Below are 50,172 nucleotides of genomic sequence, written 5' to 3'. Positions count from 1 at the left end.
GGCGTTTGGATAATGTGATAACGTTGTAACCGCTAAATTAACGTGACACAGAATTCTGAACGCCCTCAAGAAAATTAGTATAATAACTGGAATTAAATATTCTGATATTTCAGATTAATAGCAAATAAGATGAATTATAACTCGGTCTATTATCTGTATTGATTGGATATTCAACCGGGGATTGCTCCCCGGCTGTGCTATTAATGATCTTTATTGATTATTGCTATCCGCTTTTCTCTTCCAGGGGGGATTATCTGGGTTATCTTGGGAGACTGGCTTTTTCGAGTTAGCACTTTCCGCACTAGTCGGCCTCATGACTGCCGGGTCTTTAAACTTATCATTTGGATTATCGTCTGGTGGCGTCCAGAAAGCGACATTATGAATCCAATGGCAGTTGTCTTGCATCTCAATTGACGGCACCCCGTTTGCCCACTCACTTTCCCACTCAAATTTCTCGTCGGGTTTACGTTCCCATGAAAATCCAGCCCCACGGCAGGCAGCTGTGTAAACCAGATCTGTTATGCTGGATTCCATAACATTTTGGTCCCCTTGGAACCAGTGGATCTTATGATTTACAACGGCAGCATCCGTATAAAGGTCTACTGTGGCTTTGCCGGGCGCGCCATCTTTACGCTTGGCAGTCATCTTACAGTAATACTTACCTGTGATCACATGCGGAACCTTGAAGATTCTGTTTTGCGCTCTAACCCAAAACATACCGTCTTTTAACATCAAATCTCCGGTCGGCGTTGGAAACTCATGATCGATTACTGGCGGAAAGACATTCGGTAAGTTAGTGGACCCCCTTGCTGGGTAATGAACCGGTTTACCTTGGTTGTCTTTCCCATTGATGATTGGTTGCCCGAGAGATTTGAATATGTATTCTGGTATCCAGGCAGGAGTGGCAGGGTATATTGGGTCTGGTGTTGGTTGTTTGCTGGGGCATTCAGGCGCGGCTAATACCGAGGTAGAAAAAAGCGCCCCGATAGACACGCACATTACCCATACCGGCCATCGTTTATTTCGGCCAACATTCTGCTTGACGCTGTTGATGAACGTATTTTCAGTATTCATCGGATATTCTGACGGGGATTGTTCCCCGATTGGCATATTAAAAATTTTCATTCTCTGTGATAACCCTGTCCCGGCCAGATTGCATTGGCCTTTTAAGGGCACTCCTTCTTTAAATGATTATTTTCTGCATCGGGTTACCCGTGCAGGCCGTTATTACAGATTGCATTCATATAGGGGTATTGCTGGAACTTATGTTTGAAGAGAAATCGTCTGGATTCATATTACCCTCCTAAATTTAAGGTTGTATTGGATTGGCTTTTTTACCCACAGGGGAGCCTGTACCGTAAAACTAAACCCCTTGCGGATTACGCTGATTTTCTATTGCGACTAACAAGACATAAATAAGTTTAGCAACTCTTTAAAAAAAAGATAATAGAAAAAGCAAAAGATTAGAAAAATGTGATAACGAAAAGTTATCAACCGATAACTATAGTTTATCGCTAAAGTGGATTGTTAATGATGGTTGCTAAGATTGTTTTTCACAAATAAATGATAAGAGTGATAATAATGAGATTTAAATAGAAGAATTTAATCGGGATATACATCTTTATGACTATTATTACGTGAACGAGTAACTTAATTAACTAATAACCTATTGCCGGGCTGGAAATAAGGTGTTGCTAAGTTGTTTTCGTAATTTATGTTCTATATGATTTGTAAAATATCAGTTGTTTTGGGGTTTTTAATATTTATTTTTAAAACGGTTGCGTAAAGTTATTGTTTTTTTAATCTTTATTTGGCAGTTGATTTTGCTAATAACAGTGGGCGGGTGGGATGATATTTTAAATGGAATAAGCGATGGGCAGAGCCGAGTGTTATGGCTCAGCCTTGGTTTTAGTAACAAACTATTGCGTGCTCAACCGGGGATTGCTCCCCGGCTGTTTTGTTGACGATTTTTATTTATTGCTGCTATCCGTACTAGTAGGTCTCATGACGGCCGGGTCTTTAAACCGATCATTCGGATTGTCGTCTGGTGGCGTCCAGAAAGCAACATCATGAATCCAATTGCACAGGTCTTGCATTCTAATTAACAGTGCTGGGTTGTCCCAATCACTTTCCCATTCAAATTTCTCTTCGGGTTTACGCTCCCATGAAAATCCAGTCCCTTTGCAGGCCGCTGTGTAAAACAGGTCTGTCACGCTAGATTCCAGAACGTTTTTGTCTCCCTGGAACCTGTGGATGATCTGATTTGTAACGACAGCATCCGCCTCAAGGGTTGCTGTGGCTTTCCCGGTCGATCCATCTTTACGTTTGGCAGTCATCTTACAGGTATATTTACCTGTGACCACATGTGGAACCTTGAAGATTCCGTTTGGTGCTCTAACCCAAAACAGGCCCTCTTTTAACTTTAAATCTCCGGTCGGTGTTGGAAACTCATGATTGACTACTGGCGGAAAGACATTCGGTAAGTTAGTGTACCCCCTTGCTCTTGTTGGGTAATGAACCGGCTTACCTTTGTTGTCTTTCCCATTGATGATTGGCTGCCCGAGGGCTCTGAATATGGATTCTGCGTCCCAGGGCGGGCCAGCAGGGTATACTGGGTCTGGTATTGGTTGTTTACTGGGGCATTTAGTCGCGGCCAATACTGAGGTGGAAAAAAGCGCTCCTATAGACACGCCCATCACCCATGCCGACCACCGGCGATTTCGACCAATATTCTGCTTTACTCTGTTGATGAACGTTTTTTCAGTATTCATCGGATATTCTGATGGGGATTGTTCCCCGATTGCCATGTTAAAAATTTTCATTCTCTGTGATAACCCTGTCCCGGCCAGATTGCCTTGGCCTTTTAAGGGTGCTCCTTAATTTAAATGATTATTTTCTGCATCGGGTTACCCGCGCAGGCCGTTATTACAGATTGCATTTATATAAGAGTATTGCTGGAACTTATGTTTGAGGAGAAATCGTCTTGATTCATATTGTGCTCCTAAATTTAAGGTTGTATTGGATTGACCTTTTTTACCCACAGGGGAGCTATACCGCAAAACTGAATCCCTTGCAGATTACGCTGATTTTCTATTGCGACTAACAAGACATAAATAAGTTTAGCAACTCTTTAAGAAAAAGATAATAGAAATATAAAAAGATTAAAAGAATATGATAACTGTAGGTTAACGCTAAATCCGATTGTGAGTGATGGTTTTTAAGATTATTTTCTACAGGTAAATGACGATAATGAGATTTAGGCGGGAGAATTTGTCGGGGATATGCGTCTTATGACTATTATTTATTACGTATACGAGTAACTTAATTTACTAATGATTTATTGTAAGTCGTAAAATAAGGCGTTGTTAAGTTTTTGTCGTAATTATATTTTTGTGTGGTTTATAAAAAATCAGTTATTTGGGGTTCTTTGATGTTTATTTTTCAAACTATTTCGTAAAGTTATTGTCTTTTGAACTTTATTTGTCAGTTGATATTGGTAATAACAGCGGGCGAATGAGTTGATATTTCAAATGGAATAAACGATAGGCTGAACCGAGGTATTGTGGTTCAGCCTTGGTTTTCGTGTTTTTTAGTCATTCATAATAACAAGGGGTTAATCATCATATTCGCTATGCACTATATTGTCCCCCATATCCAAAAGATCCCAGGCTAATCTTTGGCCATTCGCCCGTAAGACGGCGAATGCGCTGCTTGATGTACTTAGGCTGATGATATCTTGTAGTTGGGCTATTCCAGGTGGTATCTGGATATTAAGTTCTTTGAACCCCCAAGCGACCACGCTGCCGTTTGCCCGTAGAGCCACGAAAGCGTAATTACCTCGATTCACGGAATCATCAATATCAGTAGTTTTCAAGCTGACGATATCCTTTAATTTGGCAATCTCGGGTGGGACACTAATAAGACCCCAGGAGACCACACTGCGGTCTGCCCGTAGAGCTATAAATGTGTTCCTTGATGAGTATAGGCTGACGATATCTTTTAATACGGCAATTTCGGGTGGAACCTGACCACCAGAGCCCGGGTCCCCCCAGGCGACGACACTGCGATCGGTACGCAAAGCGGCGAAAGCACCATTTGTTGCACTTAAGCTGACAATATCCCGTAATGCGGCAATTTCTGGTGGGACTTGGCCGCCATAGTTTTGATGCCCCCAAGCGACCACGCTACGGTTTGCCCGCAGGGCGGCTACAGCATAGGTTGTTACATCTAGGTGGATAATATCCTGCCATTTTGCAATTTCAGGAGGTATGGGATACCCGGGCCAGGTGACTACGCTGAGGTCTGCTCGTCGGGCGATGAAAATGTTATTTATTGAACTGAGACTGATAATATCCTCTAATTTTTTAATGTCTGACGGAACAGGGACTCTTCCCCAAGCGACCACCTTGCCGTTTGCCCTAAGGGCGGTAAAGGTATCATTTGTAAAGCTATATTGTGCAACTACTTTGTACTTGCCACGGTTGTCATCTCCGCAATAGGCTTGATTACGGTCTGGCCGCCAGGCTGCACAGACACTATCCGAAATGTTATGTATTGAACTTATGCTTATAATGTCCTTTAATTCAGCAATTTCTGCTGGTAATTTGCCGCCATAGTTCTGATCTCCCCAAGCGACTACACTACCGTCTGCCCGTAGGGCAGCGAAAGCATAATTTGTTGAACTTAGGCTGACAATATCCTGTAATTTGGCAATTTCTGGCGGTATAGAGCCGCCATACTTCTCATCTCCCCAAGCGACCACGCTACGGTCTGCCCGCAGGGCTGCGAAAGCATAATTTGTTGAACTCAGGCTGACAATATCCTGTAATTTGGCAATTTCTGGCGGTATAGAGCCACCGCCGCTCTCATCTCCCCAAGCGACTATTCTGCCATTGGTTAATAACATGGCGGTTGCGGTGTAAGTGGAGGTGATGGAGACCTTGTTGTCTTTCCCATTGATTATTGGCTGCCCGAGAGATTTGAATGTGTATTCTGCGTCCCAGGGGGGAGTCGCGGGGTACCTTAGGTCTGGTGTTGGTTTACTGGGGTATTCAGTAGCAGCCAATACCGAGGTGAAAAAAAGCGCCCCTATAGATACGCACATTACCCATGCCGACCACCGGCGATTTCGGCTAACATTCTGCTTCACTCTATTGATGAACGTTTTTTCAGTATTCATCGGATACTCTGGCGGGGATTGTTCCCCGGTTGGCATATTAAAAATTTTCATTCTCTGTGATAACCCTGTCCCGGCCAGATTACATTGGCCTTTTAAGGGGCCTCCTTCTTTAAAGGATTATTTTCTGCATCGGATTACCCGTGCAGGCCATTATTACAGATTGCATTCATATAAGGGTATTGCTGGAACTTATGTTTGAGGAGAAATCATCTTGATGCATATTACCCTCCTAAATTTAAGGTGGTATTGGATTGACCTTACCCACAGGGAGTTTGTTAATAAATTCTAGATTCTGTTTGGGTTAAGCTGATTTTCTATTGCGACTAATAAAACATAAATAAGTTTAGCAACTCTTTAAAAAAAAGATAATAGAAAAAGCAAAAAATTAACAGAATGTGATAGTGAAAATTTATTATTTGATAACTATAGGTTAACGCTAAATCCGATTGTGAGTGATGGTTTTTAAGATTATTTTTACAGGTAAATGACAATAATGAGATTTAGGCGTGAGAATTTGTCGGGGATATGTGTCTTATGACTATTAATTTATTACCTGTACGAGTAACTTAATTTATTAATAATTTATTGTAAGTCGGTAAATAAGGCGTTGCTAAGTTTTCGTCGTAATTATATTTTTGTGTGGTTCATAAAAAATCAGTTATTTTGGGTTTTTGATATTTATTTTTCGAACTGTTTCGTAAAGTTATTTTTTTTAATCTTTACTTGCAAGCTGATTTTGCTAATAACAGCGGGTGGGTGAGATGATCTTTAAAATGGAATAAGCGATAGGCTGAACCGAGGTATTGTGGCTCAGCCTTGGTTTTATTGTTTTTTAGTCATTCATAATACCAATCGGCTAATCATCATATTCGCTATGCACTATATTATTCCCCCTATCCAAAAGATCCCAGGCTAATCTTTGGCCATTCGCCCGTAAGACGGCGAATGCGCTGCTTGATGAACTTAGGCTGATGATATCTTGTAGTTGGGCTATTCCAGGTGGTATCTGGATATTAAGCTCTGTGAATCCCCAAGAGACCACGCTGCCGTTTGCCCGTAGAGCCGCGAAAGCATAATTACCTCGATTCGCGGAATCATCAAGATCAGTAGTTTTCAAGCTGACGATATCCTTTAATTTAGCAATCTCGGGTGGGACACTGATAGTACCCCAGGAGACCACACTGCGGTCTGCCCGTAGAGCTATAAATGTGTTCCTTGATGAATATAGGCTGACGATATCTTTTAATTATGGCAATTGCAGGTGGAACCTGACCACCAGAGCCCGGGTCCCCCCAGGCGACGACACTGCGATCGGTACGCAAAGCGGCGAAAGCGCCATTTGTTGCACTTAAGCTGACAATATCCCGTAATGCGGCAATTTCTGGTGGGACTTGGCCGCCATAGTTTTGATGCCCCCAAGCGACCACGCTACCGTTTGCCCGCAGGGCGGCTACAGCATAGATTGTTACATCCAGGTGGATAATATCCTGCCAATTTGCAATTTCAGGAGGTATGGGATACCCGGGCCAGGTGACTACGCTGAGGTCTGCTCGCCGGGCGATAAAAATATTATTTATTGAACTGAGACTGATAATATCCTCTAGCTTGCCAATATCTGACGGAACAGGGACTTTTCCCCAAGCGACCACCCTACCGTTTGCCCTAAGGGCGGTAAAGGTATCATTTGTGAAGTTATATGTTGAAATGGTCTTGTACCCGCCACTGCTGCCATGGCTGTCGTAATCTCCGCAATTGAATTGATCACGGTCTGGCCACCAGGCTGCACAGACACTATCCGAAATGCTATGTATTGAACTTATGCTTATAATGTCCTTTAATTCAGCGATTTCTGCTGGTAATTTGCCGCCATATGCGTGACCTGTATGATCTCCCCAAGCGACTACACTACCGTTTGCCCGTAAGGCTGCGAATGCGCAATTTGTTGAACTCAGGCTGACAATATCATGTAATTTAGCAATTTCTGGTGGTAAATTGCCGCCATACTGATCATCTCCCCAAGCAACCACGCTACGGTCTGCCCGCAGGGCTGCAAATGCGTAACCTGTTGATCTCAGGCTGACGATATCCTGTAATTGGGCAATTTCTGGCGGTATAGCGCCTCCACAGCTCTCCTCTCCCCAAGCGACTATTCTGCCGTTTGTTAATAGCATGGCGCTCGCAGTGTAAGTTGAGGCGATGGAGGATTTGTTGTCAAAGTGACTACATATCCCATCTCCAGATTGCTGGTATAGTTTGTTTGGTGAGAACTCGTTATCTGGGTTCATATTATTCTCCTAATAAGGTTATATCGGATTGACCTTACCCGCAGGGAATCTGTACCGTAAAACCTCTGCTTAATGGATTAATTAATAGTCGTATTCGTAATGTAATTTATTATCATTAGCCGAACCCCAGCCAACTCTCTGACCATCGGCCCGCAGTACGGTAAATGAGTTTCTTGATGCATTTAGGCTAACGATATCTTGTAACCGAGCTATCCCGAGTGGGACTTGATTGCCTTGATAATTGCCATGTCCCCAGGCAACGACGCTGCCGTTTACCCGTAGGGCGGCAAATGCGGTTTCTGTTGTGCTGATACTGACAATATCTTGCAATGCGGCAATTTCGGGTGGGGTTTTGATGTCACTACCTCCCCAGACGACGACACTGCGATCTGCCCGTAGGGCCGCGAAAGCCTTCGATGTTGTGTACAGACTGACGATATCTTGTAATTGGGCAATTTCTGGCGGGAGTTGACCACCGTTACCTTCGTTGTTGTTTCCCCAAGCGACCACGCTCCAGTTTTTCCGTAGAGCCGCGAAAGCATCATCTGTTGCACTTAGGCTAACGATATCCCGTAATTGGGCAATGTCGGGTGGGATCTGACTACTGGGGTCATTTCCCCAAGCTATCACTCTGCCATTTGGCAATAACATGGCGGTTGCCCCTCTGGTAGAAGCGATAGGCATATTATCATCAGCGTGACTACTCCTGTTTGGTTGCCAATATTGTTTTGTAGGATTACCGCCAGTATCCATGTTTGGTGAGGGATCGTTATTTTGATTCATATTATTCTCCTAATGATGGTGATATCGGATTGACCTTTTTACCTGCATTACCCACAAGGGAATCTATGCCATAAAACCTATCCTTTGTGGGTTAAGCTGATTTAATACTAGCCATTCTTTGATGAGTAAGATAATAGAGAGAGGTTATCGGCTGATAACTATAGGTTAATACTAAATTGATTTTTTGGTAGTTGGTTTTGGATTATTTTTTATCGATAAGTGATGAAGGTTAAAATTATGAGGCTTGAACGACAGAATTTAGAGGAAAGGTACATCTTTATGGCTATTGATTAATACATGAATATGTAACTTACTTTACTAAGTATTAATTGTAAAAAAAAGAGTAAAAATTACCAGAGTGGTTGCCGTAATATTCGTTCTACTTTGTTTATGAAATTGCCGGTTATTTTGAGGTTTTTACTATTTGTTTTCTAAACTGTTTGGGGGAGTTATTTCATGTTGATATTTATTTGGAAGTTGATATTGGTGATAACAGAGGAAGAGCGCACTAAGATTTCAAATGAATACTCGATAGGCTGAGTCACTATATTTGTCTCAGGCATTTGGTTAATGGTTCACTTAATGGATTAACTAATTATATTCGCCGTGAGCCTTAATATCTAATTCTAAGGGCTTAACGATCGGTTGCTCGGATTCCAGTTAATGCATCAGATTTTCATCATAATATCTGCTCTGTACAGTATATGAAAAAGTTTATTACCTTAGGATTTCAAGAGCTTATTTTTTCGAACCGCTTCGCAAAGTTATTATTTCTGCCTTGGACAGCCTCTCTTTATCCTCTATTTTGCTGTTATGCATGGATAGCCAGGGAGCAACGGATGCTTAATTTGTTGATATTAATCCTGTTCATTATTTTCAGTACACCGATAGTTGCGGCTGAGACATTGGATGCAGGGAAAAGTTACCCTGATTGAACAAGTATTTTTTACATAATGATATATTCAGGCACCATGATTGTTCGATCACTAATTCGTAGCTAGATGAATGTATTAGAAATAACGTAAGAAAAATTCTATCGTCGTAAATAACTAAGGCCATTGCTGGGCAGTATGTAACACTCTGAGTATCTGTAAAAGGTTTCCCTGCACTTGGTAGATAATAACGTAATGGGGATGAACGACAGCCTCCCGTGTCCCTTTTACCCTACCGGGTTTATACATATTGGGATGTTGGCAGGCAGTTTCTGCCGTCAATTCAAATCCATTATCTAGTTCAATTGCAGCTAGCGGATTATCCAGCGCGATATACTCCATAATAGCCTCACGATCAGCCAGAGCCATTGGCTTCCATTTCAACTCCATTATATCTCCTTACGTAGGGCCGCTTTTTTGGCTGCAAACCGCGCTTTAACTTCCTCATGGGGAACGCTGGGGTGGGGATCATCGATAGCGGCCTGAACTTGCTTACGGAACCATGCATCATAAGCAGCAGCCTTATGTGTCCGTTTTAGAGCTTCTGCACGGTCTGGGCGGGCAGTTTTCGTTGGTGTGTCCAGATGATAATTGGCTGCATCTACATTGAACTGTGCGATGCCTACGTCTTTAAGATAGGTGACAAGGGTTTCCAGCCGTTTGAACAGGCGTACTTGACGGCTGCGCTGGGCAACCAGAGGACGCTCCACTGTGCCATATTTCACCATCAGAGCCCATCCGTCGTTATGACCTACCACATGTACCGAGTTAACAGCGCCAGCTTCAACCAGACGATTTAGTGTGGGATGATCGATTGTTTCTGTGACCATAAATGTTCTCCTGAGTTATGTATATGCAAGTACTTAGAGTAGCATATGTATTTAATTATTAATTGCAATGCAATAAATAGTTAAATGAGACAAGTTTTCACCATACATTATCTGTTTTGTGCAGTATATAAAAAAGTCCGTTGCCTTGGGGTTTCAGGAAGTTATTCTTCGAACCGCTTCGCAAAATTATTATCTTTGCCTTGGACAGTCTTTCTTTATCCTCTATTTTGCCGTTATTACATGGATAGCTTGGGAGCGACGGATGCTTAATTTATCAAATAGTTATTGCTTTAATATCATTAAGTTAGTTTTATTCTGTCATAAGTTTGTGGTGCAAATTACAGGGGGGTACAGTGATGAGACTTGAACTGCAAAATTTAGCAAAAGGTCTGGCTATTGCGACGTCTCCTGATTGAATGGATATCTGCCGGTAAAACAGGCTAAAATGAATGCACTTTAATCAATGAGCGCTGAATATGTTAAGAGCGACCAAAGTCCGTATTTACCCCACACCCGAACAGGCCGAGTATCTTAACGGCCAGTCCGGTGCGGTCCGTTTTGCGTACAACAAGGCGCTGCACATCAAAAAGCATACTTACAAACTCTCTCGAACAATGGTTGACGAAAACCAAGCGGTCATTGTTGAGACGCTGAGATCGGCTAACATGATGAAGAATCACCATCTTGCCCGCGCTATCGGGGATGCGGGCTGGCATGGCTTCATCAAGAAACTGGAATACAAAGCCGCAGCGGCGGGGCTCGTCGTTTCTGCCCACGGAGGCCAGCGTAAATCCGTCATAAAGACGGTGGCGGGCTGAGAAGTGGGAAGCCTCGCCGTTTTTTACGGCGGGGAGCAGTCACTTTTATGAGTGGTGCCAGTTGAGGTTTTGGAAGAGTGACGCATCGGCCTCAGCTATGGGTTATTGCAGGACCTAATGGAGCTGGCAAATCGACACTGGTTCGACATTATTTAACCGGTAAACTTTCTGTAGTAAATCCCGATGATATAGAAAGAGGATTCACTCTGCATAATCTATCGTTGAAAGATGCGGATGTATTTGGTTGTTACAAAAGAAAACAAATATGAAAAACACCCGAAGATGCTTTTCTATATCGTTTGGATTAAGTTGTTTTGAAGCCAAAATGTAGTTCACAATTGCAAGCTTTGGCGTAGTTCAATAATGTCTTAAGTGTTGGGTTTCCATTTCCTTTTTCAAGCCTGGAAATATTCGCTTCTTTCGTTCCCATACGCTGGGCAACTTGGTTTTGCGTTAAACCAGCAGCATGCCGCATGCGTAATAGAGTATTAATTAGCTCGAATTCTGGTTTTAGCGCATCATACTCAGCTTTTACATCTGGGTTAGATAATGCTTTGGATTTTAGCGACTTTAAACTACTCATTTTGTAACCTCTTTCATTCGTTTATAAGCGAGATCAAGATCCTTTTTAGATATCTTCTGGTTTTTCTTAATAAATGCATGAAGGACAATGATATTTGGGCCTTGTAGGTAACAAAACAATCTGCGTCCAATACCTTCTTGCGCTTTGGCTCGAATCTCGAATAGACCTTTTCCCATTGACTTAGTGTGTGGCTCTCCAAGATTAGCGCCATATTCTTCAATGAGTTCAAGTAGTTTCAGCATACGAGCTTGAATTCTGGGTGGCATATTGAGGATCGCATCCTCGACACCATCATAGAGTTCAACGTTCCAGTTCATATTCAATATTGTCCTAAAGCTTATCTTATATGATAAGCTTGTGAGTTGCCAAACCTCTGTTTTCGATGAAAACCACAGGGGTGGGAGTTGTTATGGCAACCCTGAACTAAATATTAAATGCATCAGCTTTTCACCATAATATCCGCTCTATGCAGTATATAAAAAAGTCCATTACCTTGGGATTTCAGGCAGTTATTCCTTCGAACCGCTTCGCAAAGTTATTATTTCTGCCTTGGACAGTATCTCTTTATCCTCTATTGTGCCGTTATGCATGGATAGCCAAGGAGCAGCGGATGCTTAATTTATTGATGTAGTCACATGGATGTATCAGAAAAGAGTTGTCCTGGGTGGGAATGGAATTTACACTGCATACTATGGTGTGTAATTTATCTACAGTTGTTACCTTTATATTCATTAGTTAATTTTATTTGTCATAAGTTTGTGGCGCAAATTACAGGGGTTACAGCGATGAGGCTTGAACTGCAAAATTTGGATGAAATGTCACCGGCGCAAGAGCGCGCTTTTATGGCTATCTTTGATGCTCAATTGGCAAATGACGATGGTTCAGAGGCGCGTGCTCACCTTAATTCTGGTGAACCAATTTATTATGCGGAGTTTAACACTCCAGCAGGGATGGTGATTAAGGAATATCCAGGCGGCCGTAGGGAGCTGGTTAGTTTTATGAGTGGTACCGAGGAGGTAGTTGAGGTTTTGGAAGAGTGACGCATCGGCCTCAGCTATGGGTTATTGCAGGACCTAATGGAGCTGGCAAATCGACACTGGTTCGACGTCATCTAACTGGCAAGGTTCCTGTAGTAAATCCCGATGATATAGCACGAGAACTCAGCCCGCATAATCCATCACTGAAAAATGCGGAAGCGGGTCGGTTAGCTATCAAACAACGAGCGGTTTTTCTCCAAGAATGCCGCTCATTTGCTGTCGAGACGACTCTCACGGGTAAAGGAGAAATTAAGCTGATGGAGCTGGCTGTTAGTGCCGGTTACAAGGTTAACTTTATTTTCGTCGGTGTTCATGATGTGGGTTTGTCTGCCGCACGAGTGGCGCTTCGTGTAAGAGCGGGAGGGCATAATGTGCCAGTTGTCGATATATTCAGGCGCTATGATCGTTCTATAATTAACCTACCGCTGGCTATGAATATATCAGATAGGGTCTGGATTTTTGATAATAGCAATAAGCGCAGGCAGCTATTGTTGGCTCGGGACCGTGACAGAGTGAAGCAATTGGCCAGTTATTTACCTGAATGGTTTAGGCGTGCAGCCAGTAACGAAATCATTTCTGCTCAGAAATTAAAAAAATCGTAATAGCCTCACGATCAGCTAGAGCCATTGGCTTCCATTCCAACTCTATTATATCCCCTTAAGTAGGGCTGCTTTTTTGGCTGCAAACCGTGCTTTAACTTCCTCATGAGGAACGCAGGGGTGGGGATCATCGAGTCGAGTAGCCCGAGGGGATCTCACCCGCAGGCCCTCACGCAACCGGACATGAATCTCTCGATTCATCCGGCTCCTATCGTCCAGTCATACCAGCATGAGTAATCGGCCAATGAGCGAATAGACTAGGCCACCGAGCGACTACACGCTTTAGCCATGCCGTTGCCCGTGAAGCGCTACCCAGCCGTTTATATTTCCGTTTTGCCCATCGCACAAGAGCATAGTTCAGTTGATCCAAAACCGGAGCAAGCTTCGATCTATAAAATTTGCCATAGTAGTTGATCCAACCCCGTAAAACAGGGTTGAGACTATTAGCCAGTTCCTTGATCGATAACTGTGTCCATCGGTGCGTTTTCCATCTTCGAATTTTCTCCCGCATCGCCTTAGCTGCTTTCACACTGACAGCAGGTAGAAAGCTGAGGGCCAGCGTAGATCCGTCATAAAGACGGTGGCGGCCTGAGAAGTGGGAAGCCTCGCCGTTTTTACGGCGGGGAGCAGTCACAGTAGCATATGCATTTAACTATTAATTGCAATGCGATAAATAGTTAAATGAGTCAGCTTTTCACCATAATATCCGCTCTATGCAGTATATAAAAAAGTCCGTTACCTTGGGATTTCAGGCAGTTATTCCTTCGAACCGCTTCGCAAAATTATTATCTTTGCCTTGGACAGCATCTCTTTATCCTCTATTTTGCCGTTATGCATGGATAGCCAAGGAGCAGCGGATGCTTAATTTATTGATATTGATTCTATTTATTGTTTTAAGTACATCGATAGTTGCGGCTGAGACATTGAATACAGAGAAAAATTGCCCGGATTGAGCGGGTATTTTTTACATTCTCCGCACGGAGGGGTCTGACGGTTCTAGTTATCTTTCTTCTCTTTGCGGGTTCAGGTGTTCGTTATGATGGCATCGAGGGCTGAGATAATTTCATTTCTGGATGAGGCTACGTTGCATACAAAATCTGATTTGTTGATTTTTTTTGCATCCAGAAACGTTATTGCCGGTGTAAATATATAATAACTATTATTATTAATGACCACCTGAGGGGTGATTCTTTTCTGGTTGAGGCTAATGTCATTTTTAGATGCCAGAGGGACAATAATCCTTGTTGTTAAATCATCAAAATAATCATTCTGGATAATAAGGTAAAACGGCTAAAGCCTGTTTGTTTTGGCCGATGGATTACGATACACATCAAATTGCTGTGGCATTACAGGCTCCCGAAAAATTCATCGTCTGTGAGCATTCCAGCTTTCGCCATGAATATGTTCATAGCCTGCATATCTTCTTTCTCTCTCTCATCCTGTTTAGCTTTTATAGCCTGAGCCAGAAGGATATCTAGTGTTGCTGAGAGATTCATGTCCATACTATGAGCTTTATCGACCAGTGAAGCCGTCAGGTACACGTTGGTGCTTCTTTTGGTGCTTCTTTTGGTGTTGTTACGGGGAGAGGTAACGGTATTCATGGTGTTTACTCCTATGCGCAAAGGTATGCGCATAAGTATGATGGGTGACGGAAAAACAATCAAGTATCCTGCTTCTTGAAAGACTTAGAATTTAATTATTAATTGCAATGCAATAAATAGTTAAATGAATCAGGTTTTCACCATGATATCCACGCTATGCAATATATAAAAAAGTTCGTTATCTTGGGATTTCAGAAAGTTATTCCTTCGAACCGCTTCGCAAAGTTATTATTTCTGTCTTGGACAGCCTCTCTTTATCCTCTATTTTGCCGTTATGCATGGATAGCCAGGGAGCAACGGATGCTTAATTTATTGATATTGGTTCTATTTATTGTTTTCAGTACATCGATAGTTGCGGCTGAGACATTGAATACAGAGAAAGATTGTCCTGCATGGTCGCAGGATAAATTGCAACGTGAAACAAAAAGCTTGATGCAACAGCTGGCTCGATGGGATCAACTTTATCGTCAGAAAGGGATTAGCGAGATCGATGATGAAGTTTATGATCAATTAATGGCGGAGCTAATTCATTGGCAACTCTGTCTGAAACAAGCACCTCATTCAGATTTTCCTGTAGTAGTTTTCCCCGAGAATAAGCGGGTTCATCCGGTTGCTCATACTGGATTAAATAAACTGAAAGACGAACAGGAAATTAACCGATGGTTACACGGCAGATTACCTGTCTGGTTACAGCCAAAGATTGATGGCGTGGCGGTAACATTGGTTTACCAGCAAGGGAAATTAGTTTCATTAATCAGCCGGGGTAATGGCTCTGAAGGTGTAGATTGGACAGCGAAAAGCCCATATATCGCCGAGATTCCCCAAGAGATAGAAAATGCACCGCCTTATATGGTACTGCAAGGGGAGCTTTTTCTGCATAAGGATGGGCATATACAGCAATCTTCTGGCAGTGATGGCGCACGTAATCGTGTTGCGGGTTTAATGATGCGCAAGGAATATTCGCCAGAATTAAAGCAAGTTGGTTTGTTTATCTGGAGCTGGCCTGATGGCCCTATGGATATGGAAAGTAAATTGCGGAAATTAGCAGATATGGGCTTTCCATTAGCGCTTCGCTACAGCCATAAAATAGAGAAGTCAGAACAGGTACAGAAACTGCGGATGCACTATTTTGCACAACCCATGCCTTTTGCCACAGACGGTATCGTGCTGAAACAGGAAATTGAACCTAAAGGGAATCAGTGGCGGTCTGGATCTAACAGTTGGGCTGTGGCATGGAAACACCCTTTACGCCATCAGGTAACACAAGTCAGGGAAGTGAGTTTTACTATTGGCAGAACGGGCAAAATCTCAGTTGTGCTTGGGCTGGATAAGGTGAAATTGGATGACCGACAAATCAGCCGAGTCAATATTGGCTCAGTCCGTCGTTGGCAACAGTTGGATGTGTTGCCGGGGGATCAGGTGACTCTCACGCTGGCCGGTCATGGTATCCCGAAATTAGCTCAAGTGGTGTGGCGGATTAAAGAGCGTCAGAATATTCAGCCGCCAGATAAGCAGCGTTATCATGCGCTGAGTTGCCTGACGTTAACGGCGGGCTGTGAACAACAGTTTAATGCGCGACTGAAATGGCTTGGTGAAAGTTTGCAAATGACAGGTGTCAGTAGCGGTAGTTGGGCAATGTTGACCGAACAGAAGCTGGTCACTGATTTGACCGGTTGGTTGGCGCTGTCAGTTCAACAAATTGCGGCCTTACCGGGCATTGGAGATAAACGAGCACAGGCTATTTATTCACAATTCAGCAAGGCAAAAAATCAGCCTTTTTCCTATTGGATGAAAGGGATTGGAGTGCCTTATATGGATAAGTTGTCTGACGATGTTGATCACTGGCGGCAACTGGAGCAGAAATTAGCCGGATCACAGTTAAAACAGCAATTCACTAGCGGGCAATTGAAAAAGTTGTCTGATTTTGTCAATGACACGCAGGTTAAAGCAATTGCAGAGAAACTGTCAGTGGCTGGTATCAAGGGGTTTGATCGGGAAAACGGGGCTGTGGTTAACCCCGTAGGTATAACTATAGCTCAGTGATCAGAATGTTCATAATTAAAAACAGGTAATCCAAGGCGATAGCGAATAGCAACCAATCTTGCTGTCAAACCTGCGATTAGGGTAATCAGAACAATGCCATCCTGCGGTAATGGCGTATGTTGTAATCCGATGTATAGCCAGGCGGCGGCAAAAGAGACACCGGCATAAATCTCTTTCTGGAAAACTAACGGGATGGTGTTACACAGCATATCGCGTAACACGCCACCGAAAACACCGGTGATAACCGCCGCGATGGAGGCGATGATTGGGCTATAGTTCATATCCAGTGCAATCTGTGCGCCGAGAATGGAGAAAACAATCAAGCCAATGGCATCAAGAATCAGAAACAAGCGGCGCAAATGCTTCATCATGGGGGCAACCCAAGTGGTTATTACAGCGGCACAGGCGACGGTGACGATATATTCAGGGTGTTTAACCCAACCTAGAGGGTAGTGCCCCAGAAGTATATCCCGAACGGAGCCGCCGCCAATGGCGGTGACCGAAGCAATAATAATCACGCCGAACATGTCCATTTTACGGCGGCCCGCAGCTAAAGCGCCGGTCATCGCTTCGGCAGTAATACCAATGATATAAAGAACACTTAGTAACATAGGTTATTCGATGCGTATAACGTAAAAAGGTAAGAGTAATGTCGAAGTGGTAAAGTCTCGACTGAAATTTTTTAGTTCCATCCATTTCGGATTAATATTATTTATCCGAAAAAACCTGATGTAAGGATAATAAAATGGCCTTTCAGGAACGGCAAATCACGTTTGATAATCGCAGCCACCAGCTTACCAATATTAATGTCTGGACGCCAGACAGCCAGTGGTTAGTTTATGATGTTCGCCCTCATGGCGCTTCTTTTACCGGTTTAGCGATAGAAAAAATTCATGTACATAGCGGCAAAACAGAAATTATCTATCAGGCTAAAGAGGGGGCTCATGTTGGCGTGGTGACAGTCAGCCCGACAGAACCTGTCCGCTATGCGTTTATTCACGGGCCTGAATTCCCAGATGAGCAATGGCATTACGATTTTCATCACCGGCGAGGGGTAATTGTCAGTGAAGATTTACCGGGAAAAGCGGTTACGCTGGATGCAATGGATATTACTGCCCCTTATACACCGGGCGCATTGCGCGGAGGCAGTCACGTTCATGTATTCAGCCCGGATGGCAGTCGTTTGAGTTTTACTTATAACGACCATGTTATGCATGAACTTGATCCAGCGCGGGATTTACGCAATATCGCTGTTGCTGTGCCCCTCAAATCAGTTAAACCACCTAAACACCATCCCCGTGAATATGATGGCAGCCATTTCTCTGTTGTCGTCAGTAGTACCGCTTTTCAGCCGCAGCCGGGTAGTGATGAGATTAACCGTGCTTATGAAGAGTGTTGGGTCGGCCAAGCTGGATATCGTAAAGCGGATGGAAATTGGCAGCGTTGGGCGTTGGCATTTATTGGCGATACTATTTCTGCAACAGGGGAAAAAGTACCAGAAGTCTATATCGTTGATCTACCTGAACAGGATGCTGATTATGCAATAGCAGGGGAAAAACCATTGCAAGGTACGGAAACGACATTACCTGCACCGCCTGCTAATATCATGCAGCGTCGTCTGACATTGACCAATCATAAGCGTTGGCCGGGGGTGGTGAATAATCCACGCCACTGGTTGCGGGCTTCACCGGATGGTGAGCAGATTGGTTTTCTGATGAAAGATGACAATGGCATTGTGCAACTGTGGATAATATCGCCAAATGGTGGTGAACCTCGTCAAGTCACTCAGAGCCATTGTGATATTCAATCCGCTTTTAGTTGGGAAAACAGAGGGCGGTTTGTTGCTTTCATTTGCGATAACAGTGTGATGCTGTGTGATGTAAACAATGGTCAAATGCAGCGTTTAACAAAGCGTACAGAAAAAGCGCCTGCCGCGGATGCCGTTGTGATTTCACCGGATAACCATCATGTTGCCTTTATGCGTGAAGTTGATGGCTATATGCAAATTTTCCTGGTGGAAACAGGACTGAAATAAATATATTTGCCGCCAGTTCACTTGCTGCTGGTGGCAATAAATAAACCGGAACGGATTATCAATTAATTGTTTTTGGTTTGATGTTGTGCTTTTTCTATTTTTTCAATTCGCTCTTTTGGTGAACTGGCTGATTGATCTTCGTCAGATTTTATATAGTCATAAGGTAATAACAGAGTATCTAATAGCGCGGAAAAGGGCAGATCGATCGCGAGTAGTGGTTTCATTACCCAGCCTGTATCTTGATCTTTTAACATTTCAATGTCAGTTTTAGCGCCGGGATAATAACCGCGGCTAGGCCCGGAATGTGTCATGATGCTGGTACACCCGCTGATTAACAGCCATCCTAATGTGACGCAAAATAGAATTAGTTTATTACTCTTCATCGGTTCTATCGATCTCGTATAGCTAAGCCGCTGAAATAGTTCGCCCTTGAGTAAGTTTGTTGGGTGATCTTTATTTCCCCAAATTTATCCAAATCCCTTAATGAAGGGTTTTGACATCAATCACTATAATCACGTCACGCAACGTTGACCATAGTGTTGAGATCAAAAAGTCGTGAATTTTTTATGTAACAGGATTTTTTTCTGCATTTTAATTAATAAAAAGTAATGTAAGTCATCATAATGATCTGAATAGTCTATAACTTAAATATTTTTTAAGTATATGCCCAATGGATTTCAAGATGCATCGCGATGGCGAGTGAGTATCGCCAACAAAGAGGCAACTTGAAAGATAACGGGTATAAAAGTACGTTTTTACTTTGACTGCCAGTAAACGCACAAAAACCCGCCTATTCAGGGCATTGGATTTAGAAATTTCTGATTGAATAGAGGCTGCTTAAGGAGAGCAGGCAAGCAAGGAGTGTTTCTTTCTCTTCTTATGCACAAAGCATTCTACAAATTCTGAGAATAATTATGTAAAGTCCTCGTTGTCATTTAGCTCCTGCATTTCCGAGCAGGAGCTTTTTTACTATATTTATTACGATTGATGATTACATTATTGATTTGATTATGTTGATTTCAGGCGGCTTGCTGATGCGCTAATTTAATTTCTTCCGCCAGAATCGCAATCCCTTTGGCAATACTTTCCGGATCAGGAACATAATTCATACGCATGCATTCATGAGTATGCGGCCAATCTTGTTCCAGTCCGGGGAAGAAATAGTGACCTGGAACCATTAACACACCACGTTTTTTCAGTCTGTGATAAAGCATTTCTGTGGTTATCGGCAAATTTTTAAACCACAGCCACAGAAAAATAGCGCCTTCTGGTTTATGGATAAGGCAAAGTTCTGCCGGCAGATAACGACGGATGATCTGAATCACGTCCTGAACCCGTTGTTGATAGAACGGGCGGATAACTTCCTGTGACAAACGAAGCAAGTCATTGCGACGGATCATTTCCAATGCCATTGCGGGGCCAACACCGCCCGGCGCAAGGCTGATGATGCCATTCATATTACTGACGGCATTGATGATTTTATCGTTAGCGATAATGATTCCGCAGCGTGAACCCGGCAACCCTAATTTGGATAAACTCATGCACAGAATAATATTGGGATTCCACAATGGCGTAGCTTCGCTAAAAATAATACCTGGGAATGGCACGCCGTAAGCATTATCAATGAGTAATGGAATCTGGTGTTGTTGAGCCAGATAATCTAGCCGTTGTAACTCTTCATCAGTGATAACGTTACCCGTTGGGTTGGTTGGGCGAGAAACACAGATCAGGCCAATATCTTCGGTAATATTTAGATGGTCAAAATCAACATGATATTTGAATTGGCCTTCTGGCAATAATTCAATATTGGGTTTGTTGGCAATAAATAAGCCTTCATCCAGCCCTGAGTCAGAATAACCAATATATTCCGGCGCCAGTGGAAACAGCACTTTGCGGACAGAACCATCTTCTCCGCGTCCAGCCAGCAGGTTAAATAGATAGAAGAATGCACTTTGGCTGCCATTGGTCAGGGCAATATTTTGTGTACCAATCTCCCAACCCAATTTTTCACGCAACATCTCGGCTAATGCTTGAATCAATGTATCCTTTCCTTGAGGCCCATCATAGTTGCATAGCGTGTCAGTGAGTTGGCCGTTGGCGACCATCTCTGTCAGTAGTTGCTGAAAATAGTCATCCATTTCTGGAATGTGCGCCGGGTTGCCGCCGCCTAGCATAATTGCTCCGGGCGTCCTCAACCCTTGATTAAGGTCATTCATCAGGCGGGTGATGCCTGCATCTTGTGTGAATTTGTTACCAAATTGAGAAAAAATCATAGCCACGTTCGTTGTCGGTGTGTTGTTGGGAATAAGAATAAGAGACATAACACCATACTCCGCGCACTATTGGGGTGCAATCTGGAAAATTATGACTATTAGTTATTTAATATTGCGTTTAATTTGGCATTTAAAATAAAGAACTGAATGTTTGGTTAACATCCAGCTTTATTATTCATTTTAATCTTAAGTGCGATAGTAATTCACTGAATTTATTTTCTACATAAACAGTTTATTGTATGGTCATTGACCAAACCAGTAGCTTGCATAAATGCATAGCAAGTGGTGCTGCCGATGAATTTGAATCCCCTTTTTTTAAGCGCTTGCGATAACGCTTCTGAAATCTCTGTTTTTACCGGTACCTCGGTGATCGTTTCCCATTGATTAATAATGGGTTTATTATCGACGAAACGCCAGATAAAAGTACTGAATTCTTCTCCTTGTTGCTGCATCTTAAGATAGGCTCGCGCATTGTTGATAATAGCGTTAATTTTGGCGCGGTTACGGATAATAGCGGGATCAAGCATCAGTCGTTCTACATCATTTTCATCCATGACGGCAATTTTTGCCGGATCAAACTGATGAAAACATTTACGATAACCTTCGCGTTTTTTCAGAATAGTCAGCCATGATAGCCCAGATTGTTGTCCTTCCAGACAAATCATTTCAAACAACTTTTGGCTATCTTTTAGCGGCTTTCCCCATTCATTGTCATGATAAGCCAGATATTCCGGGTCAGAAGTAACCCAATGGCAGCGTGTTAATTCCATACGTGTTAATTCCATAATCGTTATTTTCGGTATGAGAGGTTGGTCATTGACGGTACCTTAACTGTATAGATATACAAGTAAAATAACCAAATTGAGATTTTTTTATTTCAAGGCGAAATTAAGAGCGAATTCAGGGCTGTATATCTTAAGGTCAAAGGGTATACTGATCAGCTTCCTTTCAAATTCATATGTATCGCGTGCGGATCTAACATGCAAAAGTTTGATACCAAGACCTTTCAGGGGCTGATCCTGACATTACAGGATTATTGGGCGCGCCAAGGCTGTACCATTGTCCAACCACTGGACATGGAAGTCGGTGCGGGTACTTCTCATCCAATAACTTGCCTGCGTGCACTTGGCCCAGAGCCAATTGCTGCGGCTTATGTGCAACCTTCCCGTCGTCCGACAGATGGCCGTTATGGTGAAAACCCTAACCGCTTACAACATTTCTACCAGTTTCAAGTCATTATTAAACCGTCCCCAGACAATATTCAGGAGTTATATCTGGGCTCTCTGAAGGAGTTAGGATTAGATCCAACAGTTCATGACATCCGTTTTGTTGAAGATAACTGGGAAAACCCAACATTAGGCGCTTGGGGATTAGGCTGGGAAGTGTGGCTTAACGGGATGGAAGTGACTCAGTTTACTTACTTCCAACAGGTAGGTGGTCTTGAGTGTAAACCTATCACTGGTGAGATCACTTACGGTCTTGAGCGTCTGGCAATGTATATCCAAGGCGTAGACAGTGTTTATGATCTGGTTTGGTGTGATGGCCCTTTGGGTAGAACCACCTATGGCGATATTTATCACCAAAATGAAGTAGAGCAATCCACCTATAACTTTGAACATGCGGATGTCGATTTCCTGTTTACCTGCTTCGAACAATATGAAAAAGAGGCGCAGGATCTGATGGCGTTAGAAACGCCGCTACCGTTGCCAGCTTATGAACGTATTCTCAAAGCGGGCCATACATTCAACTTGCTGGATGCCCGTAAAGCTATCTCGGTGACTGAACGTCAGCGTTATATCCTGCGTATCCGTACCCTGACTAAAGCTGTTGCCGAAGCTTATTATGCTTCACGCGAGGCGCTAGGCTTCCCTATGTGTAACAAGAATCAGAACTAAGAGGCTGTCATGACTCAACAGACTTTCCTGGTGGAAATCGGCACAGAAGAGTTGCCGCCGAAGGCTCTTCGTTCATTAGCTGAAGCATTTGCTGCTAATTTCGCGGCGGAGTTGGATAACGCGAATTTGGCGTATGGTGAAGTAAGTTGGTTTGCCGCTCCGCGCCGTCTGGCGCTGAAAGTTGCTAATCTGGATAAGGCGCAAGCTGATCGTGAAGTAGAAAAGCGCGGTCCAGCGATTGCTCAAGCATTTGATGCTGAGGGTAAACCGACAAAAGCGGCTGAAGGTTGGGCGCGCGGTTGTGGTATCACGGCTGCTCAGGCTGAACGTTTAGTGACAGATAAAGGCGAATGGCTATTGTATCGCGCGCTGGTAAAAGGCTGCCGTGCAACAGAGCTATTGTCGGGTATGGTCAATCAAGCGCTGAGTAAGTTGCCCATCCCTAAACTGATGCGTTGGAGCGATAAGGAGACTCAGTTTGTTCGCCCGGTTCATACCGTTACCATGTTGTTTGGCGATGAATTGATTGAAGGCGAAATTCTGGGTATTAAATCCGCACGTATCATTCGTGGTCACCGCTTTATGGGTGAATCTGAGTTTACGATTGATAATGCAGAACAGTATCCCGCGATTTTGCAGCAACGCGGTAAAGTGATTGCAGATTATACAATCCGTAAGGCACTCATTAAACAAGATGTAGAACAGGCTGCGATTAAACTGGGCGGTGTTGCTGATATCAGTGACAGCCTGCTGGAAGAAGTCACTTCATTGGTTGAATGGCCGGTTGTGCTGACGGCGAAATTTGAAGAGAAATTCCTTGCTGTGCCGTCAGAAGCGTTGGTTTACACCATGAAAGGTGACCAAAAATACTTCCCGGTTTACGATAGTGCCGGCAAGCTGATGGCGAACTTTATTTTTGTTGCCAACATTGAATCTTCTGATCCACAGCAAATCATTGACGGTAACGAAAAGGTAGTGCGCCCACGCTTGGCTGACGCGGAATTCTTCTTTAAGACGGATCGTAAACAGCGTCTGGAAGATAATCTACCTCGTCTGGAGACAGTTTTGTTCCAGAAACAACTTGGTACTTTGCGTGATAAAACAGATCGTATTCAGGCGTTGGCCGGTTGGATTGCAGAAAAAATCGGCGCTGATGTAAATCATGCTACCCGTGCTGGTTTGCTGTCCAAATGTGACCTGATGACCAACATGGTATTTGAGTTCACCGATACCCAAGGTGTGATGGGAATGCATTACGCCCGTCATGACGGTGAAGCAGAGGATGTCGCTCTGGCATTGAATGAGCAGTATCAACCGCGTTTTGCTGGTGATGAACTGCCTTCTACTGGCGTTTCTTGTGCGTTAGCGATTGCTGACAAAATGGATACTCTGGCGGGTATTTTTGGTATTGGTCAGCATCCGAAAGGCGATAAAGATCCGTTTGCGTTGCGTCGTGCTGCGTTGGGTGCTCTGCGTATTATCGTTGAGAAAAAACTGCCGCTGGATTTGCAGACACTGACAGAAGAAGCGGTGCGCCTGTATGGCGACAAGCTGACAAATGCCAAGGTTACGGATGATGTAGTGGAATTTATGCTCGGCCGTTTCCGTGCTTGGTATCAGGAACAAGGTTACGGCGTTGATACCATTCAGGCAGTATTAGCACGTCGTCCGACGCAGCCTGCTGATTTCGATGCTCGTGTTAAAGCGGTGACTCACTTCCGTACACTGGATGAAGCCGCAGCGTTAGCCGCAGCGAATAAGCGTGTTTCTAACATTCTGGCGAAATCAGAAGAGACATTGAACGAGAAGGTAGATGTTTCTGCGCTGAAAGCGCCAGAAGAGGTGAAACTGGCAACACATCTGGTGGCTTTGCAGGATAAGCTGGCGCCTTTATTTGCTCAAGGATGCTATCAGGAAGCGTTGGTTGAGTTGGCATCTTTGCGTGAAGTTGTTGATGCTTTCTTTGACAATGTGATGGTGATGGATGAAGACTTACAGGTGCGAGTAAATCGCTTAACCCTGTTAAGTGAATTGCGTGACCTGTTCCTGAGAGTTGCTGATATTTCGTTACTGCAATAGTCATCTGAAATAGTCAATTCCGGCTGTTGTGAAATGCGATAGCCGGAACTTAATACCTCTAACCTTGATTTTGTAGCTCATTCGAGCTACGTTTTATTTATAAATTAAAAGGGGGATTTATGGCTGCAAGTGCATTTGTTCGGGCAAGAATCGATGAGACATTAAAAGCAGAAGCTACCGAGGTTTTGGCTGGTATGGGGTTAACCATATCTGATCTAGTGCGTATCACCTTGACTAAAGTTGCGAAGGAAAAAGCATTACCGTTTGAAATGAGAGTACCTAATAAATTGACTGCCGAAACTTTGGCTAAGAGTGATCGTGGTGAAGACATTCATCAAGCAAAGGATGCTGACGATTTATTCGATCAGCTTGGTATCTGATGCGCCAGCCAAGATATTCAAGTCAATTTAAGCGTGATGTGAAATCCGCACAAAAACGTGGCAAGGATATGAACAAACTTAAGGTCCTAATGAGTTTGTTGATTGATAATAGACCATTGCCTGCTAACTATCAGGATCATCTTCTCCGTGGTGAATGGAAGGAGTTTCGTGATGCTCACATTGAGCCTGACTGGTTGTTGATTTACAAAGTAGTTGGTGATGTTGTTAGGTTTGAACGAACAGGAAGACATTCTGACCTATTTGATGAATAAACCTTTCTAGGTGCGCTGGGTAGCAGGTTAAAATAACTTAGTTAGGAAAAAGAAAGTCCAGATTTAGCTACAACATTATTTTTTTACCTAATGACGTATTTCTGTGAAATCCGTGAGAAAGTGCGACATAACTGAGTTTCAGTTGTTTTTATCAGCAACTAACCTATGATTATCAAAAAGGTATTGACGGCCTGTAGCGAGCGCAGTAAGATTCGGCTCGTTTTCGGCGAGTAGCGCAGCTTGGTAGCGCAACTGGTTTGGGACCAGTGGGTCGGAGGTTCGAATCCTCTCTCGCCGACCAATTTAGAGTTTGGGGCTGTCAGTAAGCCACGAACTTAAAGAAAATAGAAAAGCCTTACAGTGATTGCTGTAAGGCTTTTTGTCGTTTTTATGTTTACTCTAAAAGTTACAACCGTTTAGTGCATTGGCTTGCATAATCTGACAAGCACCGAAACTAGAGTGGATAACCTGCCAGATAAAGGTCTGAGTTCATACACCCTATTTTAAAAGGGATGCCTATCTCCGGCATCCCTTGAAATAGTATTGCAGATGGACATTCTGAACTATTTCACACAAGTCTGATGTTTTTCTAGAATTGCCACATACTCACCATTATGTCGCTATATCGTATAGGCGGCAGTGTTCCTCGTTACACCACAGTATGAGCTTTATGTTCCTATTCCATCGCTCCCATAGTCATTTTCAGATCAGGGTTATCATTCCCAGAAGTAGAAGATATTTTTGGATCAAAACTCAGAAGGAGTTTAGAAGGTCCTCGTGTATACACTCCTGTTTCTTGATAATGATGGTTATCAGCAAAACGTAAATTGTGCAGGCGATCCAGAATAATATTGGATGAAACTTCCAACTGACTGAGTGAAAACGCAGCCGCAGCACAGGCATGAGTACCTGTCCCAAAAGCTAAATGTCTTTTTCGATTTGCTTTCTGTTGCGAAGTTGTATTTTTTCTTCGATATAGATCAAATTCATTTGGTTTGTGAAAAACCGATGGATCGCGATTAGCTGCGCCAATCATACAAAATACTAAAGCGCCTTTAGGTATATCGATACCGGAAATAGTGACGTCTTCACTCGCTTCTCTTGGAATGAGTTGTACAGGTGATGTCAGACGTAAAGTTTCTTCAAATGCATCTCGAACCAGACTGCGATCTTTGAGCACTGCCTCAAGCATACTCGGATTAGATATTAAGTGATTAAGCATCATTGCTAATATCTTGTCAGCAGGTTCTATAGCCGCTAATAGAATGTTTAAACACAGTGCTGTAATTTCGCTCATGGACATCGCTGTATCTTGACAGAATATAGATATAATGTCCCCGCGGGGATTACGCCGTCTCTGATCTATTATAGGCTTTAATAAGCGAATTAATTTCTGACTACATTCAAGACTGTGCATCTTTTCTGGTTCTGTTTGGTCAAACTGGGTAATAAAACTGGCGATACCCTTGTGCCATTCAGCTATATCACGATAGTTATCACTTGGCAGTCCGAGAATACCTAATGTCACTAATACGGCATAATCGCGGCCAAAGTCATTAACAATATCTATATTTCCTTTTTCCATATAAGGTTGTAAGAGATCTTCGGTAATCTTTCGAATCATGGGTTCGTAGTAGCGATTAAAATAATCTTTTGAAAGCCCTTGCATTATAAGTTTTCGTTTACATGCATGCTCTTCACCTTCCATTTGAGCAAGAACGCGATCCCCCATAACCGGTTCGGCAAGTGCAGTTAATGGCTTAGTATTGAAAATTGAGGATTTTAAAATAGCGTCAACATCCTCATATTTGCCAATAAAATAGCCGTTTCGGGGTTGATCAAAATAAACTAAATCTTGTTTATGCAAGATGTCGTAAAAATCATAAGGATTTTTTATGAATTTTGGGTCGAGAATACTAAAAGAACTTAATTTAGCCATTATTGTGCTTCCTTTCTAAAGATATTTGGTACTAAGAGATTATTAACTTTAAATACAATTACTATTTCATCACGCTGTTTGTATTTTATAATTGAGTAACGATTCCGTAACTTTGTCTATCGCCTATTTGTATAGGATAACTGCCGTTAAACAACCCTTTTCCGATTGGCCAAGGACGATGATAAAGTAACGTAGAATACTTTACCCCAAGTAATAGAGGGGTATCGAGGTAAAAGGGAATTTCAGCGAAAATATATGGTAACGCTTTATATACTAATTGTAGATCAATTAGACCAAAGTATTGCCCGGTACCTTTTAGTCGCCCTTTTATGGCTTGAAAGGACATATCAATACAGATTTTTTTAAAAGATTCTGATTCATTAAACGCGTTTTCAACTTGTGTTTTAAGAGATTGGTAGTCATGGTTTAGTGCAAAGTCACTAAATTGAATAACTCTGATTTGCTTATTTTTTAACATTGCTATGGAAATAACATAATCAAGGTTACATAAATGACGTCTAATTTCGCGTTGTGTTTTCTTGATAGCCTTAGCGTTCTCAGTTCCACTAGCGATTAAAAGGCGTGAAGCTTCACGTTCACAAGGTAATAATATGTCGATTTGTCGGAAATAATGACTTGACCACTGAATAAGGTCCATCACATAGTCCTTTGAAAAACGAGAGTTAAAGGGGCTTATCCCTACTAGCGCGTGATCACCTTTCTGAATAATTTGGTCACAACGAGAGGTTTCACCTTGAACAGTAAATGATGTTGAATTCTCGTACAGCAATGCTGAATGAACCGATAATATTTGATTGTTCGTTTCTTCTAAACATTTTCTTCCAGTAGATAACATTTCCATTGACTTTCCATTTCTTTCATGTAATCCCATATAATCCTGATATAAAATCCTTAATTTTTGTGCAGATTCATGACATCTCCATTAGAATATCTATACATAAATTTGATCTAACTTAATCTCGTAAAAATGTCAAAAATTATCGAAAGTCGGAGTGAGATAAACCTTATTTCGAGCCGATAAACGAATTGATATGAAATCAGTCTTTATCAAATTCTGGCTATTGTTGAAAAAGTGATAAGAAAATCGGGTACAAAAATGCATCGTCGCTCTTGGGAACAGGTAGCATTCTCTAATAAGAGGAGTGTTCAGATAACAACGCCTAAGGCTGTATTATTAATTTTACATCAACATGCTTCGCCATATTATTCACGTGGCGACTTTATTTGATTATATTGACAGATATTTCATCGGTTTTTATTGATTAATTAAATAATTAAAAATAATTGCTCAATAAAATACATATATAAATTACGCTATTTAACTTAAATTTTATTTAATCGCTTTTACTCGTAATCCCGGTAGAAAAATTACATATATACTAATAATATCATAGTAAAAAATAACATTTAATTACTATTCGCGATATTTAATTTATCCATCTGAGAAATATCTCTCATTCATTAAATGACTTGTTTGAAAAAACATAAGAATGGTGTATGAATATTATATTCTATGAACATAAAATGGAATGTAAATATGAAATTAAATGACAGCGGTAACACAGTTTTACTTGAAATTAATAAGTTTAGAATAGACGGTAATCGAGTATTTTCAACGCGTGAATATCACTGGCAACTGTTATCTCTCTCTTTACAGGAATACCATTAGCAATGGCTAGATGGTATGCCTATTGTTTGGATAAGATAAATAATACTGTTGTACAGATCAGTTCTGAACATTTTTCAGTAAAAATGTATCTCAATAGTATTAAATCGGGTGATTGCTTCTTTATTATTGATGATATGTTAGGTATAGGAAATGCTGAGATTAAAGATGAATTTTCAATAATAAAATCGGTCAAATGTCGGAAATTTAATTTTTGGAATAAGAGAATTATAGGTGATATATGTCTTCATATAATGGCGTAATATATGGGGTTATTTTTTGCCTCATCAGTGCAGCATTCGATGTGTTTGTCGCGTATTTAACGCAATCGATAAATTCAGCTATTGTTATCTTTTATTGCTTTATATCATCCACTTTGTTATTTATGGCGATAAGTATTTACAAAGGGTTTGATCAATTAATCGTGAAAGTCCGCAAGAACACCTTATTGGTGTTAATTATTAATGTCTCAATTTTACTAAACTGGGGAGGATTAATCATTGCGCTGCGCTTTCTTGAGCCTGCAATAGTGGGGGTTGCTTCGGTAGCTTGCGGCCCTGCGATAACTATTCTCCTCTCATCTTTTATCGATAAAGACGAGGCAAAAACAGAAAAATTGGAGGTTGTCATATCTTGGTTAGTTCTCATTGGGGTAGGTGTGATGCTGGTAAATTCATTCTTGGGAAATAGTGGATTATCATCAACTTCAATTCAGGATAGAATTATTGGTATTGTTAGCGTGATATGTGGTGCTATAGGAACAGTATTATACACTATTTTTTCTAAGAAATTATTTAAAGAAAAATGGCAAACATATGAGATATTGTCTGTTAGAAGTATTTTAATGGTAATACTTTCATTTTTTTATGTTTCAGTATCCAATGTTTCTCTTCGTTTAGATATCGAGATGATTCTTCCGATGTCGATTCTTGTTATCGTTGGACATTTACTTCCAATCTATCTGGTATTAAAGACAATTAATGCCATTACCCCGCTTCATGTCTCTCTGTTATTTCTGTTACTACCTGTATTTACGATTCTTTTTCAATATCTTGATTCACGTATCGCGTTTTCTGTTGAAAGCCTGATCGCAGCTTCGGTTATAGTTTCTTTATTAATCATTCTTGGTGTGAGTAAGATAAAAAAGACAAATAGGGTATAATGGGATATAAAATGAGAAAGGTTGCTATTGTAGATGGTTTTTCTTCTGGTAAGTTTATGGTTAGAGCTTTATGAGAAGAAATATTATCTTTGGCATGTGGCCTGGAAATCAGATTTACATAGTTATTATTATAAAGGATTTGATTATTCAATCTACCAAGAGCGCTATATCCACGACACAATAGAGGATACAGTCAACTTCCTTGAAAAACAGGGAGTTGAATTTATTATTGCCGGGAGTGAAAGTGGTGTTTCGCTTGCTGATGAGCTTAATAATCATTTTGAATTGAATTATAAAAATGATTTTGCCAAGACATCTGCAAGGCGCAATAAATATGAGATGATTGATACACTAAAAAAATATGGAATTTCTGCGGCTGAGCAAGGCAGATTTTCAGATTGGCCTGCGGCGGAACAATGGATTAAAGCCTTTAATAACTTTCCTGTAGTACTTAAACCATTAGAGAGTGCGGGCTCTGATGGTGTTTATATTTGTAAAGATGTGCATTCTGCTAAGGAAGCTTTTCATAAAATACTGGGAAAATCCAATAAACTTAATCTCTGTAATCATCAGGTTTTAATACAAGAATTTCTTAACGGGACTGAATATGTCGTTAATATGGTATCGCTTAATCGTCATCAATTAGTTACCGAAGTAGTAAAATATAAGAAACGTAAACTTGATACGGGTAGTATAATCTATGATATTGATGACATTATTGATTCCTCTTATCCAGAATATAATGTTTTAGTAGAATATACGAGAAAAGTTGTCATTGCTTTAGGCATATTTAATGGTCCCAGTCATGCGGAAGTGATGTTAACGCCTGATGGTCCAAAACTTGTTGAAATTGCCGCGAGAATAGATGGAATATTACGACCGACGATAGCAAAATTAACAACAGGTTTAGGGCAAATTAGTGCTGCTGCCATATCTATTGTTGAACCGGAAAATTTCCATGAGGTTATACAAAGAGAAGCTTATACTCTTATTAATCATTCCTATAATGTATGTTTGATTAATCATCGTCCTGGTATATTTACTGCTAATGATTTTGTGGCAGAATTAAAGAAATTGCCCTCTTTTTGTGAAGCTATTTTTTATGCTGATGAAGATGATGAAATCGAAATAACTAAAGATGTTTTTAGCCAACCTGGAACCGTTTACTTAGTTCATCATGATAAGAATGTTATTCATAAGGATTACGAAAAAATTAGGATAATGGAAGAACTGGGTGGGTATTTGAAACCTGTTTAGAATTATATGTCATACCCTATGGATTTCAAGTTGCATCGCGACGGCAAGGGAGCGAATCCCCGGGAGCATAGATAACTATGTGACCGGGGTGAGTGAGTGCAGCCAACAAAGAGGCAGCTTGAAAGGTGACGGGTATAGATAATAATAGTTGCTAACCAGAGATGCGTTATATTTTCCAGTAAAATTCTGGCTCTGGCGGCTATGATGGATAAAACCAGATTTAGTCGTTTAGATATCACCTAAATTTACCGAGAAACCATTAATGAAACCAAAAGTGATGAAAAGTAAATAAAACTAGTAACAGGTTTTTGTATTTATTTATATTATTAATGTTATACTTATTGGATTAACTCTTCAGGTGCCGATTTCATTTGGCACGCAGCATTTTATACCAGTTATCATCTTTTCTCGTGAAATAATCGTTTACTAATTAGTCAAACAGCCACAAATTTTGCGCACAGATTAATAGTGATTAGTTCTGTCACTATATGCTTTCTATGGTCTTTTTGTCTATAAAATGTGCTCATTGTCATGTTTTTGTGCTAACTATGTTAATTATTAGTTTCCTTTGTGTTTTCCTGTTGTTTATGACATTTGTTGAGATCTTATTGACGCAAGAGACAACAGTTGTTTAATTGATAAGCTGAAAATAATAAACAAAGCCTAAACAGCGCAGTTTCTGACAGGAAGTGCAGATTCTGGCTGTATACAACAACATCACAAATGGAGTGCAAGAAATGACAACTTTCTCTAAAGGGGCGAAGTTATTGAAGCTAGGGGTCAGCTTAGTTGCATTGGCAGTAACCGCCAGCGTTCAGGCAAAGACATTGGTTTACTGTTCCGAAGGCTCACCGGAAGGCTTTAATCCACAACTGTTCACCGCTGGCACAACTTATGATGCCAGCTCCAGACCACTGTATAACCGTTTGGTTGAGTTCAAAACAGGTACAACTGAAATTACCCCGAGCCTGGCTGAAAAATGGGATATTAGCGATGATGGTAAAGTTTACACTTTTCATCTGCGCAAAGGTGTTAAGTGGCACGATAGCAAAGACTTCAAACCAAGCCGAGAATTTAATGCCGATGATGTGATCTACACTTTCATGCGGCAAAAAGATGCAAATCATCCATACCACAAGGTGTCAGGCGGCAGCTATGAATATTTCATTGGCATGGGTATGAGTGAGATGATCAATAAGGTTGAAAAAGTAGACGATTATACTGTCCGGATTGAACTGAGCCGCCCGGAAGCCCCATTCCTGGCTGACTTAGGCATGGATTTCGCTTCTATTATGTCAGCAGAATATGCAGATAAGATGATGAAAGCCGGTACGCCAGAGAAAGTCGATCTGAATCCAATTGGTACAGGCCCGTTCCAGTTGGTGCAATATCAGAAAGATTCTCGCATTCTGTATAAAGCTTTCAAAGAATACTGGGGAGATAAAGCCAAAGTTGACCGGCTAGTTTTCTCTATTACTCCTGATGCATCCGTTCGTTATGCAAAATTACAGAAAAACGAATGTCAGATTATGCCATATCCAAATCCGGCGGATATTGCCCGCATGAAACAGGATAAAGATATCGTTTTGCTGGAACAGCCGGGTCTGAATGTCGGTTATGTCTCTTTCAACGTCACTAAAAAGCCATTGGATAACGTCAAAGTTCGTCAGGCGTTGACGATGGCGGTCAATAAAGACGCTATCATTGAAGCGGTTTATCAGGGCGCTGGCCAGAAAGCTAAGAATCTGATCCCACCAACCATGTGGGGTTACAACAATGATCTTAAAGATTATCAGTACGATCCGGAAAAAGCGAAGCAGCTCCTAAAAGAAGCAGGGATGGGAAGTGGTTTCACCATTGATCTGTGGGCAATGCCCGTACAGCGTGCATACAACCCGAATGCCCGTCGTATGGCTGAAATGGTCCAAGCTGACTGGGCAAAAATTGGTGTTAAGGCCAAAATTGTTAGTTATGAATGGGGCGAATATTTGAAGCGAGCTAAAGATGGCGAACATCAGATTGTGATGATGGGTTGGACGGGAGACAATGGTGATCCAGATAACTTCTTCGCAACTTTGTTTAGCTGCGCAGCTAAAGAGCGAGGTTCCAACTACTCTAAATGGTGTTACAAACCGTTTGAAGATGCCATTCAGCCAGCTCGAATCGTTTCTGAGCACGCTAAACGTGTGGAGCTTTATAAACAGGCTCAAGCTGTGATGCACGAACAGGTTCCGGCCCTGATTGTGGCTCATTCCACGGTGTATGAACCCATTCGTAAAGAAGTTAAAGGTTATGTCGTTGATCCTCTAGGCAGACATATTTTCAGCAACGTGTCTCTCGAATAATCCTGTTCTTACTTAAGGCGTTTATTAAATTGTGAGCCAAAAGGGGGAAAGTCCTCCCCCTTATTCAAGCCAAACGGCCTGAGAGCTGTAACTGGCATTTAAAAAAGAGAGTTTGGGATATGTTGCAGTTCATACTCCGACGTCTGGGGTTGGTAATCCCAACGTTTATTGGCATTACTTTACTGACTTTTGCTTTTGTCCATATGATCCCCGGCGATCCGGTGACCATTATGGCCGGGGAACGTGGAATATCTGCTGAGCGCTATGCCCAGCTAATGGCCGAAATGGGGTTGGATAAACCACTTTGGCAGCAATACTTTCATTATGTAAGTAATGTGTTACATGGTGATCTTGGCATCTCCATGAAAAGTCGTATCTCGGTGTGGGAAGAGTTTGTTCCCCGTTTCCAGGCAACGCTGGAACTGGGGATATGCGCCATGCTGTTCGCTATCTCTGTTGGTATTCCCGTTGGCGTCCTCGCGGCGGTAAAGCGTGGTTCTGTTTTTGATCATACTGCGATAGGACTTTCCCTAACCGGATACTCCATGCCGATCTTTTGGTGGGGGATCATGTTGATCATGCTGGTTTCTGTCCAGTTGGATCTAACGCCAGTATCCGGGCGGATAAGCGACAGTGTTTTCCTTGATGACAGTTATCCGCTGACCGGTTTTATGCTAATCGACACGTTATTCTGGGGTGAAGCCGGTGATTTTAAAGATGCGGTGATGCATATCATTTTGCCCGCCGTTGTCTTGGGGACGATTCCACTGGCGGTTATTGTCCGGATGACCCGCTCTTCGATGTTGGAAGTACTAGGTGAAGATTATATCCGTACCGCCCGCGCTAAAGGCTTGAGTCGTATGCGTGTGATTGTGGTCCACGCGCTTCGCAATGCATTGCTGCCGGTTGTCACTGTTATCGGCTTGCAGGTCGGCATTATGCTGGCGGGGGCGATCCTGACTGAAACTATCTTCTCATGGCCGGGGCTTGGACGCTGGCTGATCGATGCCCTTCAACGTCGGGATTATCCGGTGGTGCAGGGAGGCGTATTACTGGTGGCGATTATGATCATCTTGGTTAACCTGATAGTTGACTTGTTATACGGCGTCGTTAACCCGCGTATCCGGCATAAGAAATAGGGAGCACATTATGTCTCAAGTGACTGAGCCTGCAAACAGTGCGCCTAAGATTATGACGCCGATGCAGGAGTTCTGGTATTACTTTAAGCGCAATAAAGGGGCCGTGGTCGGCCTGGTTTATATTGTGCTGATGTTATTAGTCGCTCTGTTAGCGGGAGTGCTTGCCCCACATGGTGCGGCTGAACAGTTCCGCGATTCTTTGCTGACGCCGCCGGTATGGCAGGAAGGGGGAAGTTGGCAGTTTATTCTGGGTACTGATGATGTTGGGCGTGATTTACTTTCACGTTTGATGTACGGCGCTCGGCTTTCATTGTTGGTAGGTTGTCTGGTGGTGGTGCTATCCCTGTTGATGGGGGTTGTTCTGGGGGTGCTGGCGGGTTATTTCGGTGGTGTGGTGGATATTATCATCATGCGTATCGTTGATATTATGCTGGCGTTGCCAAGCCTGTTGCTGGCTTTGGTGCTTGTGGCGATATTTGGGCCATCCATTGTCAATGCTTCACTGGCGTTGACCTTTGTGTCTCTGCCACATTACATCCGTTTAACTCGTGCTGCGGTATTAGTCGAAGTTAACCGCGACTATGTGACGGCTTCACAGGTGGCGGGGGCGGGTTCCATGCGCCAGATGTTTATCAATATTCTGCCTAACTGTCTGGCACCGCTGATTGTGCAGGCTTCTCTGGGTTTTTCTAATGCCATTCTTGATATGGCTGCTTTGGGTTTTCTGGGGATGGGGGCGCAGCCACCCACACCGGAATGGGGAACAATGCTGTCTGATGTATTGCAATTTGCACAAAGTGCCTGGTGGGTAGTGACGTTCCCCGGGATAGCAATTTTGTTGACAGTGTTGGCGTTTAACCTGATGGGTGACGGTTTGCGTGATGCGCTTGATCCTAAACTCAAGCAGTAATGAGGTGGCGAAATGGCACTATTAAATGTAGAAAAATTATCGGTTCACTTCGGTGACGAAGAGGCACCGTTCCGCGCCGTTGACCGCATCAGTTACCGAGTTGAGCAAGGGCAGGTTGTCGGGATTGTCGGAGAGTCTGGTTCTGGTAAATCGGTCAGTTCATTGGCGGTGATGGGATTGATTGATTATCCGGGCAAGGTAATGGCTGACAAACTGGAATTTAACCAGCGTGATTTGACCAAAATTTCCGAACAAGAGCGTCGCCAACTGGTTGGTGCGGAAGTGGCAATGATCTTCCAAGATCCGATGACCAGCTTGAATCCCTGCTATACCGTTGGGTTCCAGATTATGGAAGCGCTGAAAGTGCATCAAGGCGGCAATCGCCGTACCCGACGCCAGCGAGCGATTGATCTGCTGACCTTGGTTGGTATCCCTGATCCTGCATCACGTTTGGATGTGTACCCGCACCAATTATCCGGTGGTATGAGTCAACGGGTGATGATCGCAATGGCGATTGCTTGTCGGCCCAAATTACTGATTGCTGATGAACCAACAACGGCTTTGGATGTCACCATTCAGGCGCAGGTTATTGAACTGTTGTTGGAGTTGCAACAGCGGGAGAATATGGCGCTGATATTAATCACCCATGACCTGGCGCTGGTTGCAGAGGCTGCTCATCATATTATTGTGATGTATGCCGGACAGGTGGTGGAATCCGCCAAGGCATCGGAGATCTTCCGGGCGCCACGTCATCCGTATACTCAGGCGTTGCTCCGGGCATTACCTGAATTTGCCACGGATAAATCCCGTCTTGCCTCTTTACCGGGAGTTGTGCCGGGGAAATATGACCGGCCTATCGGGTGTTTACTGAATCCACGTTGTCCCTATGCAAATGACCATTGTCGTCAGGTGGAACCGGAATTAAGAACGGTAGGGGAACGTCAGGTGAAATGCCATATACCGTTGGATGATGCGGGGAGGCCGACAGTATGAGTGAATCTATTTATCCGGCGCAGGAGATATCAACGGCGCCGTTATTAAAAGCGACAGAACTGAAAAAATATTACCCAATCAAAGGGGGGCTATTTTCGCCAGCTAGAACGGTAAAAGCGCTGGATGGCATCTCTTTCGAACTGGAGAAAGGAAAAACGCTGGCAGTTGTGGGTGAATCGGGGTGTGGTAAGTCCACGCTAGGGCGATTGTTGACGATGATTGAAAAACCAACCGATGGTGAGCTTTATTATCAGGGACAAGATCTGCTGGTGCCAAATAAAGACGCTGAAAAACTGCGTCGTCAGAAAATCCAGATTGTGTTTCAAAATCCTTATGGTTCACTTAATCCGCGTAAGAAAGTTGGTCAGATTCTGGAGGAGCCTCTGCGGATCAACACCGAGTTGAGCGCACAGGAGCGTAAAGAAAAAGTGTTGCAGATGATGGAAAAAGTGGGGCTAAAAACTGAACACTACAGCCGCTATCCGCACATGTTCTCTGGTGGTCAACGCCAACGGATTGCGATTGCTCGTGGTCTGATGTTGGACCCGGATGTGGTGATTGCGGATGAACCGGTTTCCGCATTGGATGTCTCGGTGCGGGCACAGGTGTTGAATTTGATGATGGACTTACAACAAGAGTTGGGGCTCTCTTATGTCTTTATTTCCCATGACTTATCGGTGGTTGAACATATCGCTGATGAAGTGATGGTGATGTACCTCGGTCGTTGTGTGGAAAAAGGCAGTAAAGAGATGATTTTCAGTAACCCACGTCACCCCTATACACAGGCGTTATTATCAGCAACGCCAAGGCTGAATCCTGAATTACGTCGTGAACGGATAAAATTGACAGGTGAATTGCCAAGCCCGATGAATCCACCTCCCGGTTGTGCATTTGCAGCGCGTTGCCGCCGGGCGCTTAGCGTTTGTACTCAGCTTCAGCCAAAACTGAATCAATATGGTAATCAACTGATCGCTTGTTTTGCGGTTGATCAGGATGAAAATGTTGCAGTGGAATAATTGGTTAAGCTAATAACTTTTAAGGATGGTGGGTAGGTTGAGCCATCCTTATTTTCTTTCTGATTTCCCCCTTTCAAACCCGAGTTGCGGCAACTTACTTAAAAAGAGTGAGTTAAAAGAGATAAAAAAAATCGTCTATTTGGCAATGATGAACCTGCTGTTACAAATGCCATTCAGCAACTCATTCATTACACGAATAAAAATCCCTTATGGGATGAAATATCCATTTTCTGGGACGGAATGCTTACCCTGTAAATATTCTTATGATTTATATTCTAAAGGAGAGAATTCATCATTATTTGACATTGAGTCATCAGGGAGAGTCATGTATGAAAAGTTTTGAGAAAATACCTCATATTGACCTTGCACCAATATTTACCCATACAGATACGGGATTATTGTCAGTCGCTGAGCAAGTTCGCCAAATATATACAAATGTGGGATTTGCTTACTTGATTAATCACGGCATATCAGAAGATTTAGTACAAGCCACTTTTCAGGCAGCAAGAGATTTCCACAATTTACCACTGAATAAAAAATTAAAAATTCGTCAAAATAAGTTCTTTCGGGGTTATATGCCGAGGAGTACATCTCGATTTGAATTATCTACTTTGGAAAAAGCAAGCAAGCCTAATCAAAGTGAGGCATTTATTATTGCTAATGAAGTATTGGAGGAAAGTGAAGATTTTAAACTAGAACAAAACTTAGCTGGCCCAAATCAATGGCCTGAAGATATGCCGGAGTTTAAGGAGACGATCACAACATACTATAAATCTATGCAGGCTTTGGCTAAACGGATGGTACAAGTTTTTGCAATGGCGTTCGGCCTAAGCCCCGATGCATTAGATAATTATTTCAGGGAACCGACTATTTTCTTGAGGCTTCAATATTACCCGGAACAGCCAGACATCATTCCTGAAGACCAGTATGGCATTGCCCCGCATACGGATTATGGATTTTTGACCTTATTAGCACAAGATACGATTGGGGGACTGCAAGTCAAAAATCAAGAGGGAGAATGGATTGATGTTCCACCTGAACCGGGTTCTTTTATCCTAAATAGCGGAGATATGATCAAATGGATGACTAACGATAACTTTATTTCTACTCCCCACCGGGTAATAAATCGCTCTGGAAAGAAACGATATGCTATTCCTTTCTTTTTTGAGCCAAGTATGCACGCTCAAATAGCTCCATTAGATATATTTCAGGATGCGGATAATCCGGCAAGGTATCCTCATATTGAGTATGCAGATCATCTTATGACGAGAATAAAATCAAATTACAGTATTGGTGCTTAGGGAATAATAAAGCTTCAATTTGGAGGCAAGAATATGGCTAGTTACACATTCTTTTCAAAAGCTGCATTCAATTTTGATAAAGAAAAAACGGCCTTGTTGGGTAGCAAGGTTATCTTACTTATCAGTGTCGGCCAAAAATATCACGAAGGCGATAAACTCGCAGCAACCATTGATTTAATTAATAGGAGTGGGTTTTCTTCATGTACAATTGCAGTAGCTGATACCTTACAGCGGCATAATTATTTGGGAATGAGTTGTGAAGCCGCCTATCGTTTTACATATGAATTGGGTACTTCCTGGATCGCTCGAAATTCTGAAGTTCTCGCTGCACTCTCGATTCCCAACAATATTCTCCGCTGGGATGAGGCCCTAAACGATATATCATATTTGGCATTTCGAGAAGATATAGAAGAATTATATGCCAATGATCTTGCCTATAAAGAGGCAATTAACGAAACCATAGGTATATTCATTGATCGAATGGTAAAGCGGGAGCCAAGTATTGATACCGCTCAGGCATTTATAAGCTGTTTAAATTATCTTATGGAAGAATGTCCCATAATCATGCCGATTTGGGCAGCTAAAGGTTACGATTTTGTCATCTACCCACAACCAATGACTGCGGCTATGAATGCTACACGCGAGCGTTTCGTTGTTGAAAAATATCCTGGAAAAGAACGCTGGTTATCTCTACGCTTTAAGAAGCGGTCTATGCCAAATTTTCTTAATAATACATTCCTTCAGGAAGACGCGATTCATTGTATGGTGGAATAAATCAAAAAGACATGAAATATCAGTAACCTGATAGATATGAAATAACTAAGGAAGATAAGGTCATAGTCTGTCGTTCCAGGAAATTCCCGGCACATGCTAGGCCAATATTCGAGCTTGTTTCAATAAGGTTCCGGGAATTTTTTAGATGAGCTACTGAACACAGTGGAGGCTATTTGATGATTTTTTTCTCAGAGAATCACAGAAAGTGGTGGGTTTTGACGGGGGTGAGTATTGCGAGCTTTCTTGGTTGTATTGACTTTACTATCGTCAATACGGCCTTGCCTGCAATAAGAGCTGATCTTCATGCTACAGTGGCTGAACTCCAGTGGATTATCAATATTTTTCTCTTGGCACTATCGGCTTTCATGGTTGTGATGGGGCGTATGGCAGATCTCTATGGTCGTCGACGGGTGCTCTACCTTGGCGCCATATGCTTCGGGCTCGCATCACTCGGTGCTGGGCTCGTTACCAATATAAACTGGCTTATCGCTTTTCGATTTGCTCAGGGAGTATCTTGCGCAATCCTATATACCGCCTCTGGCGCCATAGTTTCTAATGCTTTCCCTGAGGAGGAACGTGGAAAAGGTATCGGTTTGCTCTTTGGAGTTAATGGACTCGGACTGGCAATTGGCCCGGTAATAGGAGGAATCATCGTTAGCACCCTAGGTTGGCGCTGGATTTTCCTGATAAACGTTCCATTAATTGTCTTAAGCCTATTAATCTGTACGGTTAGCGTCACAGAATCTAAGAATAAGGAACAAGGGACGACGTTAGACTGGGGGGGATTGATTTTTCTGATCACCGGTTTGTCGGCCTGCATTGTTGTACTCAGCTTAGGTAGTGAGTGGGGATGGCTGTCATTCTCTACGCTAGGTCTTTTAATCATATCGGTCGTCGCGTTGGTCATATTTTATCATATTGAACAACGGGTCTCTGCGCCGATCCTTCAACTCCATCTGTTTAAAAACCGGACTTTTATTGGTGCGGCTATAGCCAATGCGGCACTGGCCTTTTTTTACTGTCTGGCTTTTTTCCTGATGCCTCTGTACCTACACACGATAAAAGATCTTGAGGGATATCAGATAGGTATGATGTTGCTTCCTACTACGGCGATGGTTGCTCTTCTTTCACCGATTGTTGGTCGGCTTACTGACCGAATGGGAGTCAAAATAATACTTGTCAGCGGCTTTTTATTTTTTGCTATTTCAGCATTTCTTCAAACACTCTTTTCCGAATACAGCAGTCTATTCAGTATTGCGATTGCGTTTACGCTTATGGGTATTGGTTGGGCTTGTGTGTTGGGGCCATCTACAGTGGCTGCGCTGTCATCTGTACCGGAACGTATGGGAGCGGTTGCTATGGGGTCATCGTGGACAGTGCATAATATTGGTGGGGCGGTAGGTCTTGCTTTTGGTCTGCTACTTTATCAGCAAGTTGCTACCAGCAGCTTGTTACTCAAATTAGGTGCGTTTGGCGTGGCGCCTGGTCAATGGGTGGAGAAAGTTATCGCTGAACCAGAAGGGGCGCTTTCAGCTTTGCATCAACATGCTGGTCTTGACCTTGCAGATGCGCTGAATGTTTTTCATACGTTCTTTATTGAGGGATACCGTGCGGCAATGGGGTTGTTGTTAGCTATCTCTCTTTCAGTTTTATGTATCCTTTGGATGACATTGAAACGACAACAGTCGAAACAATAGGCATTACAGGAAGATGCCACGTTGTTCGGCGGCTATCTGCAATAGATTTAAAAATCGGTTTAAATTGAAAATAGATGATGAAACAACAGAGAGACAGTGACTATTACCAACTTTGAAAATTAGGGGAGAGCACCGTGGGGAAAGAATCAAGCCACCAGCGTATGACGAATATCTCATCACCTCACCCACGGGCGTTTTCTCCATTAATGTTAGTTGTATTGATTCTGGTAAGTTCTCTCGGATCAATCATTGGTATCCAAACACTTGTCACTCTGGGTGTCACACCAAGCACATCTATAATTGGTGCTCTGGTTGCTATGGCTATAGCACGGCTCCCAATCTATCAATTCACGCTTTTCCGTTCTGTTCATGCACAAAATTTAGTGCAAACCAGTATGTCCTCTGCCACTTTTGGGGCAGCTATCAGCCTTCTCGCCCCGCTTGGTATCGCGTACGTCATGGAGATGCCTGAACTCATTATGCCGATACTGGTAGGGGTAAGTTTGGCTATGTTGTGGGATGCTTTCCTGCTATATCGTATGTTTGATTCCCCGGTATTTCCAGCATCAGGTGCTTGGCCTCTTGGGATGGCTACCGCTGAGGTGATCAAAACCACTGATCGAGGAGGTTATCGAACGATCACATTAATTTGTGGGGTGATAAGTGGGTTTATCGGCAGTCTTTTAGGTTTGCCAATGTCGGCTGCCGGTATTGCTTTTATCGGGGGCTTTGCGGCTATGCTGTCATTCGCGGCTGGACTGCTCTTGGCTCCCTGTCTCTATATTGTGTTTGCATTGGATATCAGTACCCTGAGAATGCCTGAAGGGATTTTGGTTGGTGCTGGTATGGTGGCAGCTTTGCAAATTGGTCTTTCCATGTACAAGCGGAAGAAGAGACACATCACTATCCCCGCCGGTGGTCATCAACATCAGATTGATCAGCCTGGTGCCTCATCTTTTCGGGCTTTACTCGGTATCGGTAGTTTGGGTTATCTGCTTTTGGCGATGATACTTGCTCTAGGGACGGGTCTGTTTGAACAACTCAGTTTACCTATGTTGATTGGATTTGTTGTATTTGGCACGATCTCAGCGCTACTTCACGAGCTCATCGTGGGAATCGCAGCCATGAACACCGGGTGGATGCCTGCGTTTGGCGTAGCGCTACTATCATTGGTAATTGGTATCTGGATCGGTTTTCCAGTAAAGGCTTTAGTCGTATTAACCGCGTTTACATCGGCAACTGGGCCTGCATTTGCTGATATGGGCTACGACCTTAAAGCAGGATACATATTGAGAGGTGATAATCGTGATCCCATATTTGAGCAAAGAGGGCGGCGAGAACAAATGATCGCAGGCATGTTAGGTTTTGGCATAGCGATTTTAGCTGTTCTACTGACCTGGCAGGATTTATTCGCTCGTAACCTGTTTGCCCCCGTCAATTTGGCTTATGCTGCGGCGATTAAAACAAGTATAGATCAAAGCAACTTAATGACTTTCACCGGCTGGGTAATACTGGGCGCACTACTACAAGTTATTGGCGGCGCTCGGGGCCAATTAGGTATCATGCTTGCAACAGGGCTATTGATAGCTAAACCTACGGTTGGTTGGATGGTTCTCCTTGGGTTGATTTGTCGTTTATGGGTAAAACGAAAGTATCGCAACCACCCTTCCCACGGACTGGAGTCTTTCGCGGGCGGGATGATTGCAGGAGATGCTCTTTGTAGCATAATGTTGAGCACCCATTCACCCGCGGTCGGGCAGAGCACAGACAAACATTAATCAACGAGATCGTAGCCAAAAATCGCCACTAGGCTGCAAGACAGATGAATCTTCATCGGTAGGAAGAACGATTCTTTTCGTTTCGCTTGGAGAATAGCTAAATTTCCTCTTATAGGCACGCGCAAATTGAACCGGGCTACTGAACCCATACTGATAAGCCAAGTCAGCAATACGTTGACGTGGAGTGATTTGGGAACTCAGAATTGAATGCACTTTAGATAAACGTCGTGAACAAATGTAATTTGCTACACCGCCTACCGTTTCGAAGAGCCGATATAAATGACTTCTGGAAATGCCGATTTGTTCACAAATCTGGTTAACGTTTAGTTTATTTGAATTAAGATTTTGATCAATATGGTGTCTGATCCTGTTGAATAAAGTCGTATCAATTGCAGTTTGTGCCTGAATAATATTATCTGGGGTGGCAGAAAGCGTTGCATTCAGGAAGCCCAAAGTAGCTTGCATAATCTGTGGCATATCGTTCTTCGGCAAGTGGGGAGTATGTAGAAATAGTGCTTTAATATGTTCTGCAAAAAGCTGTCCCAGGCTGTGATTTAAAACTGCCCCGTGGAAATTAGCCGTTGTTGCTGGGAGAAGATCACGAGGAACCATCAACATGATGACCTCACCTTCGGCGATGCTCAAATCATATGGTTGACCTAAATCGATAACAGCCAATTGTGAAGGCTTTATCTTAGCTTGGTGGCTAGCATCATTATAAATCCACGAATCAGAAAGGCTAAGGCGAAAATAATAGTGGTCAAGATTGTCCTTGCGGATCTTGTCTAATGAACGATAAGCAAAGTCATTGATTGTATTCTCGCGCTTGCTAAGGAAACGCCAACGTCCGAGCATCAACTCCCCTATATGCATTCCACAGAAATTAGCATCTAAGATAATTATTTCACGCATTTTTAGCGAAATATTATGATGCTGATGCTTTTCTCGCCAAGCATCAAACCGTTCAGCTTTAGAATAGGAGAGTGCTGAAAAACGATAGGGGTATAAATCTTCAAGATCACTCATACACACCATCCTTTCACACAAGGTTAATAGTGTCATGTTGAAGGGGCAAGACATACAGTGAATTACTGTGGTTAATATATGCTTCTCCGAAACAGGTGCATACAATAGTATAAATTTAAACTTTCATTACGTTTTGCTTAATGATGTCGTGTATACAGTGAGTTAAATCACGACAACATAACTATTAGCAACGTGTCTTGGACAGAATAAGTAAAGGTGGATCGCCAGGAAAAAACAAGTAGCTTGGCTTGATACTTTTCTTCGTGTAATGCTAAAAGGGTGACTAATTTAAGCTTCTGATTGGTGGCTTGATTTCATCAGCGTTACACATTGTGGTCAAATCAGGCGATTTTAAATAGGAAAATTGAATATTTATATGTTTTTCTAATAGTTACAGATAACCACCAAAGGTAATTATTTCAGAAAAATAACGACTTGGATAAGTGAAACAGGATCGTTAGCGGTAAAATCAAGTATACTCAATTCCATTGATCACGTGTTATAACTGCGATATCCACAGGCATTGGTTTAAGTGAAAATGAAATTGCGCGTCAAACGTTCGTTAACTATTAAACAGATGGCCGCAGTGACCGGCGTCACGCTGGTGACCATTGCTATTTTTATTACGATTCAATTGTGTCATTTTATACAGCAACGTAAAGATGATTATATCAGCCAGCTTAATAACGCGGCAGTTCAGGTACAGGCGCCTTTAACGGAAGCACTACTTAATTCTGATCTCAGTAAAGCAAAAGAGTTGCTGATAGGGCTGCGTACTGTAGGTATTTTAGGACGGGCGGATGTGGTGTTGCCGGAGGATATCCGGGTGATACGGTTGAGCTTTGCTACTCATCGCCCAATCCCCGAACTGGCTAAACGAGTTTTTGGTATCCCTGTGGAAGTGAGTATTCCTCTTCATGTTTATGGTTCAGTATCGACAGGAGCTAAACCGTTAGGGCATCTGATTTTGCAAGTGGATTCCAATCGAGTATATCGTTTTGCTATTAATACGTTGGCGTTGATGCTGACAACTTATTTATTACTGGCCCTTATCCTTACGGTGTCGATAAGCTGGTGTATCAACCGGATTATTGTGCACCCATTACGTGACATTGCACGGGATCTTAATAACGATCAACCATCAGAGCCAATGGCTTGCCCTAAATACCATCAGGATGATGAATTGGGTATGCTGATCAGGGGATATAATCGTCAATTTGATAAGCATAAACCTCCGTCATCATGAAACCATCCGTGGCGGTCTGAGGTCTAATCCTCAGTTATAATCCTGACAGGATTTTGCCTGTTAAAATTCAGGTTTTTGCTTTTTCTACCGTTATTATTGGTCGAAGGGAACATATTCTGTCATCAATGGTTAAACCTTCGAAGGCTAAAACCAAGGATAGACATCTATAGGGGTTCACATGCAGGGTTCGAAAATTCGTTATTTTATTGGTGGGATAATGCTGGCAATTGCGGGCCAGACGCAGGCGGAAGCCTTGCAGCCTGACCCTGCCTGGAAACAGGGTAAACTGGAAAATGGTTTTAACTGGCAAATCTTGCAGACGCCGCAACGTCCTAACGACAGAATACAGTTGCGCCTTGTTGTGAAAACAGGGTCACTGGCGGAGAAAACCCAACAGGCGGGTTATACCTGGTTGATTCCGAAAGTCGTGCTCTTTAGTAGCAAAAGTTTATCTTCCACCAAATTAGACCAGTTATGGAACAGCGCTATTGATCCAAAATACCCACTGCCTCCAGCTATTGTTTCATATGATTTCACACTTTATAGCTTGAGCTTGCCACATAATCAGCCTGAACTACTAAAAGACGCGTTGAACTGGTTGGCTGATGCTGCGGGCAAGGCGGTATTTACACCTGAGACTCTACAACATGCCATGAAAATGGCCAATACATCCGTCGCAACCTATCCACCGGATATACAAGATCCCGTGTGGCGTAGACGTTTGAAAGGTTCAACGTTGTTAGGGCACGATCCGGCGCAAAATGCGCCTCAACCTATTGATTTGGAGAAACTTAAGCAGTTTTACCGGCAGTGGTATACCCCTGACATGATGACGTTATACGTTGCGGGTCATGTGGATAGCCGTACTCTGCCGGAAAATATCAGCCAAGCGTTTTCATCATTGAAAGGTAAACGCCATACTCCGGCCACCATTGCAGCGTTGTCACCAATGAAACCGGAGACCATAGGGATTATCAGCGATAAAAAGAAAGAAGATACTTTATCCTTGATTTGGGATCTCAATTGGCAGCCGATTAATGATTCGTATGTGCTTAATCACTATTGGATCAGTGATATTACCCGCGAGGCGCTTTATCGCTATCTGCAACTTGGGCTAGAAAGAAAAAATGATAAAGCGTTGAAATTGGGCTTGGATTGTAAAGTCCAGTATCATCGTGCGAGTTGCGCCCTGAATCTCAACACGGCAGCAGGTAATCTAAAACCCGCAATGGAGTATCTGGCGGCTGAATTGGTCACACTACGGGATAAAGGATTGCCGAAGGGACAATTTGATGAGCTATATGCGCAAAAACAAGCACAACTCAGCCAGTTGTTTGCCATGTATGGTCATACCAGCACGGATATTCTGATTAATCAGCGTCTTTTGTCCCAACAGAGCAATGTGGTGGATATTGCTCCTGAGCAGTATCAGCGTTTGAGACAAGCATTTTTAGCTTCCTTGACCCCTGAAATGCTTAATCGTGAGTTGAAGCAGATCCTGTCACAAGAGGTGGCATTTATTCTGATTCAACCGAAAGGGGAAGCGGAAATGGATGTCGACCAGTTAAGAAACAGCTTTAATCAGATTATGTCGCTGACACCACATGAGGATAAGGTTGATATTCCGGCACAACCACCGATACCTAAGCCTGAAGCAAAGGCGTCCTAAAGCAACAAAAAGGGCGGACAAGACCGCCCTTCATCATTGGAGACTACTTTTTAGCCTCAGCTCTAAGTTCAGTCACATTCTTACCGCCGATTCCCCAATTATCCGTATCGACTTCATCAATAATGACAAAAGTTGTCGCTGGATTTTTTCCTAATACATCGGCCAGTAACTGAGTGGCTCCTTCAATTAATTGCTTCTTTTGTTCTGCTGTAGCACCTTCACGAGTAATTCTGATATTAACAAATGGCATAAACAGCTCCTTTTCATTGGGTTATTATTAGCAGATCGCTCTGCCAGGGCATATTTATTCGGTATTTTTATAATTATTATCCGCGGTGGCTATCCAGGCAGCGCAGAATAGCGTTAAGCGGGCAAAAAGATAGAAAAATGTCATCAAGCCGATAACAGAACCAAATGCGGCACCAGAAGGGGAATTGGCGAGGCGTGGTAACGTCATGGTCATAATATATTTGAGCGCTTCAAAGCCTATTGCTGCCATCAATGTCCCTTTTAATAGAGCCTTGCGTTCTGGCTGGTGGCGAGGCAACACCCAGAATAGCCATAGGAAAAGCAGATAATTAGCTGAAATAGAAATGGCTAATCCAATCAAGAACCAGGATGGACGCAGCCATTCAATGCCATCTAACCCTAACATCTTGACAATGGTTGCTTGGGCGGAGCCTGCGATAGAGGTCAGTGATAGCGTGATGACCAGCGCTAATAATAGCCCGATCAGAGAAATAGAATCACGAAGATATTTAAAATAGATTTTCTCATTATCTTCCTGATTTCTCACCCAGACAGGATGGAACTGGGCAAGAATAGCCTGACGTAAATTACTGACCCAATTCACACCGGAATAGAGCGCAATTGCCAAACCGGTTAATCCCACGGTAGTTCGTTGTTTAATTGCTGTATCGACACTATTTTTCAGCGTATTGGCAAGAGTTGGATCACTAATACTGTTGGCGATACCATTAATCAGTTTTGCCAGCAAATCGGGATTAGAGGCCAGAATAAAACCGGCAATGGCGAAAGAGAGCATCAGAATGGGAATAAGTGATAAGAAGGAAAAATACGTTATTGCGGCGCCAAACTGATTACCCATCCGATCATTAAAACGCAGCGTTGCACGGATAAAATGGGCAATAATGGGAATATTGCGGATATAATTTCCTACTCTGACCGTCAGAGAAATCGCTTTTTTACCGTGGCGAATTCCCTTCTCCAAAGGTGTTCTGGACAACCGTTTTGGCTGATGTTGGGTTGTTTCCTGTTTTTCTGTACGCTTTGGCATGTATAGCCTCAATGACGTTAAATAACCTACTATCTTATAATGCCACTGTAAGAAAATTATTAACAATTCTTCATATACCGGTACTTAAGTATTAAGACGTTGAATAAAGACTTTTTTCGAAGTTGAGGTTTTGCGAGCCAAATTTGTAGATGCAGATAGACGCTAATTTATAGCTGGTCTGAATTGTTCTTAATACAAAGGGGCTGAACTGATAGGCGCTTAGCTAACTGCTGGCTGAATTCACGGGCTGCCCAAGGAATATAGACGAGGATTCACATACCCGCCAAGCGGTTCCCACAACGCAATGCGCTTGTCGGAAAAGCAGTGACGTTGCACCGTTGCTCCTCTGACACCGGGTGTTGTAGCTTCTAGTAGCAAGATTTTCAGTGGTAATTTACTGCGCCAAAATGCCAATGCACTACCAGCCAGCCCTTCCTCCACGATAATGAAGTCTCATTGTGAAGCCATGTCTTCCCCTCTGTTGTGGATGCTGTTGCCCCCAATAGGACCAAAGAAAATCACCCATGTTCTAAAATCTTTACTGAACGACTCAAAGCGATGATCAACATAAGCGGGAACAAACAGAAAATCTCCAGCAGAGAAATTGACATAAGTTTCTCCCCGACGGAAAACACCATGACCAGAACTGACGATATAAATTTCGTCCCTATCATGTGGTGTTTGAGTATCGACTTCGACGGGAGAAAATAATTCAACAGAGAGTTGCCCCCTTTCAAACAGCACAGCAAAAGGTTGTGGTAGGCTAGGAAGATAGGTTGCTGTTTCAGACTCATTAATATGCAAAATATCGTCAGGAATATTTGTATTGGATACTACACTCATTATGCATTGCTCCTGGTATTCAAAATAGGCAGATTGTTCTTTGAAATTAGCCCCCATTTTAGTCTCTGTAACTCCCCTTGTGATGAAAGGGGCGGTTCACTATAAGGGGGCTGCCAGCGTTGCTGATGTAAATGCATTATTAATGCTTTTCCTTGCAGATGTGGATTGTGCTGCCAACTATCGCATAGAGCCAGAATAGCCAGATAACTAGTAAAGAAATAAGCTCCCCGTTGTCTTTTCGATAGCGAGAAATCCCTGTTAACTAGCTGATATTGAGTATGATCCAGCATATCGCCGCAGTCTTCATATGATGTTCCATCAACGCTGACCTAATTTCATCCAATCATAAAGAAAACACAAAGTAAATAGCTTGTATCTGTCATTCCGCACCGTATTTCTGATTTAAAAATAGTGTGATCTTACACAGGTTTTTTGTATTGATGACATCGGTGGGGTTGACGGTAATCGC

General features: G+C 42.7%; 47 protein-coding genes, 1 tRNA gene and 1 pseudogene. 24 read left to right on the top strand and 25 right to left on the bottom strand.

Annotated elements, in window-relative coordinates:
- Window positions 1-210: 210 nt before the first annotated feature.
- From BA1DRAFT_RS13200 to relB, 8 genes are all read right to left on the bottom strand, one after another.
- A complete protein-coding gene (locus BA1DRAFT_RS13200; protein ID WP_235201099.1) occupies window positions 211-1,176 on the bottom strand; it encodes a hypothetical protein in 966 nt (321 codons plus the stop codon).
- 794 nt (window positions 1,177-1,970) lie between these two features.
- Window positions 1,971-2,807: a hypothetical protein gene (locus tag BA1DRAFT_RS13190; protein ID WP_235201098.1), complete on the bottom strand. Its 837-nt coding sequence runs from the start codon at window positions 2,805-2,807 to the stop codon at window positions 1,971-1,973.
- A gap of 806 nt (window positions 2,808-3,613) precedes the next feature.
- Window positions 3,614-5,230 carry an RCC1 domain-containing protein gene (locus tag BA1DRAFT_RS24100; protein WP_051560784.1) on the bottom strand — a complete coding sequence of 539 codons (1,617 nt, stop codon included), beginning with the start codon at window positions 5,228-5,230 and terminating at the stop codon, window positions 3,614-3,616.
- Window positions 5,231-6,035: 805 nt separating this feature from the next.
- Entirely contained in the window at window positions 6,036-6,296 is a 261-nt protein-coding gene (locus tag BA1DRAFT_RS23165; protein ID WP_036779869.1) for a hypothetical protein, read from the bottom strand.
- Between the two features lie 19 nt (window positions 6,297-6,315).
- Complete coding sequence (locus tag BA1DRAFT_RS13175; protein WP_036779868.1) at window positions 6,316-7,464, bottom strand: RCC1 domain-containing protein; 1,149 nt, start codon at window positions 7,462-7,464, stop codon at window positions 6,316-6,318.
- Between the two features lie 81 nt (window positions 7,465-7,545).
- The gene (locus tag BA1DRAFT_RS13170; protein WP_051560783.1) at window positions 7,546-8,247 is read right to left on the bottom strand and encodes an RCC1 domain-containing protein; all 702 of its coding nucleotides are present in this window, start codon (window positions 8,245-8,247) and stop codon (window positions 7,546-7,548) included.
- 1,049 nt (window positions 8,248-9,296) lie between these two features.
- Window positions 9,297-9,569, bottom strand: coding sequence for a type II toxin-antitoxin system RelE/ParE family toxin (locus BA1DRAFT_RS13165; RefSeq protein ID WP_036779866.1), 273 nt, complete (start codon window positions 9,567-9,569; stop codon window positions 9,297-9,299).
- The gene (gene relB, locus BA1DRAFT_RS13160) at window positions 9,569-10,009 is read right to left on the bottom strand and encodes a type II toxin-antitoxin system RelB family antitoxin (RefSeq protein WP_036779865.1); all 441 of its coding nucleotides are present in this window, start codon (window positions 10,007-10,009) and stop codon (window positions 9,569-9,571) included. Before relB ends, BA1DRAFT_RS13165 begins: the two co-directional genes overlap by 1 nt.
- A 476-nt stretch (window positions 10,010-10,485) precedes the next feature.
- Between relB and BA1DRAFT_RS24095 the strand changes: the two genes are divergently transcribed.
- Window positions 10,486-10,827 carry a helix-turn-helix domain-containing protein gene (locus tag BA1DRAFT_RS24095; RefSeq protein WP_072164803.1) on the top strand — a complete coding sequence of 114 codons (342 nt, stop codon included), beginning with the start codon at window positions 10,486-10,488 and terminating at the stop codon, window positions 10,825-10,827.
- Window positions 10,828-10,904: 77 nt separating this feature from the next.
- Window positions 10,905-11,096, top strand: coding sequence for a hypothetical protein (locus tag BA1DRAFT_RS24090; RefSeq protein ID WP_235201097.1), 192 nt, complete (start codon window positions 10,905-10,907; stop codon window positions 11,094-11,096).
- Between the two features lie 35 nt (window positions 11,097-11,131).
- Here the strand turns inward: BA1DRAFT_RS24090 and BA1DRAFT_RS13150 are convergent, their stop codons facing one another.
- A complete protein-coding gene (locus BA1DRAFT_RS13150; protein ID WP_036779863.1) occupies window positions 11,132-11,410 on the bottom strand; it encodes a helix-turn-helix domain-containing protein in 279 nt (92 codons plus the stop codon).
- Complete coding sequence (locus tag BA1DRAFT_RS13145) at window positions 11,407-11,727, bottom strand: type II toxin-antitoxin system RelE/ParE family toxin (RefSeq protein WP_036779862.1); 321 nt, start codon at window positions 11,725-11,727, stop codon at window positions 11,407-11,409. Before BA1DRAFT_RS13145 ends, BA1DRAFT_RS13150 begins: the two co-directional genes overlap by 4 nt.
- 468 nt (window positions 11,728-12,195) lie before the next feature.
- On the opposite strand from BA1DRAFT_RS13145, the gene BA1DRAFT_RS13140 reads away from it, so the two are divergent.
- Window positions 12,196-12,450, top strand: coding sequence for a hypothetical protein (locus BA1DRAFT_RS13140; protein WP_036779861.1), 255 nt, complete (start codon window positions 12,196-12,198; stop codon window positions 12,448-12,450).
- Window positions 12,447-13,049: an ATPase gene (locus BA1DRAFT_RS13135; RefSeq protein ID WP_036779860.1), complete on the top strand. Its 603-nt coding sequence runs from the start codon at window positions 12,447-12,449 to the stop codon at window positions 13,047-13,049. Before BA1DRAFT_RS13140 ends, BA1DRAFT_RS13135 begins: the two co-directional genes overlap by 4 nt.
- A gap of 205 nt (window positions 13,050-13,254) precedes the next feature.
- Here the strand turns inward: BA1DRAFT_RS13135 and BA1DRAFT_RS13130 are convergent, their stop codons facing one another.
- From BA1DRAFT_RS13130 to BA1DRAFT_RS13125, 3 genes are all read right to left on the bottom strand, one after another.
- Complete coding sequence (locus BA1DRAFT_RS13130; protein ID WP_051560782.1) at window positions 13,255-13,680, bottom strand: group II intron maturase-specific domain-containing protein; 426 nt, start codon at window positions 13,678-13,680, stop codon at window positions 13,255-13,257.
- Window positions 13,681-14,069: 389 nt separating this feature from the next.
- Entirely contained in the window at window positions 14,070-14,324 is a 255-nt protein-coding gene (locus BA1DRAFT_RS22055) for a CcdB family protein (protein WP_235201101.1), read from the bottom strand.
- A gap of 68 nt (window positions 14,325-14,392) precedes the next feature.
- Entirely contained in the window at window positions 14,393-14,647 is a 255-nt protein-coding gene (locus BA1DRAFT_RS13125) for a type II toxin-antitoxin system CcdA family antitoxin (RefSeq protein WP_082303686.1), read from the bottom strand.
- A 300-nt stretch (window positions 14,648-14,947) separates the two neighbouring features.
- On the opposite strand from BA1DRAFT_RS13125, the gene ligB reads away from it, so the two are divergent.
- Complete coding sequence (gene ligB, locus BA1DRAFT_RS13120; protein ID WP_036779855.1) at window positions 14,948-16,690, top strand: NAD-dependent DNA ligase LigB; 1,743 nt, start codon at window positions 14,948-14,950, stop codon at window positions 16,688-16,690.
- Here ligB and BA1DRAFT_RS13115 read toward each other — a convergent pair.
- Entirely contained in the window at window positions 16,684-17,301 is a 618-nt protein-coding gene (locus BA1DRAFT_RS13115) for a trimeric intracellular cation channel family protein (RefSeq protein WP_036779852.1), read from the bottom strand. The genes ligB and BA1DRAFT_RS13115 overlap by 7 nt on opposite strands.
- 134 nt (window positions 17,302-17,435) lie before the next feature.
- Here BA1DRAFT_RS13115 and BA1DRAFT_RS13110 point away from each other — a divergent pair, with 134 nt between their 5' ends.
- Window positions 17,436-18,725, top strand: coding sequence for a YidR family protein (locus BA1DRAFT_RS13110; protein WP_036779850.1), 1,290 nt, complete (start codon window positions 17,436-17,438; stop codon window positions 18,723-18,725).
- A 62-nt stretch (window positions 18,726-18,787) separates the two neighbouring features.
- Here the strand turns inward: BA1DRAFT_RS13110 and BA1DRAFT_RS13105 are convergent, their stop codons facing one another.
- The 3 genes from BA1DRAFT_RS13105 to BA1DRAFT_RS13095 form a co-directional block, all read right to left on the bottom strand.
- Complete coding sequence (locus BA1DRAFT_RS13105; RefSeq protein ID WP_036779848.1) at window positions 18,788-19,108, bottom strand: YceK/YidQ family lipoprotein; 321 nt, start codon at window positions 19,106-19,108, stop codon at window positions 18,788-18,790.
- A 636-nt stretch (window positions 19,109-19,744) separates the two neighbouring features.
- Complete coding sequence (locus BA1DRAFT_RS13100) at window positions 19,745-20,998, bottom strand: valine--pyruvate transaminase (protein WP_036779879.1); 1,254 nt, start codon at window positions 20,996-20,998, stop codon at window positions 19,745-19,747.
- Window positions 20,999-21,210: 212 nt separating this feature from the next.
- Entirely contained in the window at window positions 21,211-21,768 is a 558-nt protein-coding gene (locus tag BA1DRAFT_RS13095) for a DNA-3-methyladenine glycosylase I (RefSeq protein WP_036779846.1), read from the bottom strand.
- Between the two features lie 210 nt (window positions 21,769-21,978).
- Here BA1DRAFT_RS13095 and glyQ point away from each other — a divergent pair, with 210 nt between their 5' ends.
- The 5 genes from glyQ to BA1DRAFT_RS13070 all read left to right on the top strand — a co-directional run bounded on the left by glyQ (window position 21,979) and on the right by BA1DRAFT_RS13070 (window position 25,925).
- Window positions 21,979-22,893 (top strand): glycine--tRNA ligase subunit alpha, encoded by a 915-nt coding sequence (glyQ, locus tag BA1DRAFT_RS13090; RefSeq protein WP_036779844.1) that lies wholly within the window; start codon window positions 21,979-21,981, stop codon window positions 22,891-22,893.
- A 9-nt stretch (window positions 22,894-22,902) separates the two neighbouring features.
- On the top strand, window positions 22,903-24,972 hold the full coding sequence (glyS, locus tag BA1DRAFT_RS13085; protein ID WP_036779841.1) for a glycine--tRNA ligase subunit beta: 2,070 nt from the start codon (window positions 22,903-22,905) through the stop codon (window positions 24,970-24,972).
- Between the two features lie 119 nt (window positions 24,973-25,091).
- Window positions 25,092-25,352, top strand: a complete 261-nt coding sequence (locus BA1DRAFT_RS13080) for a type II toxin-antitoxin system RelB/DinJ family antitoxin (RefSeq protein ID WP_036779839.1) — start codon at window positions 25,092-25,094, stop codon at window positions 25,350-25,352.
- Window positions 25,352-25,624: a type II toxin-antitoxin system YafQ family toxin gene (locus BA1DRAFT_RS13075; RefSeq protein ID WP_036779836.1), complete on the top strand. Its 273-nt coding sequence runs from the start codon at window positions 25,352-25,354 to the stop codon at window positions 25,622-25,624. Before BA1DRAFT_RS13080 ends, BA1DRAFT_RS13075 begins: the two co-directional genes overlap by 1 nt.
- Window positions 25,625-25,848: 224 nt before the next feature.
- A tRNA-Pro gene (locus BA1DRAFT_RS13070) sits at window positions 25,849-25,925 on the top strand.
- A gap of 375 nt (window positions 25,926-26,300) precedes the next feature.
- On the opposite strand, the gene BA1DRAFT_RS13065 is transcribed toward BA1DRAFT_RS13070, so the two are convergent.
- Both BA1DRAFT_RS13065 and BA1DRAFT_RS13060 read right to left on the bottom strand, forming a co-directional pair.
- Window positions 26,301-27,563, bottom strand: a complete 1,263-nt coding sequence (locus BA1DRAFT_RS13065) for a cytochrome P450, cyclodipeptide synthase-associated (RefSeq protein ID WP_051560781.1) — start codon at window positions 27,561-27,563, stop codon at window positions 26,301-26,303.
- 85 nt (window positions 27,564-27,648) lie between these two features.
- Entirely contained in the window at window positions 27,649-28,425 is a 777-nt protein-coding gene (locus tag BA1DRAFT_RS13060) for a tRNA-dependent cyclodipeptide synthase (protein WP_235201095.1), read from the bottom strand.
- Between the two features lie 1,066 nt (window positions 28,426-29,491).
- Here BA1DRAFT_RS13060 and BA1DRAFT_RS13050 point away from each other — a divergent pair.
- From BA1DRAFT_RS13050 to BA1DRAFT_RS13000, 11 genes and pseudogenes are all read left to right on the top strand, one after another.
- The gene (locus tag BA1DRAFT_RS13050; RefSeq protein WP_036779834.1) at window positions 29,492-30,412 is read left to right on the top strand and encodes a DMT family transporter; all 921 of its coding nucleotides are present in this window, start codon (window positions 29,492-29,494) and stop codon (window positions 30,410-30,412) included.
- Between the two features lie 11 nt (window positions 30,413-30,423).
- Window positions 30,424-31,669: pseudogene (locus BA1DRAFT_RS13045) on the top strand (ATP-grasp domain-containing protein).
- Window positions 31,670-32,406: 737 nt separating this feature from the next.
- On the top strand, window positions 32,407-34,014 hold the full coding sequence (gene dppA, locus BA1DRAFT_RS13040; RefSeq protein WP_036779832.1) for a dipeptide ABC transporter periplasmic-binding protein DppA: 1,608 nt from the start codon (window positions 32,407-32,409) through the stop codon (window positions 34,012-34,014).
- Window positions 34,015-34,133: 119 nt separating this feature from the next.
- On the top strand, window positions 34,134-35,153 hold the full coding sequence (dppB, locus tag BA1DRAFT_RS13035; protein ID WP_036779829.1) for a dipeptide ABC transporter permease DppB: 1,020 nt from the start codon (window positions 34,134-34,136) through the stop codon (window positions 35,151-35,153).
- 10 nt (window positions 35,154-35,163) lie between these two features.
- A complete protein-coding gene (dppC, locus tag BA1DRAFT_RS13030) occupies window positions 35,164-36,063 on the top strand; it encodes a dipeptide ABC transporter permease DppC (protein ID WP_036779827.1) in 900 nt (299 codons plus the stop codon).
- Window positions 36,064-36,075: 12 nt separating this feature from the next.
- Window positions 36,076-37,056 carry a dipeptide ABC transporter ATP-binding protein gene (gene dppD, locus BA1DRAFT_RS13025; RefSeq protein ID WP_036779825.1) on the top strand — a complete coding sequence of 327 codons (981 nt, stop codon included), beginning with the start codon at window positions 36,076-36,078 and terminating at the stop codon, window positions 37,054-37,056.
- Window positions 37,053-38,072 (top strand): dipeptide ABC transporter ATP-binding subunit DppF, encoded by a 1,020-nt coding sequence (gene dppF, locus BA1DRAFT_RS13020; protein ID WP_036779823.1) that lies wholly within the window; start codon window positions 37,053-37,055, stop codon window positions 38,070-38,072. The genes dppD and dppF overlap by 4 nt, the downstream gene beginning before the upstream one ends.
- Window positions 38,073-38,401: 329 nt before the next feature.
- The gene (locus tag BA1DRAFT_RS13015; protein WP_036779821.1) at window positions 38,402-39,373 is read left to right on the top strand and encodes an isopenicillin N synthase family dioxygenase; all 972 of its coding nucleotides are present in this window, start codon (window positions 38,402-38,404) and stop codon (window positions 39,371-39,373) included.
- A gap of 33 nt (window positions 39,374-39,406) precedes the next feature.
- The gene (locus BA1DRAFT_RS13010) at window positions 39,407-40,147 is read left to right on the top strand and encodes a hypothetical protein (RefSeq protein WP_051560779.1); all 741 of its coding nucleotides are present in this window, start codon (window positions 39,407-39,409) and stop codon (window positions 40,145-40,147) included.
- 176 nt (window positions 40,148-40,323) lie between these two features.
- Window positions 40,324-41,844 (top strand): MFS transporter, encoded by a 1,521-nt coding sequence (locus BA1DRAFT_RS13005; protein ID WP_036779818.1) that lies wholly within the window; start codon window positions 40,324-40,326, stop codon window positions 41,842-41,844.
- Window positions 41,845-41,978: 134 nt separating this feature from the next.
- Window positions 41,979-43,622 carry an OPT/YSL family transporter gene (locus BA1DRAFT_RS13000; protein WP_235201092.1) on the top strand — a complete coding sequence of 548 codons (1,644 nt, stop codon included), beginning with the start codon at window positions 41,979-41,981 and terminating at the stop codon, window positions 43,620-43,622.
- On the opposite strand, the gene BA1DRAFT_RS12995 is transcribed toward BA1DRAFT_RS13000, so the two are convergent.
- Window positions 43,623-44,648 carry an AraC family transcriptional regulator gene (locus tag BA1DRAFT_RS12995; protein WP_051560778.1) on the bottom strand — a complete coding sequence of 342 codons (1,026 nt, stop codon included), beginning with the start codon at window positions 44,646-44,648 and terminating at the stop codon, window positions 43,623-43,625.
- Window positions 44,649-45,186: 538 nt separating this feature from the next.
- On the opposite strand from BA1DRAFT_RS12995, the gene BA1DRAFT_RS12990 reads away from it, so the two are divergent.
- Window positions 45,187-45,894 carry a HAMP domain-containing protein gene (locus BA1DRAFT_RS12990; RefSeq protein WP_036779816.1) on the top strand — a complete coding sequence of 236 codons (708 nt, stop codon included), beginning with the start codon at window positions 45,187-45,189 and terminating at the stop codon, window positions 45,892-45,894.
- A gap of 178 nt (window positions 45,895-46,072) precedes the next feature.
- Window positions 46,073-47,563 carry an insulinase family protein gene (locus BA1DRAFT_RS12985; RefSeq protein WP_036779814.1) on the top strand — a complete coding sequence of 497 codons (1,491 nt, stop codon included), beginning with the start codon at window positions 46,073-46,075 and terminating at the stop codon, window positions 47,561-47,563.
- Window positions 47,564-47,606: 43 nt separating this feature from the next.
- Here BA1DRAFT_RS12985 and BA1DRAFT_RS12980 read toward each other — a convergent pair whose 3' ends face one another.
- From BA1DRAFT_RS12980 to BA1DRAFT_RS12960, 5 genes are all read right to left on the bottom strand, one after another.
- The gene (locus BA1DRAFT_RS12980) at window positions 47,607-47,813 is read right to left on the bottom strand and encodes a 2-hydroxymuconate tautomerase family protein (protein WP_011144704.1); all 207 of its coding nucleotides are present in this window, start codon (window positions 47,811-47,813) and stop codon (window positions 47,607-47,609) included.
- Between the two features lie 54 nt (window positions 47,814-47,867).
- Window positions 47,868-48,860: an inner membrane protein YhjD gene (gene yhjD / locus BA1DRAFT_RS12975; RefSeq protein WP_036779812.1), complete on the bottom strand. Its 993-nt coding sequence runs from the start codon at window positions 48,858-48,860 to the stop codon at window positions 47,868-47,870.
- A gap of 240 nt (window positions 48,861-49,100) precedes the next feature.
- Window positions 49,101-49,301, bottom strand: a complete 201-nt coding sequence (locus BA1DRAFT_RS12970) for a hypothetical protein (RefSeq protein ID WP_036779809.1) — start codon at window positions 49,299-49,301, stop codon at window positions 49,101-49,103.
- A gap of 12 nt (window positions 49,302-49,313) precedes the next feature.
- The gene (locus tag BA1DRAFT_RS12965) at window positions 49,314-49,703 is read right to left on the bottom strand and encodes a cupin domain-containing protein (RefSeq protein ID WP_146110714.1); all 390 of its coding nucleotides are present in this window, start codon (window positions 49,701-49,703) and stop codon (window positions 49,314-49,316) included.
- Window positions 49,703-49,993, bottom strand: a complete 291-nt coding sequence (locus tag BA1DRAFT_RS12960; RefSeq protein ID WP_036779807.1) for a hypothetical protein — start codon at window positions 49,991-49,993, stop codon at window positions 49,703-49,705. The genes BA1DRAFT_RS12965 and BA1DRAFT_RS12960 overlap by 1 nt, the downstream gene beginning before the upstream one ends.
- Window positions 49,994-50,172: the final 179 nt, after the last annotated feature.

Source organism: Photorhabdus aegyptia, from assembly GCF_000612035.1.
Lineage (GTDB): Bacteria > Pseudomonadota > Gammaproteobacteria > Enterobacterales > Enterobacteriaceae > Photorhabdus > Photorhabdus akhurstii.
This window is presented reverse-complemented; position numbering and strand designations above follow the sequence as displayed.

Bases quoted from the DNA above. Each gene is read 5' to 3' on its own strand.
- BA1DRAFT_RS13190 (WP_235201098.1), bottom strand. From the start codon at position 2,807: ATGGCAATCGGGGAACAATCCCCATCAGAATATCCGATGAATACTGAA.
- BA1DRAFT_RS24100 (WP_051560784.1), bottom strand. From the start codon at position 5,230: ATGAAAATTTTTAATATGCCAACCGGGGAACAATCCCCGCCAGAGTAT.
- BA1DRAFT_RS13175 (WP_036779868.1), bottom strand. From the start codon at position 7,464: ATGAACCCAGATAACGAGTTCTCACCAAACAAACTATACCAGCAATCT.
- BA1DRAFT_RS13170 (WP_051560783.1), bottom strand. From the start codon at position 8,247: ATGAATCAAAATAACGATCCCTCACCAAACATGGATACTGGCGGTAAT.
- BA1DRAFT_RS13165 (WP_036779866.1), bottom strand. From the start codon at position 9,569: ATGGAGTTGAAATGGAAGCCAATGGCTCTGGCTGATCGTGAGGCTATT.
- relB (WP_036779865.1), bottom strand. From the start codon at position 10,009: ATGGTCACAGAAACAATCGATCATCCCACACTAAATCGTCTGGTTGAA.
- BA1DRAFT_RS24095 (WP_072164803.1), top strand. From the start codon at position 10,486: ATGTTAAGAGCGACCAAAGTCCGTATTTACCCCACACCCGAACAGGCC.
- BA1DRAFT_RS13150 (WP_036779863.1), bottom strand. From the start codon at position 11,410: ATGAGTAGTTTAAAGTCGCTAAAATCCAAAGCATTATCTAACCCAGAT.
- BA1DRAFT_RS13145 (WP_036779862.1), bottom strand. From the start codon at position 11,727: ATGAACTGGAACGTTGAACTCTATGATGGTGTCGAGGATGCGATCCTC.
- BA1DRAFT_RS13140 (WP_036779861.1), top strand. From the start codon at position 12,196: ATGAGGCTTGAACTGCAAAATTTGGATGAAATGTCACCGGCGCAAGAG.
- BA1DRAFT_RS13125 (WP_082303686.1), bottom strand. From the start codon at position 14,647: ATGAATACCGTTACCTCTCCCCGTAACAACACCAAAAGAAGCACCAAA.
- ligB (WP_036779855.1), top strand. From the start codon at position 14,948: ATGCTTAATTTATTGATATTGGTTCTATTTATTGTTTTCAGTACATCG.
- BA1DRAFT_RS13115 (WP_036779852.1), bottom strand. From the start codon at position 17,301: ATGTTACTAAGTGTTCTTTATATCATTGGTATTACTGCCGAAGCGATG.
- BA1DRAFT_RS13110 (WP_036779850.1), top strand. From the start codon at position 17,436: ATGGCCTTTCAGGAACGGCAAATCACGTTTGATAATCGCAGCCACCAG.
- BA1DRAFT_RS13105 (WP_036779848.1), bottom strand. From the start codon at position 19,108: ATGAAGAGTAATAAACTAATTCTATTTTGCGTCACATTAGGATGGCTG.
- BA1DRAFT_RS13100 (WP_036779879.1), bottom strand. From the start codon at position 20,998: ATGATTTTTTCTCAATTTGGTAACAAATTCACACAAGATGCAGGCATC.
- BA1DRAFT_RS13095 (WP_036779846.1), bottom strand. From the start codon at position 21,768: ATGGAATTAACACGCTGCCATTGGGTTACTTCTGACCCGGAATATCTG.
- glyQ (WP_036779844.1), top strand. From the start codon at position 21,979: ATGCAAAAGTTTGATACCAAGACCTTTCAGGGGCTGATCCTGACATTA.
- glyS (WP_036779841.1), top strand. From the start codon at position 22,903: ATGACTCAACAGACTTTCCTGGTGGAAATCGGCACAGAAGAGTTGCCG.
- BA1DRAFT_RS13080 (WP_036779839.1), top strand. From the start codon at position 25,092: ATGGCTGCAAGTGCATTTGTTCGGGCAAGAATCGATGAGACATTAAAA.
- BA1DRAFT_RS13075 (WP_036779836.1), top strand. From the start codon at position 25,352: ATGCGCCAGCCAAGATATTCAAGTCAATTTAAGCGTGATGTGAAATCC.
- BA1DRAFT_RS13065 (WP_051560781.1), bottom strand. From the start codon at position 27,563: ATGGCTAAATTAAGTTCTTTTAGTATTCTCGACCCAAAATTCATAAAA.
- BA1DRAFT_RS13060 (WP_235201095.1), bottom strand. From the start codon at position 28,425: ATGGAAATGTTATCTACTGGAAGAAAATGTTTAGAAGAAACGAACAAT.
- BA1DRAFT_RS13050 (WP_036779834.1), top strand. From the start codon at position 29,492: ATGTCTTCATATAATGGCGTAATATATGGGGTTATTTTTTGCCTCATC.
- dppA (WP_036779832.1), top strand. From the start codon at position 32,407: ATGACAACTTTCTCTAAAGGGGCGAAGTTATTGAAGCTAGGGGTCAGC.
- dppB (WP_036779829.1), top strand. From the start codon at position 34,134: ATGTTGCAGTTCATACTCCGACGTCTGGGGTTGGTAATCCCAACGTTT.
- dppC (WP_036779827.1), top strand. From the start codon at position 35,164: ATGTCTCAAGTGACTGAGCCTGCAAACAGTGCGCCTAAGATTATGACG.
- dppD (WP_036779825.1), top strand. From the start codon at position 36,076: ATGGCACTATTAAATGTAGAAAAATTATCGGTTCACTTCGGTGACGAA.
- dppF (WP_036779823.1), top strand. From the start codon at position 37,053: ATGAGTGAATCTATTTATCCGGCGCAGGAGATATCAACGGCGCCGTTA.
- BA1DRAFT_RS13015 (WP_036779821.1), top strand. From the start codon at position 38,402: ATGAAAAGTTTTGAGAAAATACCTCATATTGACCTTGCACCAATATTT.
- BA1DRAFT_RS13010 (WP_051560779.1), top strand. From the start codon at position 39,407: ATGGCTAGTTACACATTCTTTTCAAAAGCTGCATTCAATTTTGATAAA.
- BA1DRAFT_RS13005 (WP_036779818.1), top strand. From the start codon at position 40,324: ATGATTTTTTTCTCAGAGAATCACAGAAAGTGGTGGGTTTTGACGGGG.
- BA1DRAFT_RS12995 (WP_051560778.1), bottom strand. From the start codon at position 44,648: ATGAGTGATCTTGAAGATTTATACCCCTATCGTTTTTCAGCACTCTCC.
- BA1DRAFT_RS12990 (WP_036779816.1), top strand. From the start codon at position 45,187: ATGAAATTGCGCGTCAAACGTTCGTTAACTATTAAACAGATGGCCGCA.
- BA1DRAFT_RS12985 (WP_036779814.1), top strand. From the start codon at position 46,073: ATGCAGGGTTCGAAAATTCGTTATTTTATTGGTGGGATAATGCTGGCA.
- BA1DRAFT_RS12980 (WP_011144704.1), bottom strand. From the start codon at position 47,813: ATGCCATTTGTTAATATCAGAATTACTCGTGAAGGTGCTACAGCAGAA.
- yhjD (WP_036779812.1), bottom strand. From the start codon at position 48,860: ATGCCAAAGCGTACAGAAAAACAGGAAACAACCCAACATCAGCCAAAA.
- BA1DRAFT_RS12965 (WP_146110714.1), bottom strand. From the start codon at position 49,703: ATGAGTGTAGTATCCAATACAAATATTCCTGACGATATTTTGCATATT.
- BA1DRAFT_RS12960 (WP_036779807.1), bottom strand. From the start codon at position 49,993: ATGCTGGATCATACTCAATATCAGCTAGTTAACAGGGATTTCTCGCTA.